Origin of the sequence: Duganella sp. (genome assembly GCF_039595735.1) — a bacterium.
Lineage (GTDB): Bacteria > Pseudomonadota > Gammaproteobacteria > Burkholderiales > Burkholderiaceae_D > Rugamonas.
Window position 1 is genome coordinate 1 of record NZ_JBCNLB010000025.1, and the last position, 54,848, is coordinate 54,848.

Annotated in this window: 42 protein-coding genes and 1 tRNA gene; 19 read left to right on the top strand and 24 right to left on the bottom strand. The window is 63.3% G+C overall.

Annotation, left to right across the window (positions count from 1 at the left end):
- Positions 1–257: 257 nt before the first annotated feature.
- From ABDW57_RS26010 to wrbA, 13 genes are all read right to left on the bottom strand, one after another.
- Positions 258–830 (bottom strand): DUF4337 domain-containing protein, encoded by a 573-nt coding sequence (locus ABDW57_RS26010; RefSeq protein WP_343733047.1) that lies wholly within the window; start codon positions 828–830, stop codon positions 258–260.
- Positions 831–846: 16 nt separating this feature from the next.
- The gene (locus ABDW57_RS26015; RefSeq protein WP_343733048.1) at positions 847–1,332 is read right to left on the bottom strand and encodes a dihydrofolate reductase; all 486 of its coding nucleotides are present in this window, start codon (positions 1,330–1,332) and stop codon (positions 847–849) included.
- Between the two features lie 6 nt (positions 1,333–1,338).
- A complete protein-coding gene (locus ABDW57_RS26020; protein ID WP_343733049.1) occupies positions 1,339–2,031 on the bottom strand; it encodes an alpha/beta hydrolase in 693 nt (230 codons plus the stop codon).
- Complete coding sequence (locus tag ABDW57_RS26025; protein ID WP_343733050.1) at positions 2,028–2,999, bottom strand: thymidylate synthase; 972 nt, start codon at positions 2,997–2,999, stop codon at positions 2,028–2,030. The genes ABDW57_RS26020 and ABDW57_RS26025 overlap by 4 nt, the downstream gene beginning before the upstream one ends.
- 56 nt (positions 3,000–3,055) lie before the next feature.
- Complete coding sequence (locus tag ABDW57_RS26030) at positions 3,056–4,687, bottom strand: DEAD/DEAH box helicase (protein ID WP_343733051.1); 1,632 nt, start codon at positions 4,685–4,687, stop codon at positions 3,056–3,058.
- A gap of 15 nt (positions 4,688–4,702) precedes the next feature.
- Positions 4,703–5,788 (bottom strand): beta-eliminating lyase-related protein, encoded by a 1,086-nt coding sequence (locus ABDW57_RS26035; RefSeq protein ID WP_343733052.1) that lies wholly within the window; start codon positions 5,786–5,788, stop codon positions 4,703–4,705.
- Between the two features lie 22 nt (positions 5,789–5,810).
- A complete protein-coding gene (locus tag ABDW57_RS26040; RefSeq protein ID WP_343733053.1) occupies positions 5,811–7,643 on the bottom strand; it encodes an ABC transporter transmembrane domain-containing protein in 1,833 nt (610 codons plus the stop codon).
- 61 nt (positions 7,644–7,704) lie between these two features.
- Positions 7,705–8,802 carry a carotenoid 1,2-hydratase gene (locus ABDW57_RS26045; RefSeq protein WP_343733054.1) on the bottom strand — a complete coding sequence of 366 codons (1,098 nt, stop codon included), beginning with the start codon at positions 8,800–8,802 and terminating at the stop codon, positions 7,705–7,707.
- A complete protein-coding gene (locus tag ABDW57_RS26050) occupies positions 8,802–11,351 on the bottom strand; it encodes an ABC transporter permease (protein WP_343733055.1) in 2,550 nt (849 codons plus the stop codon). Before ABDW57_RS26050 ends, ABDW57_RS26045 begins: the two co-directional genes overlap by 1 nt.
- Positions 11,352–11,398: 47 nt before the next feature.
- Positions 11,399–11,803: a DUF4124 domain-containing protein gene (locus tag ABDW57_RS26055; protein ID WP_343733056.1), complete on the bottom strand. Its 405-nt coding sequence runs from the start codon at positions 11,801–11,803 to the stop codon at positions 11,399–11,401.
- 11 nt (positions 11,804–11,814) lie between these two features.
- Positions 11,815–13,221 (bottom strand): FAD-binding oxidoreductase, encoded by a 1,407-nt coding sequence (locus ABDW57_RS26060; RefSeq protein WP_343733057.1) that lies wholly within the window; start codon positions 13,219–13,221, stop codon positions 11,815–11,817.
- Entirely contained in the window at positions 13,218–13,625 is a 408-nt protein-coding gene (locus ABDW57_RS26065; protein WP_343733058.1) for a DUF2069 domain-containing protein, read from the bottom strand. Before ABDW57_RS26065 ends, ABDW57_RS26060 begins: the two co-directional genes overlap by 4 nt.
- Positions 13,626–13,630: 5 nt before the next feature.
- Entirely contained in the window at positions 13,631–14,230 is a 600-nt protein-coding gene (gene wrbA / locus ABDW57_RS26070) for an NAD(P)H:quinone oxidoreductase (RefSeq protein WP_343733059.1), read from the bottom strand.
- A gap of 64 nt (positions 14,231–14,294) precedes the next feature.
- Between wrbA and ABDW57_RS26075 the strand changes: the two genes are divergently transcribed.
- A complete protein-coding gene (locus ABDW57_RS26075) occupies positions 14,295–15,671 on the top strand; it encodes a YihY family inner membrane protein (RefSeq protein WP_343733060.1) in 1,377 nt (458 codons plus the stop codon).
- On the opposite strand, the gene ABDW57_RS26080 is transcribed toward ABDW57_RS26075, so the two are convergent.
- Positions 15,655–16,362, bottom strand: a complete 708-nt coding sequence (locus ABDW57_RS26080; protein WP_343733061.1) for an alpha/beta hydrolase — start codon at positions 16,360–16,362, stop codon at positions 15,655–15,657. The two genes, ABDW57_RS26075 and ABDW57_RS26080, sit on opposite strands and share 17 nt — an antisense overlap.
- 145 nt (positions 16,363–16,507) lie before the next feature.
- On the opposite strand from ABDW57_RS26080, the gene ABDW57_RS26085 reads away from it, so the two are divergent.
- On the top strand, positions 16,508–16,963 hold the full coding sequence (locus tag ABDW57_RS26085; RefSeq protein ID WP_176649598.1) for a CBS domain-containing protein: 456 nt from the start codon (positions 16,508–16,510) through the stop codon (positions 16,961–16,963).
- Between the two features lie 422 nt (positions 16,964–17,385).
- A complete protein-coding gene (locus tag ABDW57_RS26090) occupies positions 17,386–20,151 on the top strand; it encodes a TonB-dependent receptor (RefSeq protein WP_343733062.1) in 2,766 nt (921 codons plus the stop codon).
- 63 nt (positions 20,152–20,214) lie between these two features.
- Here ABDW57_RS26090 and ABDW57_RS26095 read toward each other — a convergent pair whose 3' ends face one another.
- Together ABDW57_RS26095 and ABDW57_RS26100 are read right to left on the bottom strand one after the other, a co-directional pair.
- Positions 20,215–28,824 (bottom strand): type I secretion C-terminal target domain-containing protein, encoded by an 8,610-nt coding sequence (locus ABDW57_RS26095; RefSeq protein ID WP_343733063.1) that lies wholly within the window; start codon positions 28,822–28,824, stop codon positions 20,215–20,217.
- A gap of 176 nt (positions 28,825–29,000) precedes the next feature.
- Entirely contained in the window at positions 29,001–31,262 is a 2,262-nt protein-coding gene (locus ABDW57_RS26100; RefSeq protein WP_343733064.1) for an EAL domain-containing protein, read from the bottom strand.
- Between the two features lie 251 nt (positions 31,263–31,513).
- Between ABDW57_RS26100 and aroC the strand changes: the two genes are divergently transcribed.
- Together aroC and ABDW57_RS26110 are read left to right on the top strand one after the other, a co-directional pair.
- The gene (gene aroC, locus ABDW57_RS26105) at positions 31,514–32,611 is read left to right on the top strand and encodes a chorismate synthase (RefSeq protein WP_343733065.1); all 1,098 of its coding nucleotides are present in this window, start codon (positions 31,514–31,516) and stop codon (positions 32,609–32,611) included.
- A gap of 3 nt (positions 32,612–32,614) precedes the next feature.
- Complete coding sequence (locus ABDW57_RS26110) at positions 32,615–33,766, top strand: MFS transporter (RefSeq protein ID WP_343733066.1); 1,152 nt, start codon at positions 32,615–32,617, stop codon at positions 33,764–33,766.
- On the opposite strand, the gene ABDW57_RS26115 is transcribed toward ABDW57_RS26110, so the two are convergent.
- The 4 genes from ABDW57_RS26115 to ABDW57_RS26130 all read right to left on the bottom strand — a co-directional run bounded on the left by ABDW57_RS26115 (position 33,763) and on the right by ABDW57_RS26130 (position 39,188).
- On the bottom strand, positions 33,763–35,259 hold the full coding sequence (locus ABDW57_RS26115; protein WP_343733067.1) for an HDOD domain-containing protein: 1,497 nt from the start codon (positions 35,257–35,259) through the stop codon (positions 33,763–33,765). The genes ABDW57_RS26110 and ABDW57_RS26115 overlap by 4 nt on opposite strands.
- Entirely contained in the window at positions 35,256–36,929 is a 1,674-nt protein-coding gene (locus ABDW57_RS26120; protein WP_343733068.1) for an EAL domain-containing protein, read from the bottom strand. Before ABDW57_RS26120 ends, ABDW57_RS26115 begins: the two co-directional genes overlap by 4 nt.
- 211 nt (positions 36,930–37,140) lie before the next feature.
- On the bottom strand, positions 37,141–37,983 hold the full coding sequence (locus ABDW57_RS26125) for an enoyl-CoA hydratase/isomerase family protein (protein ID WP_343733069.1): 843 nt from the start codon (positions 37,981–37,983) through the stop codon (positions 37,141–37,143).
- Positions 37,980–39,188: an acetyl-CoA C-acetyltransferase gene (locus tag ABDW57_RS26130; RefSeq protein ID WP_343733070.1), complete on the bottom strand. Its 1,209-nt coding sequence runs from the start codon at positions 39,186–39,188 to the stop codon at positions 37,980–37,982. The genes ABDW57_RS26125 and ABDW57_RS26130 overlap by 4 nt, the downstream gene beginning before the upstream one ends.
- Positions 39,189–39,266: 78 nt before the next feature.
- Here ABDW57_RS26130 and ABDW57_RS26135 point away from each other — a divergent pair, with 78 nt between their 5' ends.
- The 4 genes from ABDW57_RS26135 to ABDW57_RS26150 all read left to right on the top strand — a co-directional run bounded on the left by ABDW57_RS26135 (position 39,267) and on the right by ABDW57_RS26150 (position 42,452).
- Entirely contained in the window at positions 39,267–40,949 is a 1,683-nt protein-coding gene (locus tag ABDW57_RS26135; protein ID WP_343733071.1) for an isovaleryl-CoA dehydrogenase, read from the top strand.
- 37 nt (positions 40,950–40,986) lie between these two features.
- On the top strand, positions 40,987–41,637 hold the full coding sequence (gene upp / locus ABDW57_RS26140; protein WP_343733072.1) for a uracil phosphoribosyltransferase: 651 nt from the start codon (positions 40,987–40,989) through the stop codon (positions 41,635–41,637).
- A gap of 1 nt (position 41,638) precedes the next feature.
- On the top strand, positions 41,639–41,992 hold the full coding sequence (locus ABDW57_RS26145) for an Hpt domain-containing protein (RefSeq protein WP_343733073.1): 354 nt from the start codon (positions 41,639–41,641) through the stop codon (positions 41,990–41,992).
- Positions 41,993–42,248: 256 nt separating this feature from the next.
- On the top strand, positions 42,249–42,452 hold the full coding sequence (locus ABDW57_RS26150) for a cold-shock protein (protein ID WP_093555047.1): 204 nt from the start codon (positions 42,249–42,251) through the stop codon (positions 42,450–42,452).
- Between the two features lie 57 nt (positions 42,453–42,509).
- Here the strand turns inward: ABDW57_RS26150 and ABDW57_RS26155 are convergent, their stop codons facing one another.
- Positions 42,510–43,421 (bottom strand): LysR substrate-binding domain-containing protein, encoded by a 912-nt coding sequence (locus tag ABDW57_RS26155; protein ID WP_343733074.1) that lies wholly within the window; start codon positions 43,419–43,421, stop codon positions 42,510–42,512.
- 190 nt (positions 43,422–43,611) lie between these two features.
- Between ABDW57_RS26155 and aceB the strand changes: the two genes are divergently transcribed.
- Entirely contained in the window at positions 43,612–45,210 is a 1,599-nt protein-coding gene (gene aceB, locus ABDW57_RS26160) for a malate synthase A (RefSeq protein WP_343733075.1), read from the top strand.
- Positions 45,211–45,213: 3 nt separating this feature from the next.
- Here aceB and gloB read toward each other — a convergent pair whose 3' ends face one another.
- Positions 45,214–46,020, bottom strand: coding sequence for a hydroxyacylglutathione hydrolase (gloB, locus tag ABDW57_RS26165; RefSeq protein ID WP_343733076.1), 807 nt, complete (start codon positions 46,018–46,020; stop codon positions 45,214–45,216).
- 20 nt (positions 46,021–46,040) lie between these two features.
- On the opposite strand from gloB, the gene ABDW57_RS26170 reads away from it, so the two are divergent.
- From ABDW57_RS26170 to dnaQ, 3 genes are read left to right on the top strand one after another with little or no spacing between them, the layout of a single operon-like run.
- A complete protein-coding gene (locus ABDW57_RS26170; RefSeq protein WP_343733077.1) occupies positions 46,041–46,817 on the top strand; it encodes a class I SAM-dependent methyltransferase in 777 nt (258 codons plus the stop codon).
- A complete protein-coding gene (gene rnhA, locus ABDW57_RS26175) occupies positions 46,810–47,250 on the top strand; it encodes a ribonuclease HI (protein WP_343733078.1) in 441 nt (146 codons plus the stop codon). Before ABDW57_RS26170 ends, rnhA begins: the two co-directional genes overlap by 8 nt.
- A 33-nt stretch (positions 47,251–47,283) precedes the next feature.
- On the top strand, positions 47,284–48,009 hold the full coding sequence (gene dnaQ / locus ABDW57_RS26180; protein WP_343733079.1) for a DNA polymerase III subunit epsilon: 726 nt from the start codon (positions 47,284–47,286) through the stop codon (positions 48,007–48,009).
- A 5-nt stretch (positions 48,010–48,014) separates the two neighbouring features.
- On the opposite strand, the gene ABDW57_RS26185 is transcribed toward dnaQ, so the two are convergent.
- Positions 48,015–48,470, bottom strand: a complete 456-nt coding sequence (locus ABDW57_RS26185; RefSeq protein ID WP_343733080.1) for a nuclear transport factor 2 family protein — start codon at positions 48,468–48,470, stop codon at positions 48,015–48,017.
- A 45-nt stretch (positions 48,471–48,515) separates the two neighbouring features.
- Positions 48,516–48,839 carry a CzcE family metal-binding protein gene (locus tag ABDW57_RS26190; RefSeq protein WP_343733081.1) on the bottom strand — a complete coding sequence of 108 codons (324 nt, stop codon included), beginning with the start codon at positions 48,837–48,839 and terminating at the stop codon, positions 48,516–48,518.
- A 163-nt stretch (positions 48,840–49,002) separates the two neighbouring features.
- Between ABDW57_RS26190 and ABDW57_RS26195 the strand changes: the two genes are divergently transcribed.
- The 6 genes from ABDW57_RS26195 to ABDW57_RS26220 all read left to right on the top strand — a co-directional run bounded on the left by ABDW57_RS26195 (position 49,003) and on the right by ABDW57_RS26220 (position 54,739).
- Positions 49,003–49,779: a LuxR C-terminal-related transcriptional regulator gene (locus tag ABDW57_RS26195; RefSeq protein ID WP_343733082.1), complete on the top strand. Its 777-nt coding sequence runs from the start codon at positions 49,003–49,005 to the stop codon at positions 49,777–49,779.
- Positions 49,776–51,647 (top strand): ATP-binding protein, encoded by a 1,872-nt coding sequence (locus ABDW57_RS26200; protein WP_343733083.1) that lies wholly within the window; start codon positions 49,776–49,778, stop codon positions 51,645–51,647. The genes ABDW57_RS26195 and ABDW57_RS26200 overlap by 4 nt, the downstream gene beginning before the upstream one ends.
- Complete coding sequence (locus tag ABDW57_RS26205; protein ID WP_343733084.1) at positions 51,644–52,132, top strand: response regulator; 489 nt, start codon at positions 51,644–51,646, stop codon at positions 52,130–52,132. Before ABDW57_RS26200 ends, ABDW57_RS26205 begins: the two co-directional genes overlap by 4 nt.
- Positions 52,133–52,185: 53 nt before the next feature.
- Positions 52,186–52,260: transfer RNA gene (locus ABDW57_RS26210), tRNA-Val, on the top strand.
- The gene (locus tag ABDW57_RS26215) at positions 52,246–53,172 is read left to right on the top strand and encodes a hypothetical protein (RefSeq protein ID WP_343733085.1); all 927 of its coding nucleotides are present in this window, start codon (positions 52,246–52,248) and stop codon (positions 53,170–53,172) included. The genes ABDW57_RS26210 and ABDW57_RS26215 overlap by 15 nt, the downstream gene beginning before the upstream one ends.
- A 1,036-nt stretch (positions 53,173–54,208) precedes the next feature.
- Positions 54,209–54,739 carry a hypothetical protein gene (locus ABDW57_RS26220; protein WP_343733086.1) on the top strand — a complete coding sequence of 177 codons (531 nt, stop codon included), beginning with the start codon at positions 54,209–54,211 and terminating at the stop codon, positions 54,737–54,739.
- Positions 54,740–54,848: the final 109 nt, after the last annotated feature.

Here is a 54,848-nt window from a genome sequence, read left to right on the forward strand (position 1 = left end):
CCGGACGTGTTCTCGGAACGGAAATCCTCGTCAATGATGACGATGGGGAAACGAAATTTCATGCATGTCTCCAAAAAAGCAAGCCGCCCCTGACGTATGTGGAGGGGCGGACTAGGGCGCGACCGGCAGGCCGCAAAAAATAAGAACGGGATTCTCGCAGAAATAGCAGCTCTGCGGGAAAAAAATTATCGTACCAGAATGCCAGTTTGGCATGACGCCCTGATTACACGGGCGTCATATCATTCACGCAATATTGCTTAGTGACCACCGAACCAGGCCATGGCGCCCAGCACGATGCCGACCCCGGCCACGCCGTAGGCCAGGCCCATCATCCATTTCTTGCGGGTCAGCAGGGTGATGGCGGCCAGCGAGATGGCGATCTGCTCGGCGGTGGTGGCCAGCGCCCACTGGTGGTGCTTGTGCATGGCTTGATCCGACTTGTGGTTCCATTCTTTAGAGGATTCCTCCCACTTCTCGGCTTCCTTTTTGATGTCTTCCTTCTCTTTTTTGTAGCGGGCCACTTCGGCTTCGTAGCGCTTGGGATCGACGCCGGGCAGGGTCATGGCCAGCTCGGCCAGGTTTTGCTTGGCCGACTTGGCCTGGTAATAGTTCCAGCTGTTGGCGGCCTGGGTCTTGTCGATGGCGGCGTTGTTCTTGAACAGGGCCGCGTCGTTCTGGGTGGCGCCGCCGAGGTAGCCGAACGCCGCGCCGACGGTGGCGAGGATGGCCGTCATCACGGCGATGTTGTTGGAGAAGCCGTCGTTGCCATGGGCGGCGTGTTCGACTGCGTGATCGTGTGGTCCGTGTACGTGGAAGCCTTGGCCAGACATGGGTATCCTCTAAAACTTAGGCCTTGCGGCGCAGGGTGACAAAAGCGTATTTCAAGCCGGATGCGTCGGAGACGTGTTCCTCGCGGGCGGTTTCCTGCCACGCATTGGCGTCGATCTCGGGGAAGAAAGCATCGCAGTCGAAGGTATGGGCGATTTGCGTAATTATCAACTGGTCGGCCAGCTGCATGGATTGCCTGTAGATCTCGGCGCCGCCGATGACAAAGCCTTCGGCGCCGTCCAGCAGGGCGATGGCGGCTTCGATGGAGCCGACGGTGTCCACGCCATCATGCTGCCAGCCGGCGTTACGGGTAATGACGATATTGCGGCGGTTCGGCAGCGGGCGGCCGATCGAATCAAACGTCTTGCGGCCCATGATAATGGGGTGGCCGGTGGTAAGGCGCTTGAAGTGCGCCAGATCCTCCGGCAGCTTCCACGGCAGCGTGTTGTTAATGCCGATGCCGTTTTTGGCGTCGGTGGCGACAATGATGGTGAGTTTGCTCATGTTTGTTCAGGCGTAAAACGCCAGCAGGTGCTTGGCCAGCGCTTGCGGCGCTTCCAGCGGGATCATATGGCCGCTGCCTTCGGTGAGCATATGCAGCTGCGCGGCGGGATTGTAGGTGGTGAATTCGCGGACGTCGCCGGCCGGCACCAGTTTGTCCTGCTCGGAGGCGACGATCATGAGCGGGCATTGCAGCTCGCCCGTGCGGCTCATCAGGTCCGGACGTTCGATGGTGGTGCGGAATTGGGTCAGCAGCACGTCTTTGCCCAGCTCCACGGCCATCGCCTGGATGACGTCGACGATGGCCGGATCGTCCATGTGCTCCGGCGCGAGGATTTCGCGCAGGCGCATTTGCGTCATGCCCGTGTAGTGGTTCTTTTCCAGCAGCGGGATGATGCGCAGGCGCGTGGCTTTTTCCTTTTCCTGCAAACCCTTGGCGGAGCTGGCAATGATGACCAGTGAGTTCACCCGGTCCGGATTGGTCAGCGCGAATTCCACCGCCAGGTAGGCGCCCAGCGAGAACGCCACCAGATTGGCCTTGGGCGCGGCATGCGCGGAGATCAGCTCCTGCATCCGCGCGCGCGAACGGGCTTTGTGCAGCGGGATGTGGTTGAATTCAAAGCCGTCGCCCAGCAATGGCAGCAGCCGGCCCCACATGCGCTCATCGCACAGGGTGCCCGGTACAAAATCCAGACGCATCATACGGCCATGGGGGCGGTGATCGGCGCGTGGTGCTGGTAGCCTTCCAGCGCGAAGTCGGATGGCTCGATTTTTTCCAGCCACTCCGGCTGGTACTTGCCGGTCTGCGCGAATGACGGCACACGGTCGGAGATGATCAGTTGCGGCAGCGGGAAAGGCTCGCGCTTGAGCTGCTCCTGCACCATGTCCATGTGGTTTTCGTAGATGTGGGCATCGCCGATGAAGTAGGTGAACCAGCGCGGCGTGTAGCCGGTCAGGCGGCCGACCAGGTGCATCAGCGCCGCGCCTTCCGCCAGGTTGAAGGGCGTGCCGAGGCCAAGATCATTCGAGCGCACGTAGAGGCACATCGACAGTTCTTTGGTGGCCGGATTCGGAATGAACTGGTAGAGCAGGTGGCATGCCGGCAGGGCGACGGCATCCAGCACGGCCGGATTCCAGCCGTGGAACAGGATGCGGCGGCTGCTGGGGTTATTCACGATGGTGTCCAGGCACTCGCGCAACTGGTCGATGGCTTTGTACAGCAGGACTTTCTTGACGCCGTCTTCTTCAATCGGCGCGACGATGGTGAAGCCGTTCTTTTGGGCGTTGGCCAGTTGTGCTTCCTGATCGGCGTCGATCACTTTGTAGCCGGGCCATTGGCGCCACTGCACGCCGTAGACCGGACCCAGGTCGTCGGTGCCGAGGCGGTAAGGATTGTCCAGCCATTGCTGGTTTTCGTTGGCGTTCTGGTCCCAGACCTTGCAGCCCAGCGCGCGGAACTCGGCCGCACTGCGCGAGGCGCGCAGGAAGGCGCACAGTTCACCCACCACGGATTTGAAAGCCAGCTTCTTGGTCGTCACCGCAGGGAAACCTTTGGTCAGGTCGAAGCGCATCATGGCGCCCGGCACGCTCAGCGTGCGGATGCCGGTGCGGTTGTCCTGCCAGCTGCCGGTGTCGATGACGGTCTGGATCAATTCCTGGTATTGCTGCATTCAATTCTCCAACATGGGGTGTCGCTCAAAAGACGCTTATTTTAGCAGGGCGCCGCTTAGCGCGAGCCGGGCTTGGGTTTGCGGCCGCCCGGCTGCGCAGCCGCACGGCCGGCAGAGCGGGCCTGTGATTTCGCGCCGCGTCCACCGGCGACGACCACGGCGCCTTTCGGCGTTCCGCCTGACCCGAACGAGCGGCCTCCGGCCGCTGCGCCACCGAAGCCGCTGCCGGTTGCTCCCCCACGCGGCCTCGCGCCTTTGCTGCCCGCAGGCGTGCCTGCGAAGCTGCCGCCGCGCGGGGCGCTGCCTTTCCCCGAGCTGCCGGCCGGGCTGCCCGGCGCCGCGCGGTCGCGGCCGGAGGATTTCGACGGTTTTTCGGGCGCGATGTAAGTGCCCAGCGATTCGCTGCCGCCGGCGGGGCGCGCCTCAACTCTGGCGGGAGCCTTACCGCCTGCGGTCGGCGCAGCAGGCCGTTTGGCTGCCGGCTTGCGCGCGCCGGATGGCAAAAGCTTCTGGGCGGGCGTGGCGCTGCCCTTGGGTGCGGTCTCTGGAACGCGGTGATCGGCCTCGAAGCCGGCTTCCTCAAAGCGCGGCACGATTTGCCTGGTGAGCGTCTCAATATCCCTCAGCATGTCCACTTCATCCGCGCACACCAGCGACACCGCCTCGCCCTGCAGGCCCGCGCGGCCGGTACGACCGATGCGGTGAATGTAATCTTCCGCCACCGTCGGCAAATCGAAATTCACTACCAGCGGCAGCGCCTCGATGTCCAGGCCGCGCGCCGCCACGTCGGTGGCGATCAACAGCTGGACCTCCTTGCGCTTGAACCGGTCCAGCGCGCGCAGACGCGCCGGTTGGGTCTTGTCGCCGTGGATGGCGTCAGCGGTCAGGCCATGCTGCTGCAATTCCTTCACCAGTGCCTCCGCGCCTTTGCGCGTCTTGACGAACACCAGCGCCTGGTCCCAGCCAAGTTTGTTCAGCAGATGCAGGAACAACTCCGGCTTGCGGCGTTTATCGGTCGTCACCAGCCACTGCTTGACCGTTTTCACCGCCGTATTGGCTGCCGCGACCTGAATCTGCACCGGATCGCGCAACAAGCCCTTGGCCAGCTTGCGTATCTCATCCGAGAAGGTGGCCGAAAACAACAAGGTCTGACGCTGCTTCGGCAGCGCCTCCAGCAAAATATCCAGATCACGCTCGAAGCCCAGATCCAGCATGCGGTCCGCCTCATCCAGCACCAGCGTTTGCAGCAGCGCGAAACTGATCGCGCCCTGGTCGTGCAGATCGATCAGACGGCCCGGCGTCGCCACCAGCACGTCCAGACCCTTGCGCAGTCTGGTGATCTGCGGTGCGATATCGACGCCGCCATAGGCCACCGCGCTGCGCAACGGCAGATTGCCGCCATAGCTGCGGAAGCTCTCGAAAACCTGCTCGGCCAGCTCGCGCGTCGGCACCAGCACCAGGGCACGCACGCATTGCGGACCGGTGACGCCATCCAGCGTCAGACGCTGCAGGACAGGCAGCGCAAAGCCGGCCGTCTTGCCGGTGCCGGTTTGCGCGGCGGCCATCACGTCGCGGCCCTCCAGCACGGCCGGAATGGCTTGCTTCTGAACCGGAGTAGGCTGCTTGTAGCCCAATGCGCCCAGCGTGCGCAATAAAGGGTCGATCAGACCCAGTGCTTGAAAAGTCATCGAAAATCCAAAGAATTAGTTGGTCAGCGCGTCTGACCACAAGGCCAGAATCTCGCGCACGCGCTGGTCCGGCAGATGCAGCAGATTGTCGCCGATATACAGCTCGACCGAGCAGCGCTCCGGCAGCGCAGCGTGATTCGCGCCATTGAACAGCCATACGCTGTGTTCTTCCGCGATGCGGGAGCGAATCTCCAGCGCCCGCTCGCGGCTCACCGGCAAATGCAGATGCAGCATATTGGCATGCGGCCGGGCTGGATTCGGCACCAGCAGCGGATAGTCGCGCAGCACATCGTAGAGCCACTGCGTGCGCTTGAAATAATCGGGCATGGCCGCCAGCCGGGCATCGAACTGCATGGCCGCAGCCACCACATACGGCGTGCGCTGATAGAGATTGCCGCCCTGGCGGCGGAACCACTCCTGCGCCTTGGCCACAAACGCCGCGCTGCCGGCCAGCATGGCGCCGCCCATGCCGCCAATGCCCTTGTACAACGAAACGTAAACGCTATCGAAACCCGCCGCAATCTGGCTGACCGGACGGCCATAAGCGGCGGCGGTCTCCCACAGGCGTGCGCCATCCATGTGCAGGTGGATGCCTTGCTCGCGTCCATACGCCTTGATGGCCTCCAGCTCGTCCCAGCTCGGGCACTGGCCGCCGATCTCGCGCGCCGGCAGCTCCAGCGAGACGGCGCCCAGCTTGTCCGGAAGCGCCTGCAGCTCACTCAGCGTCCATGGGCGATGCGGGTCGCCGATCTGCAGCGCATGGAAATGATCGAACAGCTGATGATTGCCGCGTTCATGCTTCAGAATGTGCGAGCTTGGATGCAGCGCCACCAGCTTGCTGCCGCGCTCCGTACAGGCGATGCGTAGCGCGGTCGCTTGCGTCATGGTGCCGGTGATGCAGAATACCGCCGCTTCAAAGCCCAGCAGGCGCGCAATCTTCTGTTCAAACGCCTGTATCAGCGTGCCGCTGCCGTAGACATCGTGCGTCACGTCGTGCGCCTGGCACCAGTCGCCCATGGCCGCAAACAATTCCGCCGGCGTCAGGGCACGATGGCCCGGCAAGTGCTGGCGGCAGCTTTGCTTCAATTCTGCGTCGGTCATGGCGTGCTCCTGAAAGATACGCTCAATGCTCCACGTGCACATGATGGAACTGCAGCGCCGCCAGATTGGCGTAGATGCCGCCCAGTGCCACCAGCGATGCGTGCGTGCCGGTTTCGACGATTTTACCGTCTTCCATGACGATGATGCGATCCGCGCGCTGAACGGTCGCCAGGCGGTGCGCGATGATGACGGTGGTACGGCCAACCATGGCCGCTTCCAGCGCTTTTTGCACCAGGCGCTCCGATTCCGCATCCAGTGCGCTGGTGGCTTCGTCCAGCAGCAGCAAGGGCGGATTTTTCAGCAGGGCGCGCGCGATCGCAATGCGCTGACGCTGACCGCCCGAGAGGCGCACACCGCGTTCGCCCAGGAAGGATTGATAGCCCTGCGGCAGACGCTCGATGAATTCATGCGCCGCGGCCAGCCTGGCGGCGGCGATCACTTCTTCGTCGGTGGCGTCGGCGCGGCCGTAGCGGATGTTTTCCATGGCGTTGGCCGAGAAGATCACAGTATCCTGCGGAACGATGCCGATGGCGCTACGCAGTGTGTGCAGGTCCAGTTGCGTGATGTCGACGCCATCCAGCTTGATGCTGCCGCCTTGCGGATCGTAGAAACGCAGGAACAGCTGGAACAGGGTGGTCTTGCCGGCGCCCGACGGGCCGACCACGGCCACGGTTTCACCCGGCTTGATGTCCAGCGACAGATGGCTCAGCGCGTGCGTCTCCGGCCGCGATGGATAGGAGAAGGTGACGTCGCTCAGCGTCAGCGCGGCGCCGTTGGCGGCGCGCGGCGGCAGCGGCAGCGGCGTGGCCGGCGACTGGATCTTCGATTTGACCGACATCAGCTCCAGCAGCCGCTCGGTGGCGCCGGCAGCGCGCTGCGCCTCGCCCATCACTTCAGACAGCGCGCCGATCGCACCCGCCGTGATCGAGGCGTACAGGATGAACTGACCCAGGTCGCCGCCGGTCATTTCGCCGGACAGCACCGCGTGCGCGCCCAGCCACAGCACAAACACGATGGCGCCGAACACCAGCACGATGGCCAGCATGGTGAGGATGGAGCGCGCGCGGATGCGGTTCATCGCGGTCTGGAAGGCACCTTCCACCGAGCCGCCGAAGCGCGAGGCTTCCAGATGTTCGTGGGTGAAGGCCTGGACGGTCGGCATGGCGTTGAGAATTTCGCCGGCCATGGCCGATGCGTCGGCCACGCGGTCCTGCGAATCGCGCGACAGCTTGCGCACGCGGCGGCCGAACATCACGATCGGCAGCACGGTCAGAATCAGCAGGCCGATGATGATGGCCGACAGTTTAGGGCTGGTCACGAACAGCATCACCAGGCCGCCGATGAACAGCAGCATATTCCGCAGCGCCATCGAGATGCTGGTGCCGACCACCGATTGAATCAGCGTGGTGTCGGTGGTGATGCGCGACAGGACTTCGCCGGTCTGCGTGGTTTCGAAGAATTCCGGGCTTTGAGTGACGACGTGCTTGTAGACTGCGCTGCGGATGTCTGCCGTCACGCGTTCGCCCAGCCAGGACACGCTGTAGAAGCGCGCCGCCGTCGCCAGCGCAAGAATGGTGGCAAGGCCGAACAACGCCAGGAACACCAGGTCGACGTGCTGGATGCTGCGCGCGCCGCCGCCGAAACCAAGGTCGATCATTTGCTTGAACGCGGCCGGTATCGCCAGCGTCGCGCCGGCGGCCACCAGCAGCGCAATGCCGGCGATAACAAAACGTCTGGTGTACGGCGCGAGGAAGGGCAGCAGCTCGCGCAGGGTGGCCAGGCTGCCTTTCTTGAGTTCCCGGGATGTGGTCGGTGTGGCGGCGGACATCGTGCTGGCGGTGGTGCTGTTGGTCATTGTCTGGCTACGGTTGCGTAAAAGTGCTTATTCTGACGTTTGGTGCTGCGCTATATTGTTCTTACAGTTTCATCGCCCGGACATAGCCGGTCAGTTCCAGGTAGGCGCGGCCGGCCGGCTTGCCGTCGCGGCTCAGCGTCACCGCGCCTTCCCAATACACGGCACCGGTCGAGCGGCGCGAGTCCAGCTCCTGATCGTCCTGCAAGGGCACGATGTCCCACACGGTATTGCCGGTGGTGAGCTGGGTCGCAACGGGATACTCGGCATTGGTGCGGGGCGAACGCCACCGCCTTTGCGGGGTAAATTTGACCTGGTCCGGGGCAAACTGCGTGATCTTACCGGAAGCATCGCGCCATGTCGCGTGCGCCCATAGTTTAGCACCTGTCTTGCTGCGGATCTGGAAAGCCATCATGGCGCCGCCGTCATCGAGGTTGGCGCCGATCCAGTCCCACCCGTTGGCATTCGGATCGACATACTCGCTGAACCATTCGTGATCGAGCCAGGCGGACCCGGTGACAGCGATAGGTTGACCCTTGCGTGTGATATTTCCGCTAACTTTCAGGTGCGGTTCGCTGTAGTAGTAGCTGGCCTGACCGGGACGCGGACCCTTGCGCGAGTAGCCACGGTCGTCTTCGGGCAGCACCGCCTGCGAGGGCGCCAGTTTGAGGTCGAACTTGAACTGCGCGCCGTCGACATGGACGGTGTAGCTGCCGTCAGCGCTGCGCACCATGTGCCAGTCATCCAGCTTGACGTTGGTGTCGCCGGTTTTGGCGTAGGACAGGCCCAGTCCCTCGCGTGCGCTGCGTTGGTCGTGCAGCAGCTTGCCATTGGCCGGATCGGAAATGGCGGCGTGGCCGATGATCAGTTGTTTCGGCGCGAACTGGCTTGGGTTGGCGCGGTCATGGCCGGTGGCGCTGCGGAAGAAGGTGACCTGAAAGCCGAGCGGCTTGCCATCGGGCGTGTTGACCCAGCCGGTGACGTACCACCATTCGGTTTTGTAGTCGGGATGCGCGCCGTAGTCCTGGGGGAAGGTGAGGGTAGCGCCTGGCGGCAGCGGCGTCACGGCCTTGAACTGCGGGCCGGCGGCGAAGGCCGGCAGCGCGAGGGCGGCTGCGGCGATCGCAATGGCCGTGGCGCGGGATAACAGGCGAAGCAGCATTACCAATCCTCCCTGACAGCGCGTATCGGTCCGCCGGACAGTGACTGGCGGCCGGCCAGCAGTGCGGTGAGCGCGGCGGCGGCCAGCAGCAGGCCGGCGACAGCGCCCAGCAGCGGCCAGGGCAGGTGCAGTTGCATGGTCCAGTGGAACGATTGCGGATTGACGACAAATACCAGAATCAGGCTGATCACCCATCCCAGCACAAAACCGGTGGCGATGCCGAGCGCTGTCAGCGCGCCGCCTTCGATCGCCAGGATTGCCAGCACCTGCCTGCGCGTGACGCCGACGTGGCGCAGCATGCCGAATTCCTTGGCACGCGCCAGCGTCTGGGCCGAGAAAGTCGCCGCCACGCCAAACAGCCCGATGACGATGGCGATTGCCTCCAGCAGATAGGTGATGGCAAAGCTGCGGTCGAATATTTTCATGCTCATGGCGCGGATCTCGGATGGCTCGCTGGCTTCCAGTGCGGCGGCGAAGGGCAGGCGTTTCAGTGCGGCCAGCGTGTCTTCTGCCTTCATCTGAGGCTTGAGCGACAGCGCCACACCGCTCGCTACCTGATCGCCGGTGATGGCACGGTAATCGCTGAGCAGCATCTGAATGGTGCCGGTGGGGCGTGCGTAATCGCGCCACACGCCGGCCACCTGGAAGGCGTGCATGGCGCCATTAAGCGGCAGTGTAATGCGCTGGCCCACCTGCATGCCGTACAAATCCACCATCGCTTCGGACACCCACACCGGCCGCACGCCCGGCGCAGGGGCGCGGGCTTCGCCCACGATGGCCAGCGAGCGGGCCGGGTTGGCCGCATCGACATTGCGTGCCATTAGCGTGACGGGCGGCCGCTCCGGCGCCAGCGACAAAGAACGCGTGCGCAGGAAGTCGGCGTGCGCCACGCCGGGCAGGGCGGCCAGGGCGGCCTGTTGTTCCGGGCGCAGGCCGGCGGTGGCGCCGCCGGTGGATGCGCCGACGTAGATATCGGCCGGCAGGATGTGCTGCAGCCAATCGTCCAGCGACACGCGGAAGCTGGCCACCATGATGGCCATCGCCACCATCAGGCTGAAGCTGGACAGTACGCCGCCCAGCGCGATGCCGGCCTGGCTGGACGCATTGGCCAGCCGCGACAAGGTCAGCGTCATGACGGCCGAGGCGCCAGGCTTGCCGGCGGTGGCAGCGCTCCAGCGCTGGTGGGCAAAGCGGAATACCGTGGCCGCCAGGCGCGGCATCAGGCCAATGGCGCCGATCAGCAGCAGCGCAATCGACAGGTAGCCGAACAACGGCAACTCAAATACCGGCGGCGCCTGCGACAACAGCGCGGCCAGTGTCATCAACAACAGTGAGGGCCAGGCGCGCGCCAGGCGCGACATGGCGGCTTCCTCGGTGCCCGATTTGAGCGCAACGGCCGGCTTGGCGCGCGCCGCGTCCAGTGCCGGCGCGGCGCAGCCCAGCAGGGCAACGGCCACGCCCAGCGCAAAGTAGATGGCCGCGGCCACCGGAGTGAAGTGCACTTGCGGACGCACGCCGGAGAAGAAGCCGGCGCCCAGATCGGCGCCCATGAAATGCAGCGCGGCCGCCGCCATGCCGTAGCCAGCGGCGATGCCGATGGCGGAACCGGCCACGCCCAGGCACAAGCCTTCGATCAGGATTTGCCGCAGCAGGCGGTGGCGGTCCATGCCCAGCACGCGCAGCAACGCGAACTGGCTGCGGCGCCGGATCACGGACAGCGCCTGCGTGGAGAATACCAGGAAGGCGCCGGTGAACAGCGCCACCAGTGCCAGCACGGTGAGGTTGACGCGGTAGGCGCGGCTCATGCCTTCGTTGCGGTTGTTCTGTTCTTCGTCGTTGGGCTGGTTGACGCGGAAACGGCCGGGATACTGCTGCTGCAGGTCTTGCTGAAGCTGGGCCTTGAACGCTTCACGATTGACGCCATCGCGCAGCTTGAGATCGATGCGCGAGAGTTGGCCGAGTTTTTCGAAGCGCCACTGGGCCGCGCCAATGTCCATGCTGGCGATGCGCTGGCCGGCGCGCGCGCCCGGCAGCGGACCGGCGACGCGCAACTTGAGCTCATTGGTGCCGACTTGCAGCGTCACCACGCCGCCGGCGGGCTGCAGCCACTGCTGCGCGGCTGGCGACAGGAACAGGGCATCGTCCGCCAGGGTGTCTTCAAGCCGGTCTTCGGCCGGCGTGCCAAGCAGGTCGGGCGAAACAAAGCTGGCGCGGAAGGCGTCGATGCCGATCACCTTCAACGCCGTGCGCTGGCCGGGAATGGAGGCTTCCAGTTCCAGCACCGGCGAGGCCACGGCCACGCCTTCACGCTGGGCCAGGGCGGGAAAGATGGCTTCGTCGAAAAATGGTTCGGCGCCGCGTACCTGCACGTCGGCCACGCCGGACAGGCTTTTCACGGCGGCGGAGAATTCGTTGAACGCCGCCGCGTTAATCAGGTGGATGGCGAAGCCGAGCGAGATGCCGACCGCGATGGCGGCAATCGCCACCAACGTCCGCACCGGATGCGCGCGCCACTCGCCCAGCAGCAACCAGCGCGACAAGCGGCGCATCGCGGCGCCAGGCGATGGCGAGCGGGGCCAGGGCGCGTGACCGGACATCAGTGCGGACACGCCAGCGACATTGCCTCGCCGGCGCGCTGCGCGCGCAGGCGGGCGGCTTCGGTAGCCTGGCCGGTGGCACGGCGCGCTTCTTCGTCGGCCCAGCGTTTCTTGAGGCGCAGCTGATCGCATTTCTTGCGCTGCGTGGCGGCGGCCCGGGCATCGCGGGCGGCTTCGCGATCGTCCTGTTCCTCGCGCTTGAGACGGGCTTTCTGCAGCGTGTCCGCCTGCTTTTGCTGACGGCGCAGGGCGGCGTTGGCGGCGGGATCGGCCGCCGGGGCGGCCGGCGTTTCCAGTACCACGCTGGCGCCGGCAGCACAAGGCGCGTCGCTGTAAGTGATCTTGCCATCCACCGTGCACTTATAGACAGCGCCTGCCAGCGCCGCAATGATCAGGACATTCATCTCAACCTCGCTCAAAGGATTTTACCGGGATTCATCATACCCAGCGGGTCCAATGCCGCTTTGATGGCTCGCATCATGTTGAGTTCTACCGGCGATTTATAGCGTGCCAGCTCGCCGCGCTTCAAGGCCCCGATGCCGTGTTCGGCCGAAATCGAGCCGCCAAACGCCATCACGCTGTCGTGCACCACGCGATTGACCTTGTCCTGATTGACGAGAAAGTCTTCGTTGGAAATCCCCTCCGGAGGCGCGACGTTGTAATGCAGATTGCCGTCGCCCAGATGGCCGAAGCACACCAGCTGGCAGCCAGGGAAGGCCGCATCGAGCTGCGGCCCGGTTGCGGCGATAAAGTCCGCAATGCGCGATACCGGCAGCGAAATATCATGCTTGATGTTCTTGCCCGCCTTGGCCTGCGCCAGTGGAATATGCTCGCGCAGGTGCCACAAGCCGGCCGATTGCGCGACCGATGATGCCACCACCGCATCCTGAATCACGCCGCGTTCCAGCGCCGCGCCGATCGCATGCTCCAGCAAGCCCACCGCGTGCGCCTCCGACTCGCTGCTGGACAACTCCAGCAGCACATACTGCGCATATGGCGCGGCGAACGGCTGGGGCAACTGCGGGAACTGCTGCGCCACCAGATCAAGACAGAAGCGCGACATCAATTCAAAGCCGGTCAGGCTGGCGCCGCAGTGATCCTGCATCAACACCAGCAGCTGCTGCGCATGCGCAGGCGAGGGCATGGCGGCCAGCGCCGTGATGCTGGCCTTCGGCTGCGGATACAGCTTGAGCACCGCGCCGGTGATGATGCCCAGCGTACCTTCCGCGCCGATGAACAGGTCGCGCAGATCGTAGCCGGTATTATCCTTGCGCAGGCCGCGCAAACCGCTCCAGATTTCGCCTTGCGGCGTCACCACCTCCAGGCCAAGACACAGCTCGCGCGTATTCCCATAGCGCAGCACCGCCGTGCCGCCCGCATTGGTGGACAGGTTGCCGCCGATGGTGCAGCTGCCTTCCGCCGCCAGCGACAAAGGGAACAGGCAGCCCTCGGCCGCTGCCGCTTCCTGAATCTGCTGGAGGATGCAGCCGGCGTCCACCGTCATGGTACGGTTGACCGCATCGACCTGGCGGATGGTGTTCAGCCGCGCCAGCGACAGCACCACTTGCGCGCCGCTGGCATCCGGCACGCTGCCCAGCACCAGACCGGTATTGCCGCCTTGCGGCACCAGGCCCACCCGGTGCGCCGCGCAGGCGCGCACCAGTTCAGCCACTTGCTCCACCGAGCCGGGACGCAGCACCGCCAGGGCCTTGCCGGTAAAGCGTCCGCGCCAGTCGGTGAGGAAGGGCGCCATGTCGGCCGGCGTATCCAGCACATGGGCGTCGCCAATGACGGCGCGGCACTGCGAGAGAAAATCCATCATTTGACGGTGTTGACCTTTACCTTGTCGAGCAGCTCTTTGGCCATCTTTTTGGCCGCACGCTTGTACGGGCGCAGATACAGCAAGGCGCACACGAAGTACACGCACACCACGGCCGCCTCGCCCCAGCCCAGCCACGCCGACAGGTCGCCGGTATCGCTCCAGCCGCGCACCACGCCTTCCGCGAAGTACAGCAGGATCATCATCGAGGTCCACTGCAGCGTGTAGATATCGCGCTTGTAGACGCCGTACAGCGGCAGCAGCAGCGGGGCGGCCTTCAGCACCAGCCACGAGCCGCCCGGCTTCAACGGCGCCAGCGCCATCTCCCACAGCACACACAAGACAATCAGCGCTACCAGGCTGCCGATCGCGCCCCAGTGAAAATATTTTTGTGCTGTGGTTTCCATGGCGTTTATCCGTTGAGTTTTACAGCTGTTTCAGCGAGGCGCTTGCCCAAGGCGATGGCCAGGCGTTTTTCATCATCAGTGATGACCTTCTTGCCGTCCAGGCCAGACCAGTGGCTGGCGCCGTATGGCGTGCCGCCGCTGGCGGTGGTCATCAGCGCGGGATGGGTGTAGGGCAGGCCAAGCACCATCAGGCCGTGATGGAACAGCGGGATCATCATCGACAGCAGCGTTGATTCCTGTCCCCCATGCAGGCTGCCGGTGGAAGTGAACACGCAAGCCGGCTTGCCGGCCAGCGCGCCGGACAGCCACTGGGCCGAGGTGCCGTCCCAAAAATACTTCATGGCCGAGGCCATATTGCCAAAGCGGGTCGGGGAGCCGACCGCGATGCCGGCGCATTCGGTCAAATCGTCCAGTTCAACATAGGGGGCGCCGTCGGCCGGCACCTCCGGTTCGGTGGCCTCGGCCACGGTGGAGACGGCCGGCACGGTGCGCAGGCGTGCGTCGCAGCCCGGCACGCTCTCGATGCCCTGGGCAATCAGTTCGGCCAGTTTGCGCGTGGCGCCGTGGCGCGAGTAAAACAATACAAGAATAGTCAGGGAGTTCATCGCCGTTATTATAGGGCGGTTTGGCGGGTGGTATCATTGCCACTGTTGTAATACGATACGCCCCATGATTGAAAAATATATCCAGTGGTTCTTCCAGTATGTCTTCCGCAGCTGCAAACGCGGCTGGGAAACCGCGCGCTCCCTGTCCTGGCCGGAAGTGCGCGACCTGTTCCTGTTTGCCCATCGCCGCCTGCGTGAGGAAAGCCTGCCGCAAGTGGCCGGCAGCCTGACCTTCACCACCGTGTTCGCGCTGGTGCCGCTGCTGACCATCGCGCTGGCGATCTTCACCACCTTCCCGATGTTTAACACCTTCCGGACATCGCTGGAAGCCTACTTCGTGCAAAGCGTGATGCCGAAGTCGATCTCCAGCAATATCCTCAATTACCTGACCATGTTCGCGTCCAAGGCCACGCGGCTGTCGGCGGTGGGGGCGGTGACGCTGATCGTGACCTCGATCGCGATGATGAATCTGATCGAGCGCGTGTTCAACCGCATCTGGCGCGTGCGCGGCCAGCGCGCCTGGACCAAGCGCATTCTGGTCTACTGGGCGCTGATTACGCTCGGTCCCTTGCTGATCGGCGTGTCCCTGACCTTGTCCTCGCAGGTGTTCATGGCCACCAGCGACCTGGTGGGCCACGTGCCGGTGCTGGGCGCGCTGATTTACACCGTGCTGTCGCTGGCGCTGACCACGGCCAGCTTCACGCTGCTGTACGTGACGGTGCCCAACCGCGACGTCGACTGGCATGACGCCGCGTGGGGCGGCCTGGTGGCCGGCCTGGCGTTTGAACTGGCCAAGCGCGGCTTTGCCATCTTCATCACGCAGTTCCCGACCTATTCCAAGATTTATGGCGCGCTGGCGGCGGTGCCGCTGTTCCTGCTGTGGGTCTATCTGTCCTGGCTGATCACCTTGTTCGGCGCCTTGCTGGTGGCCGCGCTGCCGGTGGTGAAATACGAGCGCTGGTGGCACGAGGCGCAGCCGGGCGGCGAGTTTGTCGACGCGATGGCCATCCTCAAAGTGCTGCACGTGGCCTGCAAATGCGGCGATACGGCGCTGGTCAGCGCGGTGCAGATCCGCGAACGCACGCGCCTCGGCTTCGATGAAATGGACAATCTGCTGGAACGCATGATGGCGGAAGGCTGGGTGGGGCGCGTGCCGGTCGCCACGCAGCCGCGCGTCCAGTGGGGCAAGCGCGTGAGCGAAGGCGCGGACCACTGGGTCATTCTGGCCAATGTCGACAAGCTGACGCTGGCCGACGTCTACCGTCTGTTCGTGTTTGCCGGCATGCCGCTCAACGCCGGTGTGTTGGGGGACGGCGACGATGAGCGCGACCAGCAGGCCGCGCGCGACGCCGCCGCGCTGGCGCGAGAGGTGGAAACGGCCGTGGAAGCAGGGCTGGGCAAGACCCTGGCCGAACATTTCGGCCCTATCGATTGCCGATAAACGCCAGCAGCGCTTCGTTGACGGCATCGGCCTGTTCCGACATCAGCGCATGGCCGCTGGCCAGCGTGACGCTTTGCGCGTGCGGGATGGCGCTGGTGAGCCGTGCGGCCGATTTCGGCGGCGTCATTACATCGTTGGCGCCAAAGATGAACAGGGTGGGGCAGCGCACCGCGGCTGCCGCGTGCGCGCCACCGTCATAGCTGTTGCAGGCCGCAAGGTCGTTGTGCAGCAGCTGCGCGCCGGCCAGCCGCAGCATCAGCTGGCGCAGCGGTTCGGTGTCGGCGTAGCCGGGGCTGTGCGACCATTTGGTGACCATGTCGATGGCGCGGGTTTCGTCATTGCGCGCGGTGTCAAGCAGCGCATCGGCCACCGTCATCGGATAGGTCGATCCCAGCAGCGCCAGATGCGAAACGCGCTGTGGCGCCTGCGCTGCGGCTTGCAGCGCGATCAGGGAGCCCATGCTGTGGCCCGCCAGCGCGGCTTGCGATACGCCAGCCGCGGCAAGAGTGGCCAGCAGCCAGTCCGCCATGGCGGCGACGCTGGGCAGCGCGGCACCGCTGCCGGCGCCGTGGCCGGGCAGGTCGGGCGCCATCACCTGGTAGCCCTGCTCACTGAAATAGCGGCTTTGCACGCTCCACACGGTATGGTCGTTTAATGCGCCATGGATGAACACCACGGTGGGCTTTTGCATGTAGGGCTCCTTTCGACAACAATGTTATGTTTTGCTTATCCGAAGCGCTGGCTTTTTTGCCGGGCATAGGCTACATTCGCTACAAGGTTAGAGCAACTAGAACTCCCATTCACAGAGCATATATCAGCGGACAGGACGGCCCAAAATGAAAGTCTCCGAAATTCTTCAAGTTAAAGGTTCCATCCTCTACACCATCTCCCCGGATCAGCCGCTGGCGGAAGCCGCCAACACCATGGCTGAGAAAGACATCGGCTCGCTGGTGGTCATGGAATTTGGCGACCTGGTAGGCATGCTGACCTTCCGTGAGGTGCTGCGTGCACTGCACGAAAACCAGGGCAATGTCGGCGCCGGCACGGTGCGCAAGCACATGGAAGACCACCCGATCACGGTGACGCCGGATACCGACGTGAATGAAGTGCGCCGCATCATGCTGGAAAAGCACGCACGCTATCTGCCGGTGATGAACGCCAAGACCATACTCGGCGTGATCTCGTTCTACGACGTGGCGCGCGCGGTGCTGGAAGCGCAAAGCTTCGAAAACCGCATGCTGAAGGCCTATATCCGCGACTGGCCGGCCGAAGCCGAGCAAGCTGCCGACTGATCAGCCGACACCATGAGAAGAGGGCGCTGCCGCTTGCCGGCACCGCCCTTTTTTTGTGACGTTTTATTGCAACAAAAATAATTCTTGCTTTTTTAGAATTTTGTCGTTGTAAAATTGCGACGTTTTATTTTATGGCAAAGTTTGCGAGCGCAGAATTAAATTTTGCTTAAATAAGTATTTCCTGAATACATCATTGTTGTGCAATATTTCGTTCACGAATGTATTAGTTTGTAACGGCTTTGCCGCGATAATCCCGGCATCGAAGAGCAAACGCTGCCCCTTCGACCACTGAACTACCACGTTGTCATGTAATCCAGGGCCGTGATCCCGTCACGGCTGTTGTGCTTTGCCCCGGCCGTTGTTTCCAGTAGTCTTGCACGCATCGTATTGCTCTCGATTTTTTGACCACCTCGGGAGTATTAATGGTATTGCAAGAAAAAATCTGCGTGCGCTCGGTGCGTTTCGCACTGAGCCTGTTTGCCGGTTCGGCCATGTTTGCCGGTCACGCCTACGCTGACGAGCAGATCCAGAAAGTTGAGATCACCGGTTCGGCGATCAAACGCATCAACGTCGAAGGCGCGCTGCCAGTGCAGCGCCTGACCCAGGAGCAAATCGCCAAGACCGGCGCCACCTCGGTTGCCGACCTGATCCAGGCGCTGCCTTCGATGCAGGGTTTCACCATTGCCGCGACTGCCGCCGGCACCAACTCGGGCGGCCGCGTTTCCGCCTCCATCCACAACATCGGCGAAAGCTACACCCTGGTGCTGCTGAACGGCCGCCGCATCGCGCCGCAGGGCTCGGGCTCCGCCATCAACCTGAACGCCATCCCGATGAGCGCGGTTGAACGCGTCGAAATCCTGACCGACGGCGCTTCGGCCCTGTACGGCTCGGACGCCATTGCCGGTGTGATCAACTTCATCCTGAAGAAAAACCTGCAAGGCGGCTCGATTGAGGCGACTCTGTCCCAGCCTGGCAAGAGCCACGCCGGCGACAGCGGCAACTTCAGCGCCACCTACGGTTTTGGCGACCTGGAAGAGAACCGCTACAACGTCATGCTGTCGGTACGTCACGACGAGCAGCGTCAGCTGAAAGCGACCGACCGCGACTTCGCCAACACCTCGTTCCGTCCATTCAGCTGGAACGGCAACAACTACATGTGGGACCGTTCGAGCACCTCGTCGATTCCTGGCAACGTGACCGCGACCTACAAGGACGGCAAAACGCCGACGTCGACCTCGTCGATCGCCTTCAACCCTTACCTGAAGACCAACGGCAACTGCGGTCCGATGCAGCTGCCGTCGTACAACAACACCGCCACCGCGCAGAACTGCGGCTTCGATTCGACCGCCACCATCGAAATCGTGCCGGAAAGCCGTCGTGACAGCGTGTTCGGCAAAGCCACCTGGCGCGCCACCGACAGCATCGAAGTATTTGCCGAAGCTGCCTACTCGCGCCTGGACCTGACCGCGCGCATCGCGCCGAACGCCACCTCGATCGCCGTGGCCAAAGGCTCGAACCTGTACAACGGCTATGTGCGTCCTTACCTGACCGCCGACCAGGACGCCAACCTGACCGCCGCCAGCATCAGCTACCGTACCTACGACTGGGGCACCCGCAACAGCCAGACCATCACCGAGTCGAAAAACTTCGTGATCGGCGCGGAAGGCGAGATCGGCGCCTGGAACTTCGGCACCGGCCTGACCTGGTCGCAAAATGCGATTGACGAGCGCTATGTGGGCGGCTACATCAAGAACGCCGACTTCCGCAGCATGCTGGCCAACAACCAGTTCAACCCGTTCCTGCCGGCTGGTCAGCAGAGCGACGCCACCAAGGCGCTGATCGCCAACTCGGTGTTCAACGGTTCCATCCGTGAAGCGTCGACCACGCTGAAAGGCATTGATGCGCGCGCCTCGCGCGAGCTGTTCCAGCTGCCAGCCGGCGCGGTCCAGGTGGCACTCGGCGGCGACTACCGCAACTACCACTACGAGCAGTCGGCCAACGCCACCTCGTCGGATATCTACGGCTTCAGCACCCCGGCCGCGTACGACATGGAGCGCAACAACTACGGCGTGTTCGGCGAGCTGCAAGTGCCGGTCATCAAGTCGCTGGAAGTCAGCGCGGCCGCACGCTACGACACCATCGAAGCGGTGAAGAACCATCTGGCCAACCGCGACATGGGTCACAAGGAATCGGCCAGCACCTACAAGGTATCGGCCCGTTGGCAGCCGACCCAGTCGTTCCTGGTGCGCGGTTCCTACGGTACCGGCTTCAAGGCGCCGTCGATGCTGGACATCGGCCAGCCGCTGGTGGCCGCCGGCTTCACCTCGGCCTCGTATGACTGCCCGCCTAACCTGGCGGCGGAAAACCAGGCTTACTGCCGCGCCGGCAAGAGCCAGTACTACGTGGTGTCGGGCGGTAACGAAAACCTGAAGCCGGAGAAGTCCAAGCAGTACACCGTTGGTTTCCGCTTCGAGCCAAGCACCACCTGGTACGTGCAGGCCGACCTGTGGGATGTGAAGATCCGCGACGCCGTGTCGTCGGTATCGGAAGCACAGATCTTCAAGGATCCGGTGTTGTACCGTCAGCTGTTCACCACCTTCGTCAACCCGGGCAGTGGCCAGACCGAATGGGCCAAGCAGACTCTGTCGATCAACATCGGCCATACCCACAACCAGGGTATCGACTGGGAAACCGGCTACCGCCAGAAGTTCGGTTTCGGCACCTGGACCAACACCCTGAACGGCACCTATCTGATGAAATCGGATTACACCGAAGCCGGTACTGCGGACAAGTGGACCAACAGCATGAACTACTTCGGTATCGATGATAACGTCGCGTTCCGCAATGTGGTCCGCCTGACCAGCACGCTGGAAACCGGCGCGTTCTCGAACTCGCTGATCGTCAACTACCGTAACGGCTACACCGACGCCTCGGCCACCGCCTACAACCTGGCGACCAACAAGAACGAGACCCTGCGCATCCACGTGCCGTCGTACATGACGTTCGACTGGCAGGGTAAGTGGCAGGCGACCAAAGCCATCTCGCTGCGCGCCGGCGTGAAGAACCTGGCTGACCGCAATCCACCGCTGTCGCTGCGTTCGTCGTCGGGCCACCAGGTGGGCTACGACCCGCGCTACGCCGACCCGATGGGCCGCACCTTCTACATGACCGGCAACTACAGCTTCTAAGCTGATCGCGTCATGAAACAAAAAAAAACCGGCCTTGGCCGGGTTTTTTTTATGCCGCTAGCCTTATACGAACAGGTAATCTGCAGCGGTAGTGCTGGCGGTGCCGGTGAGGGTGGCCAACTGGGTCAGTTCGCCGGCGCTGACCGTCGCGTCAGCACCGTTCGACGTGAACAGGTAGACCATGGTGGTGGTGCCGCTGTGCAGCGCGAACAGGGCTTTGTCGCCGACCGCGTAGGCGCTGTTGGCCGAACCGATGGCCGCTGCCGCCGTGTTGAGGGTCAGGCTGGCCACGTTCTGCGTCAGGATCACCAGCTCGGCATTGGCGTCGAAGCCGCCCGGGCCGGCTTTCACCACCGCGTTGTCGATCACCAGGTCGCTGCCGATGCCGAACACCGATTGGCTGATGCCCAGCTTGTCGGTGCCGCTGGCGAAGTCGGTCACCGCATCGACGCCCAGCTTGGACGCCAGCACGAAGGTGTCCGCGCCGGTGCCGCCGGTGAGGGTGTCGGCGCCATCGCCGCCGATCAGCTGGTCATCGCCATCGCCGCCCAGCAGCTTGTCGTTGCCCGCGTTGCCGGTCAGCGTATCGTTGCCGGCCAGGCCGTTCAGCACGTCCGCGCCGCTGCCGCCGGTCAGGCGGTTGGCCAGCACGTTGCCGTTGCCGGTGAAGGCGGTGGCGCCGCTGAACACCAGCTCTTCCACCTCGGACGCCAGGCTGTAGCTGCTGATGCCCTTGACGGTCACCAGGTCGCGCCCGCCGCCGGCCAGCTCGGTGATGGTGTCGCCTGCGTTGTCGACCACGTAGCTGTCGCCGCCGCTGCCGCCGTCCATCTTGTCGGCGCCGGCGCCGCCGTCCAGCGTGTCCTTGCCGGCGCCGCCGATCAGGGTGTTGGCGGCGGCATTGCCCGTGAGGGCGTTGTCGAGGTCATTGCCGGTCAGGTTGACCGCCACCGAGGCGGCCGCCGTCACGCTGGCGTTCTCGATGTTGTCGCCCAGCGTGTAGGTGCCGGCCTTGGCGTAGGCCACGTTGACCTGGTCGGTGCCGGCGTCGGCGCCTTCCTGCACCACGTCGCCGCTCTGGTCGACGGTGTAGATATCGTCACCGAGGCCGCCGGCCATGGTGTCGATGCCGGCGCCGCCGTCGATGTTGTCGTTGCCATCGGTGCCGGTCAGGCTGTCGTTCAGGGGGCTGGCCGAGTTGACCACCACGTCCGACATCGACTTGCTGTCATCGGCAAAAATGAATTGCTCGACGTTGCGTACGGTGATGCTTTCGTGCGTGATGGTGTTGACCAGCACCAGGTCGGTGGTGTTCGGACGGCTGCGGCTGTAGTCGTTGAAATTGCCCAGCAAGGTCAGGGTGTCGATGCCGAGGCCGCCGTCGGCCACGTCCACGCCGGTGCCGGCGTAGAGCTGGTCGTCACCATTGCCGCCCAACAGCGAGTCGTTGCCGGCGCCGCCGCTCAGTATGTCGTCGCCGCCCAGGCCGCTCAGGGTGTCGTTGCCGCCGCCGCCGTTGATGCTGTTGCCCAGCTCATTGCCGGTGCCGCTGAAGGCCACGCTGCCCTTGAACAGCAGCTCTTCCACGTTGGCGGTCAGGGTGTACTTGGCCAGCGTGGTTACCACCCGGTCCACGCCTTGGTCGGCCAGTTCGGTGACCACGTCGCCGGCGTTGTCGACCAGGTAGAGGTCATTGTCGAGGCCGCCGCTGAGCTTGTCCGCGCCGGCGCCGCCGTCCAGGGTGTCGTTGCCGGCGCCGCCGGTCAGGGTGTTGGCGGCGGCATTGCCGATCAGCCAGTTGTCCAGCGCATTGCCGGTGACGTTGGCCGCAATGCCGGCCGCCGCCGTGATGGTGGCGCGCTCGACGTTGTCGCCCATGACAAAGGTCTCGGCCTTGGCGAAGGCCACCAGCACCACGTCGTCGCCGCTGTCGGCCGACTCGAACACCTTGTCGCCGGCCTGGTCGACCGTGTAGGTATCGTCGCCCAGGCCGCCAAACATCTGGTCGGCGCCGGCCAGGCCGTTGAGGTCGTCGTTGCCGTCGCCGCCGAACAGGCTGTCGTTGTTGATGCTTGGCGTGTTGTAGGCCAGGTCCGCCAGTTCCTTGAGGCCGTCGGCGAACACGAACTTCTCGACATTGCGCACGGTGATGCTTTCATGCGTGGTCTTGTTGGTCAGCACGATGTCGCCGGCGTTCGGGCGGCTGCGGCCGTAGTCGGCGAAGTTGCCCAGCAGCGTCAGGGTGTCGCTGCCGGTGCCGCCGTCGACGGTATCGATGCCGGTGCCGGCGTCGAGCTGGTCGGCGCCGTCGCCGCCCTGCAGCGAGTCGTTGCCTTCGCCGCCCTTGAGGACGTCGTCGCCGGCCAGGCCGCTCAGGGTATCGTTGCCGCTGCTGCCTTCGATGCTGTTGGCTAGCTCGTTGCCGGTGCCGGCAAAGGCCAGCGCGCCCTTGTACAGCAGGTTTTCAACGTTGGCGCCCAGCGTGTATTTGGCCAGCGTGGTGTCGACGCTGTCGCTGCCTTGGGCCGCCAGTTCGGTGATGGTGTCGCCGCTGTTGTCGATCTTGTAGAGGTCGTTGCCGGTGCCGCCGATCAGTTTGTCGGCGCCGGCGCCGCCGTCCAGCGTGTCGTTGCCGGCGCCACCGCTGAGGGTGTTGGCGGCGGCGTTGCCGGTCAGCTGGTTGTTGCTGTCGTTGCCGGTGAGGTTGACTGCCACGCTGGCGGCCGACGTCACCGTCGCGTTCTCGACGTAGGCGCCCAGCGTGTAGGTGCCGGCCTTGGTCAGCGCCACTTGCGCCTGGTCCTGGTCGCCGCCGTTGATGGTTTCGACGATGGTGTCGCCGACGTCATCGATCTGGTAGGTGTCGTTGCCGTCGCCGCCGGCCATGGTGTCGGCGCCGGCCGCGCCGCCGCTCATCAAGTCGTCGCCGCTGCCGCCGCGCATGTAGTCGTTGCCCACGCTCGGGACGTTGAGCTGCACGTCCTGGATCGCCATCAGCGTGCCGTTGAAGCTGACGAATTCGACGTTGCGCAGGGTGAGCACCTCGCCGCTGCTGGCGTGGGTCAGCACGGTGTCGGTGGCGTTCGGACGCTTCACGGTGTAGGCGCTGAAGTCGGCCAGCGCCACCGCGGTGTCGACGCCGGCGCCGCCGTCGAGCAGGTTGGCGCCGACGCCGCCTTCGAGGCGGTCGTCGCCGTCGCCGCCCAGCAGCGAGTCGTTGCCGACGGCGCCGGTCAGGGTGTCGTTGCCGGCCAGGCCGGACAGGGTGTCGGCGCCGAGGCCGCCGTCGATCCGATTGTCCAGCGCGTTGCCGGTGCCGTTCAGCACGCCGTTGCCCGGGCCGGACAGGTTTTCCACGTTGGCCGGCAGGGTGTAGGTCGACAGCGTGGTGCGCACGGTGTCGATGCCTTCGTTGACGCCTTCGGTAATGAGGTCGCCGGTGCTGTCGACGCGGTAGCTGTCGTTGCCGGTGCCGCCAATCAGCTTGTCCGCGCCGGCGCCGCCGTCGAGGGTGTCGTTGCCGGCGCCGCCGCTCAGCGTGTTGGCGGCGGCGTTGCCGGTGATAGTGTTGTCGAGCTCGTTACCGTTGACATTGACGGCCACGCCGGCAGCCGCCTTCACCTCAGCGTTCTCGACGTTGGCGCCCAGCGTGTAGGTGGCGGCGGCCTTGAACACCAGCTCGGCGCTGTCGTTGCCTTCGTCCGCCAGTTCCCTGATGGTGTCCTTGACGTTGTCGATCACGTAGCGGTCGTCGCCGCTGCCGCCGGTCATGCTGTCGGCACCGGCCAGGCCGTCGAGGCTGTCGTCGCCGTCGGTGCCGCCCAGGTAGTCGTCGCCGTCGCTGATCTTGTTCAGCAGCAGCTCGGCGATGGTGTGCGTGCTGTCCTTGAACACCACGGTTTCGATGCCCTTGAGGTTGACGCGCTCGTTGAGGATGGAGTTCTCCAGCGTGACCACGCCGTTGGCGCGCGAGATGGTGTAATGGTCGATGCTGTCGCTCAGCACCACCGTGTCGTCGCCGTCGCCGCCGTCGATCGCATCGGTGCCGCCGCCGCCGGTCAGGGTGTCGTTGCCGGCGCCGCCCAGCAGGGTGTCGTTGCCGATGCCGCCGCTGATGTGGTTGGCCAGCTCGTTGCCGCTGCCGGCAAAGGCGGCGCTGCCGGTGTAGCGCAGGTGTTCGACGTTGGCAGCCAGCGTGTATTTGGCGGCCGTGGTTTCCACCGTGTCGGTGCCTTCGTTGGCCAGTTCGGTGATGGTGTCGCCGGCGTTGTCGACCACGTACAGGTCGTCGCCTTTGCCGCCGGCCAGTTTGTCGGCTGCGGCACCGCCGTCGAGCGTGTCGTTGCCGGCGCCACCGCTGAGGCTGTTGGCGGCGCCGTTGCCGGTCAGGTAGTTGTTCAGGTCGTTGCCGGCCAGGCTGCCGGCGGCCGCGGCCGTCATCAGCGTTGCGTACTCGACGTTGGCGGCCAGGGTATAGGCCGCATTGGTGTAGCTGACCTGCACCAGGTCGTAGCCGCCATCCGCCGCCTCGACCACGCGGTCGGTGGCGCTGCGCAGCACGTAGACGTCGTCGCCGCCGAGGCCGGTGAGGATGTCGCCGCCGCCGTTGCCGTCCAGCGTGTCATTGCCGGCGCCGCCGCTGAGCATGTTGCCGCTGGCGTTGCCGACACCGTAGAAATCGCTGTCGCCGGTGTATTGCAATGCTTCCAGGTTGGCCGCCAGCGTGTAGGACGGACGGCTGGTTTGCACCGTGTCGACGCCGCCGTTGGCAGCCTCAACGAGGGTAGCGCTGGCGTTGTCGCCAAGGACGTAGACATCGTTGCCGGCGCCACCGACCAGGGTGTCGGCGCCGCCGCCGCTGATCAGGGTGTCGTCGCCGCCACCGGCCTCAAAGCGGTTGTCGCTGTAGTTGCCTTCCAGCACATCGTTGCCGTAGGTGCCGTAGCCGTCGCCCCAGGACAGAGACACGTAGCGCCCCACAAAGTTGCTGCTGGTGATGTCGGCGAGCTTGACGTTATCGAGGATCAAGATGGTGCGCGCGGTGGCGCCGCTGCCGCTGCCGTCGGTGTCGAACTGCACCACCACATTCGGGCCTTGCTGCACCAGTTTGACGTAGCCGGCCGCCATCGGGTCGAGCAGCAGCTTGTTGTAGCCAGCGTAGTGCAGCAGGATCTCGTTCAGGTCGAGCCGGTCGCTGCCGGCGCCGGTGGCGAAGTCCGTGACGTGCACATTGCTGCTGAACGCCGGGCCATCGAAGGCATAGGTGTCGATGCCGGCGCCGCCGGTGAGGGTGATTTTGGACGCGCCAAGGTCGTCGCCATGGATTTCCACGCGGTCGTTGCCGGCGCCGCCGTCAAAGCGCAGGTTGATGGTGGCGTAATAGCCCAGGATCGACAGCGCGTCGTTGCCGGCGCCGCCGGTCACGGTGTCGTTGCCGCTGCCCCGCACCGAGATGATGTCGTCGCCGTCGCCGCCATCAGCGCTGTCATTGCCGCCGTCGATTTGGATCTCGTCATTGCCGCCGCCGCCGGTCAGCACGTTGTTGCCGCCTGATCCGGTCAGGTGGTCTGCGCCGTTGCCGCCGATCAGGGTGTCGTTGCCAGCGTCGCCGCCCATGACGCTACCGTAGACGACGTCCTCGACGTCGCCCGCCACCAGCAGGTCGTCGCCGGCGCCGCCTTCCATGCTGTCGCTGCCGCCGTTGCCGTGCAGCGTATCGTTGAAATAGCCGCCGCCCAGATGGTCGCCGTCGGCCGTGCCATCGATCAGCACGCCCGGCACCGTATCGCCCTTCGGATTGGCGCCCACCATGTTTTGCGCCGTCAGGTCGGCCAGGTTGACGTTGCGCAGCACCGCCACCGTGGACAGGTAATTCTGGTTGCCGATCATGTTGAATTGCAGCAGGACGTCGGCGCCGCTTTGCAGCAGGCGCAGGTAGCCGAGGCTTTCGCTGAGCGGGTTGCCGCCGGTGTAGCCATAGGGCGCGGCGTAATTCATCAACTGGGTGATGTCGAGGATGTCGCCGCCGTCCCCGGCGCGGAAGTCGGTGATCTCGACGTAGCCGGTAGTGAGCGTGTTGGCATCGTCGTTCCGGATGACGTAGGTGTCGCGGCCAGCGCCGCCGCTCAGCACAGCACCCAAGCCCTCCTGGTAGACGTAGGTGTAGAAGCGGTCGTTTCCATCACCGCCCAGCGCGGTCGCGACGTGCCCGCTGCTGCTCTGGTAGATATCGAAGCGGTCGTTGCCGGCGCCGCCTTCCAGCGTGTCGTCGATGCTGTAGTAGCCACTGGCCAGGGTGTCGTCGCCGGCGCCGCCTTGCAGCAGATTGGTGCCAGTCTCGCCATCGAGGCTGTCGTTGCCGTCGCCGCCGAGCAGGGTATCGTTGCCGTGGCCGCCAAGCAGCTGGTCGCCCAGATTGTTTGCATCGACGCCCGCTTGCAGGCGGTCGTCGCCGCCATTGCCGTACAGCTGGTTGCCGCCGCCGGTGCCCGTCAGGGTGTCGTCGAACTGCGCGCCCTGCAGCTGGTGGACGGTGTCGCCGGTGCTCAAATTGAGACCGGCAATATGGGTGCCGTCCGGTTTGAGGCCGTTGACGAAGTTGTCGGCTGTAAGCGTGCCCTTGTCGATATTCTGCAAGGTCAGCACGGTGACATAGCCGTTGTTGCCATCTGTGGCCGGGCTGATCTGTACCAGGGTGTCCGCGCCCAGCTGCACCAGGCGCACGTAGGCGTTGCCGGCGCTGAAGGGGTTGCCGCCGGCGTAATTGGTGCGCTGCAGGATCTCGCTCAGGTCGATCAGGTCGCCGCCGGCGCCGGCCGCAAAATCGCTGACCACGAACTCGTCGTGAAGCCCGGGATTCCAGTGGTAGCTGTTGCCGCTGGACAGGAACACATCGCGCCCGGCGCCGCCGGTGGCAAGGACACGCGCACCTGCAGCGACGCGACCGACGATGAACAGGTCGTCGCCATCGCCGCCTTGCAGGGTGTCGTTGCCGGGCGCCAGGTCGCCATAGGCGATCAGGGTGTCATTGCCAGCGCCGCCCTGCAGCAGGTCATCGCCGGCGCCGCCGTATAACTTGTCGTTGGCGTCGCCGCCGATCAGGGTATCGTTGCCGTCACGGCCCTCCAGCTGGTCGCCCAGGCCGTTGGCGGCGCCGCTGCCGGCCACCAGCGTGTCGTCGCCGCCGTAGCCGATCAGGGTGTTGGCGCCGCCGGTGGCGGTCAGTTGGTCATCGAAGCTGGTGCCGGCCAGCAGCTTGCCGCCGCTGATGCTGGCCACCACGCCGATCACACTGGAGCCGTCTGGCTTCAGGCCGTTGACGAAGTTGTCGGCGGTCAGGGTGCTGGCCGTGAAGTTTTTCAGCGTCAGGATGGTGGTGTAGCTATAGTTGGCGCCGGCGGCGCCATCCATGTCCATCTGTAGCCTGGTGTCGGCGCCGTCCTGAACCACGCGCACGTAACCGTTGGCCGCGCTGAAGGGATTGCCGCCGGCGTAGGTGGTGGTGTTGCTCAGCAGCCCGGTCAGGTCGATCTTGTCGCCGCCGGCGCCGGCGGTGAAATCGGTCACGTTGAGGTTGGTCGGCAGGCTGCGGCTATAGTAGCCGGGGTAGGTGGGGCGGTAGGTATCCTGGCCGTCGCCGCCGGTGGCAGTGGCCTCCAGCGCGCGCACGCCGTATTCGAACACGTCGTTGCCGGCGCCGCCCAGCAGGGTGTCTTTTCCGCCGCCGCTGCCGCTGGAGGTGAAAAACACATCGCTGCCGTCGCCGCCATCGAGCAGGTTGTTGCCGGCCTCGCCGTTGAGGGTGTCATTGCCGGCGCCGCCATACAGGGTGTCGTCGCCGTAGCCGCCCATCAGCAGTTCGTTGCCGCTGCCGCCGGTCAGCAGGTCGTCGCCGCCGAAACCGTACATGCTGTTGCCGTAGCTGTTGCCGGTAATCGTGTCATTGAACGCTTCGCCGACCAGCACGGCGCCGGTCGTCTTGTCCGACGTCACGACCTTGCCTGTGACGGCACTGCCGTCCGGGCTCCAGCCGCCGGCAAAGTTGGCGCTGGTCAGGCTGCTGGCGGTGACGTTCTTCAGCACCAGGATGGTTTGCACGTAGGTGTCGTAGTAGCCGAGTCCCTGTACCTGGGTGTCGTCGCCCACCTGGACCAGCTTGAGCTGGCCGGTCGCAAAGGGATTGCCGCCGTGGTAGCGGTTGTAGTCGCTGACGGTCTCGTGGTAGAGCTCGCGCAAATCAATACGGTCGCCGCCGACCCCGACCGTGAAATCGGTCACGGTCAGGGCCTGGAAACTGGCACTGAAGCCGAATGCGTAAGTATCGACCCCGGCACCGCCAGTGACTTCCGGCAACGCGCCCATGGCCCATTGCGCGAAGCTGACGTTGATGGTGTCGTCGCCGGCGCCGGCGTCAATCTTGACCACGGTACTGCCAGGGAAGTTGTGCGGGTAGTTGTAGCTCAGGTTGAACGTGTCGTTGCCGTTGCCGCCAAGCATGGTATCGGCGCCGCTGTCGTCGTTGGCGCTGAAGACATCATTGCCGTCGCCGCCGTCGAGCAGGTCGGCGCCAGCCCCGCCATTGAGCGTGTCATTGCCGGCCAGCCCCTGCAAGGTATCGTTGCTGCCGCCGCCCACTACGCTGTCGTTGCCGGATGTTCCCTGATAGATACCCACGTTGTATTTCCCTTAAGCCAAATTGGTTTGGTCGGGAGGATATCATGCAACAAGCGTGATGATTCTATTAATTTGTCACGATTGCTTACATTTGTGAGGAAGAACTCTACATTTTTCTTCCGGGAAATAAAAAGCCGCGATGAAACGCGGCTTGCAGGGCGGAGCAGGGGCACGAATCAGGCCGCGCCTTCCAGTGCATCGTTGCTGAGCCAGCTATTGAGGGCGGTGGCTGTCATCGGACGGGCGAACAGGAAGCCCTGGGCCAGCGGGCAGCCCAAGGATTGCAGGATCTGCGCCTGACGCTCGTCTTCCACGCCCTCGGCAATCACCGCCAGGCCGAGGTTGCGGCCGAGCTGGATCACCATCTCGGCAATGCTGCTGCCGCGGGCCGAGCCGGTGATCTCGGTGACGAAGGCGCGATCGATCTTCAGCCGGTCGATCTGCAGCCGCTGCAGGTAGGACAGCGACGAGAAGCCGGTGCCAAAGTCGTCAATCGCGATGCTGACGCCGGTTTGCTTGATCTGGGCCAGCATCTTGATCAGCAGGTCCGGCTCTTCCATGGCCATCGACTCGGTGATTTCCAGCTCGATGTTCTGCGGCGGGGCGCCGGTGTCGTCCATGGCGCGCCTGAGCATGTCGAGGAAGTGCGGATGGCGGAACTGCACCTGCGAGACATTGATCGACATCATGAAGTCGTGGTGACCGGCCGCGCGCAGGTCGACCAGCTCGCGGCAGGCGGTGCGCATCACCCATTCGCCCAGCTCGATGATCAGACCGGAGTATTCGGCAATCGGGATGAAGCGGTCCGGCGAGATGAACTTGCCGTCCGGCGTCTGCCAGCGCAGCAGGGCTTCGGCACCCACCGGGCGGCGCGTGTTGAGGTCGATTTGCGGCTGGTACACCACGAACAACTGATTCTGCCCGAACGCGGTACGCAGCGCGTGCATCATGCGCACCCGTTCGCGGATTTCCACGCCCATCGAGCGCGAGAAGTAGAAGTGGCCGGCGCGCTGCTGCGATTTGGCGCGCTTCAGCGCGATGTCGGCGTCCTTCAACGCATCGGCGCCGCTGCCTTCATGCTCATTCAGGCGCACCAGGCCGAGGGTGGCGGACAGTTGCACGTCCTGGCCGTCAATGCTGAACGGGCGCTGGAACAGGGCCAGAATATTGCCCGGATTGACCTGCGCCGAATCGCCCAGCAAGCAGAAAATGTCGCCGCCAATGCGCGCCACGGTCAGTTGGCCGCCCAGTTCGGTCTGCAGGCGGCCGGCCACGGCCACCAGCAGCATGTCGCCAAACTGGTGGCCGAGGGCGTCGTTGGTTTCGGCAAAGTGGTCGAGGTCGACCAGCGACAGGGTGGCGTCGTCGCGCGCCGGGCCGGCGAGGGCGGCATCCAGGATTTCCACCAGCCGCGTGCGGTTGGGCAGCTTGGACAGCTGGTCGTAAAAGGCCGCATTGTGCAGATGGGTCACCAGCTCTACATTGTCCAGCCCGACCGCGACGTTGCTGCAGAATACTTCCAGCAGGCGCTGGTCGATTTCGGTGGTGGCACGGGTCAGTTCCAGGAAGGCGACAAAGTCACGGCTGGCCTTGCCGGCAAAGTACAGCACCACGTAATCCGGGCCGTAGACGTTGCGCCGCTGCGCCAGCGCCGCTTCCAGGGCGTCGTGGATGCGCTGGTCTTCGCGCACGGTCAGGGTGATGTTGTCGAGGTGGCGGTAGCTGCCGGCGGTGGCCATCACCATCAGCTCGTGGCAGCCGGTGTCCGGGCATTCCTGCACGCACAGCACGCCGTTGGCTTCCTGGCCCAGCAGCTGGCCGATCTGCGCCAGCACGCCGGCGGCGAAATTCTGCACGCCGTGCAGGGTCATCAACTGGGTGCTGGCGTGGACAATCTGGTTCAGGCCGCGCCGGCTGTCGTTGATCTTGCGGATTTGCTCGTAGGAGCGGATCGCCGCCGTCACCGTGGTAAACAGCTTGATGCGGGTCAGCTCGGACTTGGTCTTGTAATCGTTGATGTCGAAATCGCGGATGGCGTCGATTTCCGGCGCGTAGCCGGGCTGGCCGGTGCGCAGGATGATGCGCACGTCGTGCAGCTTCAGCGTTTCGCGGATGTAGCGCACCAGATGCAGGCCGGCGTCATCCTGCTCCATCACCACATCCAGCAGGATGACGGCGATCTCGCTTTCGTGCTTGAGCAACTCGCGCGCTTCCCCAGCCGAATACGCGTGCACGAATTCAAGCGGGCGATGTTGCATGTCCAGGTTGCCGAGCGCAAAGGTGGTGGTCGAGTGGACATCTTCGTCGTCATCGATGATCATGACCCGCCACACATTGCGGGCGCCCGTCGATGCAGGCGCAGCCGGATGCTCTTCTAAGAATACCAAATCGTCTTGATCATCCTTGGACTGCTCAAGGGGTGTGACCGGTGGGGGCATGTGTAGCTTCTCCAGAGTACTCGGTGTTCTTGCGTTCCAGTATATAGCGGATTGTCAAAAAGAATGCAGTTTTCCACGGCTTTACGCTGAAGCTTGTGTGCCGATGTGCAAGTTACACCATACTTGTATCAAAATAATGATATTTTACCAAGCGAAACTTGCTGTGTGGAAATTATTTTTCGATCAGGACGGCAGGGGCGCTGGCTGGTAGAATAAGGAACTTTCCACTTTTTCCCGAAGATTCTTTTCCTATGTCCGGCAATACTTTTGGCAAATTGTTTTCCGTAACTACCTTTGGTGAGTCGCATGGTCCCGCGATTGGTTGTGTGATCGATGGCTGCCCACCCGGACTACCGTTGTCGGAAGCGGACATCCAGCCGGAACTGGACCGGCGCAAACCGGGCACGTCGCGTCACGTGACCCAGCGCCAGGAGTCGGATACGGTGGAAATCCTGTCGGGCGTGTACCAGGGCGTGACCACCGGCACCCCGATCGCGCTGCTGATCCGCAACGAGGACCAGCGCAGCAAGGACTATGGCAACATCGCTGAAACCTTCCGTCCCGGTCATGCAGACTACACCTACTGGCACAAATATGGCGTCCGCGACCCGCGCGGCGGCGGCCGCTCGTCGGCCCGTCTGACGGCGCCGGTGGTGGGGGCGGCGGCCATCGCCAAGAAGTGGCTGCACCAGCAGTACGGCACGGTGTTCAAGGGCTGCATGAGCCAGCTGGGCGACATCGTGGTGCCGTTCCAGGACTGGCGGCACGTGCCGGACAATCCCTTCTTTGCCGCCACCGGCGACGCCGCCGTCATCGCCAGCATGGAGGCGTATATGGACGAGCTGCGCAAGGCTGGCGACTCCATCGGCGCCCGCATCGACGTGGTGGCGCAGAATATCCCGGTCGGCCTCGGCCAGCCGATCTACGACAAGCTGGACGCCGACATCGCTTACGCCATGATGGGCATTAACGCCGTCAAGGGCGTGGAGATTGGCGCCGGCTTCAAGGCAGTCGCGCAGAAGGGCACCGAGCACGGCGACCCGCTGACCCCGCAAGGCTTCGTCGGCAACAACGCCGGCGGCGTGCTGGGCGGCCTGTCGACCGGCCAGGACATCACGGTGTCGATCGCCATCAAGCCGACCTCCTCGATCCGCACGCCGCGGCCGTCGATCGACAAGGATGGCAACCCGGTGATGGTGGAAACCTTCGGCCGCCACGATCCGTGTGTGGGCATCCGCGCCACGCCGATCGCGGAAGCCATGCTGGCCCTGGTGCTGATCGATCACGCGCTGATGCACCGCGCGCAGTGCGGCGACGTCAAGGTGTCCACACCCAACATCGAGTTGTAAGCGGTGCCCGCGCAAGCGTTCAGCTTCGCCTTATTCCTCTTCTGCTACTACGCACACGCCGGCACCTGGAGCACCTACGCCACGCTGTTCTTTGCCGATAAGGGCATGACGGTGGCGCAGATCGGCGTGCTGATGTCGATGATCCAGGTGCTGCGCATTGTCGGCCCGAATGTCTGGGGCTACGTCGCGGATCATTACGACCGCCGCGTGCTGGTGCTGCGCCTGGCCGGTTTTGCCGCGCTGGTGGGATTTTCAGGCTTCTTCTTCGGCAGCACCTTTGGCCACTTCATGCTGGCCATGGTGATCCTCAACCTGTTCACCAGCGGTCAGGCGCCGATCTGCGAAGCGCTGATGCTGTCCGAGATGAAGGGCGATCTGACTTACTATGGCCGCATCCGCATGTGGGGCTCGATCGGCTTCATTGTCTCGGTGACGCTGGCCTCGGTCGCGCTGGAGCATTACGGCATTGTCACGCTGCCGTGGGTGGCGGCCGGCTTGCTGGTGGCGACCATTCTGGCCGCCTTCCGCCTGCGCGATGTACCGCGCCGCACGCACAAGCATGCGCCGCCGCCCTTGCTGTCGCTGCTGCGCCGGCGCGAGGTGATCGCCTTCTTTGCCTCGACCGCGCTGATGGTATCGGCGCATACCTCGCTGTATACCTTCTACTCGCTGTACCTGGAGCGCAGTGGCTACAGCAAGACCGTGATCGGCGCCATGTGGTCGCTGGGCGTGCTGGCCGAGGTGGCGCTGTTCTACTTCCAGGCGCCGCTGTTCAGGCGCTGGGGCGCGATGCGCATGATGTATCTGGCGCTGGGCGTGGCGATGGTGCGCTTCCTGATGATCGGCTTTGGCTCGCACATCCTGTGGCTGCTGGTGGCGGCGCAAGTGATGCATGCGGCCACCTTTGCGCTGCATCACTCGTCGTCCGTGATGTCGCTGCAGCGCTGGTTCTCCGGGCCGTTGCAGGCGCGCGGGCAGGCGCTGTATATGAGCATCTCGTACGGCATCGGCGGCTCGCTGGGCGGCCTGTTCTTGGCGCAGTGGTGGGAGCGGGCAGGCGCGGAGTCGGTGTACTACGTGGCTTCGGTGCTGGTGCTGCTGTCCGCGCTGGCCGCCATGCTGTCGTTCCGCTGGCAGCAGCGCGACGGCCATTAACGTGTGACGGCTTCCGGCGCGATGCCGTGACGGCGTTCCACCGCGCGCACCACCATCGCGCGCATATCGTTCAGCAGCGAGAACTCGGTGGCGCTGAGCGAAATCGGCGGGAAGGAGTCGTCCCAGTCGCCATACAGGAAGCCGGCCGGCTGACCGTTGGCTGACAGCGGCAGGATCACGAAGCTGCGCGCTTCGGAGAGCGAGGTCTTCCACCACAACGGCAGCTTGGCGGCGAATTTGGCGTCGTGCGCGTTTTCGATGAAGATCACGCGGTCGCTGTTCAGGGCTGCGTGGAACACATTCGGCTCGTAGGCGTCGTCAAAGGTCATCCCCGGCAGCAGCTCGCGCGTGCCTTCGCCAAAGCTGATCTTGGCCGAGTAGGTGTTTTCCTTGCGGTTGCGGACGAAGGCCACGGCGCGCGAGAAATCCAGGCCTTTGTACACCGTCTCCAGCGCGATCTGCACCATTTGGCCGGGGCTGGCGGTGTCCAGCATGTCGCGCATGTCGGCCAGGCCGCTGAGCAGGATCTTGTTGCCTGCCGCGCGCTGGCGCGTCTTGGCCAGCGCCTTGGCGCGCCGTTCGGCGGGGCGCGACAGCGGGGCGATGGTGAGGTCATTGGCCGCCACCACCTTGGCTTGTTCGATGGCGTGCATCAGATTATCCGGCGCCACGCCCAGCATGCCGGCGTAGCTTGCGGCCAGCTGCCTGACGTTTTCAGCGCCGACCGCGTCGTCGTGCCACAGCGATTCGGCGCAGTTGGCGGCCATGGTCGAGAGGCCGGCGATCCAGTCGGATGGCGACACTTCGGCGCCCGGTTCGGCCGGCGCCACCGTGCGCATGCCGTTCAGCAGCGACGACGGCAAGCCCCAGTGCAGGGCGGCGGCGTGGCCGATTTCCTGCAGGCTGAGGCCCAGCAGTTCCGGCGCCGCTTCTTCCACCGTGCAGGCCTTCTGGTCGGCCAGGCGCTGCAGCTCGTGCCAGCGCTCCGGCATGTAGAAGGTCAGCATCATGCGGCCCAGCGTGTGCAGCATGGAGCACACCACGGCTTCCTCGCCATGACGGCTTTCGGCGGTGTAGGCGATCTGCTGCGCCACAATCCCGGCCAGCACCGCCTTTTCCATTTCGATGTGGGCGATGGTGGTGTCGGTGGAGCTGGCGGCCAGTTCCTCGATCAGTTTCAGGCCCAGCGCCAGGTGGCCGATCGCTTCGGTGCCCAGGACCAGCACGGCTTTCGACACCGTGTTCACGTGCTGGCCGAAGGCCGAGTACATGCCGCTGTTGGCCAGCCGCAGGACTTTCTGCGTCAGCACCGGATCGGACAGCACGGTGCGGGTCATGTTGAATTCCTGCTCATCTTCACCGCGCATGGCGCCAAGGATGGCGGTAATCGCCTTGGCGAAGCCCGGCATGTCGCCGCGCCGGCGCGTGCAGTCACCGAGTTCGCTCAGGGTCTTGTTGCCGAGCGCGGTGGCGGCCTTGTAGCTGGCGATCATTGCGCCACCTGTCGCAAGTCGGCCGGCACCACCTTGGCGTGGATGCTTTCCTTCAGTGCGGCCAGCGCCACGTTGGCGGCCATCGGCTTGCCGGTCAGGTAGCCCTGGATGTACTGGCAGCCGCGTTCTTCCAGATACTGCAGCTGCTCTTCGGTTTCCACGCCTTCCGCCACCACCGACAGGTCGAGGTGTTTGGCCAGGTCCAGCACGGCGTTGCAGATGGCGCCATCCTTCTGCGAGCCGGGCAGGTCGCGGATGAAGGTGCGGTCGATCTTCAAGACCGAAATCGGGAAGCGCTTGAGGTAGGCCAGCGAGGAGTAACCGGTGCCGAAATCGTCAATCGCGATACGAGCGTTGCGCTCGGCCATTTTGGACAGGATGGACTCGGCATGCACCGGGTCGATCATCAGTGTGCCTTCTGTGATTTCTAAAACCAATTGCTCACCAAGCAGGCCGGAGAAGGCAATCGCATCGTCCAGCACATCCAAGAATTTATCATTGCGGAATTGTCGCGGGCTGATATTAACAGAGATGTACAAGCTGCGCTTGGCCACTTCTTCAAATTGTTTCAGCTGCACGCAGGCCGCTTTGAGCGCCCATGCACCGAGCAGGTTGATCAGGCCGTTGGTCTCGGCAATCGGTATGAAGCGCGCCGGCGGCACCATGCCCAGCGTCGGATGCTTCCAGCGCATCAGCGTCTCAAAGCCCTGGATCTCGCGCGTTTGCGCGTCGACGATCGGCTGGTAGTACAGCTGGAACTCGCCTTCGCGCACGGCCTGGAACATGGCCGCTTCCAGCGAGATGTCATGCTGCGGCGGGCCGGCCAGCGCCGGGCTGTAGACCAGCGCACGCGCCTTGCCGGTTTCCTTGGCGCGCGACATGGCGGCATCGGCCAGCGCCAGCAGGCGGATCTCGTCCTCGGCGTGCTGCGGATAGACCGACACGCCCACCGAGGCGCCGATGTAAATCGTGTGGCTGTCAATTTCAAACGGCGACTGCAGGGTGGCGATCAGGCGGCCGGTGACCAGTTTGATCTGCGCTTCGGTCGAGGTGCCGGGCAGGATGGCGACAAACTCGTCGCCGCCGACGCGGGCCAGGGTGTCGCTGTCGCGCAGGGTCTTGCGCAGGCGCTGGGCGGCCATGCGCAGCAGCGCGTCGCCGACCGGGTGGCCCAGGCCATCGTTGACTTTCTTGAAGCCGTCCAGGCCGATGTTGGCCACCGAAAAACCCTGGCCGGAGCGGCGCGCATTGGCGATCACCATGCGCATGCGGTCGGACAGCAGCAGGCGGTTGGGCAGTTCGGTCAGCGCGTCGTGCGTGGCCATGTGGCGCAGGCGTTCTTCGGTGGCGTGCTGCACAGTCATATCGCGTCCGACCACCAGCAGCTCCAGCTCGCCCTGGGCATTGTCGAAGGCCGAGATGCGCAGCTCGTGCCAGATTTCGATATCCGGTGTTTTGAGGCGCACTTCCAGCAGCTTGGGATTGCGTGATGCGGTTACTTCGGCGAAGGCGGCCGCCAGTGGCGCCTGGTCGCCTTCGCTGACCAGCTTGGCCAGGGCACTGCCGGCCAGCGGCGTGCTGGCGGCAATGCGCGCAATGGCGCGGCGGCTGGCGAACAGCAGCTGACCGAGTTGGTTGAGCCGGAATACAACATCGCCAGCCTCTTCCATGAGGTTATCCAATTCATGACGCGGCTGGGATGAAACGCTGGTTGGCATCGCGAAAAGCTATTCTTTCAAATTATGAATGTAACAATTGGCTGAGCGAATCTTGCAAAACCATAACGGAATGTATCACTGATGAGAGGCGAATAGCATGAAAAAAGACAACTTTACAGCGACTTTTTGAGAAATCTCTTGAGATCGCTAAAAAAACGTCTGCTCAGAGTGAAAAACTGCCTTTCCGTGGTGCCTGATTGATGGCGGTTTGACAAAAATAGCGGCTCTCGATGACGAGCGCCTGATCGACATCCACCTGCAGTCCTTCGACCATCGCACACAGCACCGCTTGCGCCGCCGGCGTCCCGTGCGCGGCGCGCAACCGGGCGGGCGCGACTTGCAGCAGGGCGCGGATCTCGGCACTGTCGAGCGCGCCGCCGGGCAGCTGATAGTCGCGCGCTTGCCAGCGCTGAGTAAGTGTTGGTTTGTTCAGGACAGCGTGATTCAGTTCTGCTTCATCCGCCACCACGGCGTCCAGCAGACCGGCCTGCAGCGCTTGTGCGGCGCTGAGCGTGGCGCCGTCCAGCAGCAGCGGCATTGCCGCCTGCAGGCCGGCCAGCCGCACGCTGCGGACGATTGCGCCGCCCGATGGCGCCAGGCCGTGCAGCACTTGCGGCAGGCTGATGCGCGCGTGGTGCAGGGCGATGCGGCGGTGGCAGGCCAGCGCCAGGCCGAAGGCGTGTCCGCAGAGGTCGCCGCTGAGCGTTGCGGTCACCGGCAGGCCCAGGTGTTCCAGCCGGCGCAGCAGGGCATGATAAGCCGCCAGCATGTGCATGCAGTCGGGGGCTTGCACCGGCGTGAGCGCCATCAGGTGTTCCAGTTCGTGGTTGCGGTCCGCTGTATCGGCATCGAAGCCGATGAGGACGGCGGTCAGTTGCGGCCGTTGCGTTTCCAGCTTGTCCAGCAAGGCTGCCAGTTCGCGCTGGAACAGGCGGCTCAGCGGATTGATGCGGCGCGCGGCCAGCAGCACGCTGACGCTGCGGCCGTTCTGGTGGGCCGTGATCATGCTGACAGCCGCTCGATGATGGTGGCGATGCCCATGCCGCCGCCGACGCACATGGTTACCATGCCGCGCCGCAGGCGGCGCGCTTCCAGTTCGTCCAGCAGGGTGCCGAGCAGCATGCAGCCGGTGGCGCCGAGCGGGTGGCCGAGCGCGATGCTGCCGCCGTTGACGTTGACCTTGTCTTCCGGCACGTCCAGCTCGCGCATAAAGCGCAGCACCACGGAGGCAAAGGCTTCGTTCACTTCAAACAGGTCGATGTCGTTGATGGACAGCCCGGCTTTTTGCAGCGCCTTGCGCGCCGCCGGCGCCGGGCCGGTCAGCATGATGGTCGGTTCGCTGCCGGTGACCGCGGCGGCAACGATGCGGGCGCGCGGCGCCAGGCCGACGCGCGCGCCGGCCGCCTTGCTGCCGACCAGCGCCAATGCCGCGCCATCCACGATGCCGGAGGAGTTGCCAGCCGTGTGCAGGTGCTCAATGCGTTGCAGTTGCGGATATTTGCGCAGGGCGATGTGGTCGAAGCCGCTCTCCCCGAGGGCGGCAAAGGCCGGCTTCAGGCTGCCCAGCGCTGCCATCGTGGTGGCGGGCTTGATGAATTCGTCTTCGGCCAGGATCAGTACACCGTTCTGGTCGCGCACCGGCACGATGGCGGTGAAACGGCCGGCGGCACGCGCTGCCGCGGCTTTCTGCTGCGAACGCAGGGCAAAGGTATCCAGTTGTTCGCGGTCATAACCATCCAGCGTGGCGATCAGGTCGGCGCCGATGCCTTGCGGGACGTAGTCGGTTTTGAAACTGGTTTCAGGATCTTGGGTCCAGGCGCCGCCGTCGGCGCCCATCGGCACGCGCGACATCGACTCGATGCCGCCGGCCACCACCAGGTCTTCCCAGCCCGAACGCACTTTCTGCGCCGCCAGGTTGACCGCCTCCAGCCCGGAGGCGCAAAAGCGGTTGAGCTGGACGCCGGCCACCTTCCAGTCCCAGCCGGCCGACAGGGCGGCGATCTTGGCGATATCCGCGCCTTGCTCACCGATCGGGGTGACGCAGCCGAGCAGCACGTCATCGATCAGCGCCGTGTCGAGCTGATGGCGTTGCTGCAGCTCGCCCATCAGCCCGGTGAGCAGGGAAATCGGCTTGACGCTGTGCAGGCTGCCATCCTTCTTGCCCTTGCCGCGCGGGGTGCGGATGGCCTCGTAAATATAGGCGTCGCTCATACTGTCTCCTGGTTGTTATGCGCTTATCATAGGATATTGTTCAATAAAACCTACAACGGCAGTTTGAACGGAGACAATATGCAAGCTTTCGATACCCACGAGGTGCGCAATACTGTTGCGCCGTTTGCGAATATCAATCTGTTTGCGGCCGATCCAGCCTTGCAGGAAGCCGTGCAGCGCGAGGGCGCCGGCGAGGCCGCCGCCTCATTGCATGCGCTGGGCGCCGAGCTGGGGAGGGCGGAAACGCTGGATCTGGCGCGGCTGGCCAATCTGTACACCCCCAGGCTGCACAACTACGACCGTGAAGGCCATCGCATTGACGAGGTGGAGTTTCACCCGGCCTGGCACAGTCTGATGGCGCTGCTGATCGGCCATGGCACGCATTCCTCGCCGTGGCAGGGCGGGGCGGGCGCCCAGGCGGCGCGGGCGGCGCGCTACCTGATGTTTGGCCAGGTCGAAAATGGTTCGCAATGCCCGGTCACCATGACCTACGCTTCAGTGCCCGCGCTGCGGCAGGCGCCGCGCATCGCCGCCAGGTGGCTGCCGAAGATTTTGTCCAACGATTATGACCCGCGCTCGCTGCCTGTGGAGCAGAAGACAAGCGCAATCATCGGCATGGGCATGACCGAGAAGCAGGGCGGTTCGGACGTGCGCGCCAACACCACGCGCGCCGAACCGGTAACCCCATCGGCAGCGCGCGCCCTGTTTGGCGAGGACGGCGAGGAGGTGTTCCGGATCGTCGGCCACAAGTGGTTCTTTTCAGCGCCGCAAAGCGATGCGCATCTGATTCTGGCGCAGACCGACGAGGCCGGCAGCGCCGGTCTGTCGTGCTTTTTCCTGCCGCGTTACCTGCCCAATGGCGAGCGCAACGCGATCCGCGTGCAGCGGCTCAAGGACAAGGTCGGCAACCGCTCAAATGCGTCATCGGAAGTGGAATTCACCGGCGCCTACGGCTGGCTGATCGGCAAGCAGGGCCGCGGCATTCCCACCATTCTGGAGATGGGCGGCCATACCCGGCTCGATTGCGTGCTGGGCAGTGCCGGCGCCATGCGCGCCGCCCTCACGCATGCGCTGCATCACGCGCGCCGCCGTGTGGCCTTCGGCCGGCCGCTGGCCGAGCATGCGCTGATGCAAAACGTGCTGGCCGACCTGGCGCTGGAATCGGAGGCCGCCACCGTGCTGGCCATGCGCCTGGCGCGCTGCTTCGATGAGGTGCACGATCCGGCGCAAGCCATGCTGGCGCGGGTGCTGACGCCGGCCGCCAAATACTGGGTGTGCAAGCGCGGGCCGGGCTTTGGCGCCGAGGCGATGGAAGTCATCGGCGGCAGCGGCTATGTGGAAGAGAGTCCGCTGGCACGGCTGTATCGCGAATTGCCGGTCAACTCGATCTGGGAAGGTTCGGGCAATGTGATGTGTCTGGACCTGCTGCGCGCCTTCGCCAAGTCGCCGGAAGCGCGCGAGGCGCTGGCGGCCGAGCTGGCCTTGGCTGGCAACGTCGATACCTTCTTCGTCGCCTACAAGACCACCTTGCTGGCGGATCTGGCGCAAGGCCAGATCGATGAGTTCAGCGCGCGCGTGCTGGCCGAGCGGGTGGTGCTGGCCCTGCAGGCGGCATTGTTGCTGCGCCATGCGCCGGCGTTTGTGTCGTCGGCTTTCATGGCCTCGCGCCTCAAGCGTGAACCCGGCGGCGCCTACGGACGGCTGCCGCCCGGCATCGATTGCGCGGCCATATTGGCCAGGGCACTGGTGGAACAGGCCTAGTATAATGCGGTAAAACACCCCCAACAGAGCTTATCTAATGAAACAAGACCCGCGTTTTCCTAACCTGTTCATCACCGATCACCCGCTGATCCAGCACAAGCTGAGCCACATGCGCGCGAAGGATACGTCGACCCGTACCTTCCGCGATCTGCTCAAGGAAATCACGCTGCTGATGGGTTACGAAATCACCCGCGACTTGCCATTGACCACCCGCACTGTTGAAACCCCGCTGATGACCATTGAAGCGCCGGTGATTGCCGGCCGCAAGCTGGCCATCGTGCCGATCCTGCGCGCCGGCATCGGCATGAGCGATGGCTTGCTGGACCTGGTGCCGTCGGCCCGCGTCGGCCACATCGGCGTGTTCCGCGACCCGGAAACCCACCAGCCGGTGGAGTACCTGGTGCGCCTGCCGGACACGGTCGAACGTACGTTCATTCTGTGCGATCCGATGGTCGCCACCGGCAACTCGGCGGTGCATGCGGTGGACGTGCTGAAAAAGCGCGGCGTCACCGACGACCAGATCATTTTCCTGGCGCTGGTGGCGGCGCCGGAAGGCGTGGAAGTGTTCCAGAAAGCGCACCCGGACGTCAAACTCTACTGCGCTTCGCTGGATTCGCACCTGAACGACCACGCCTACATCATTCCAGGCCTGGGCGACGCCGGCGATCGCATTTTCGGCACCAAATAAGATGGCCACCCCGGTCGATCCCGATTTCCGCGCCCGGCTGGCGGCCCTGAACGACAAGTTCGCCGCCACCGTGCCCGGCACGCTGGACAAGATCCGCGCTGCGCTGGCGTTGTGCGTGGCGGGCGGCGAGCGGCCGTCGCCGGAGGCGCTGCACCAGCTGCACGAGGTGCTGCATGGGGTGGCCGGATCGGCCGGCACTTTCGGTTTCACCGTGTTTGGCCAGGAGGCGCGCCGCATCGAGCAGATGGTGCGCGGCGTGCTGGCCACCCAGGCCGGCTGGGCGCCGGTGGTGCCGGAAGTGGAAAAGCTGCTGGCATGGGCCAGCCGTGATGCCAAAGCCGGCCATTACGATTGATCCGCGATCAATCGTGCACTTGATCTAGCTCAAAGCGTGTACGATTTCGTTGTCTATCATGACACATACGCCCGGCAACGAGGGGTTTCTACCAAAAAATGCGGAGCTTTGCATTTATTTTGGTGAAAACGTGCTTTTCTCTCGCAAATGGGTATAATGCGGGATCGTTTAGATTCAAGAGTAGTACAGTTTGTCTTTCTTGCCTCAAAAACGATATCACGGGCGCAAGCCCAAATTAACTGAAATAGGAATTGTAATGGCAACTGGTATCGTAAAATGGTTCAATGATTCGAAGGGTTTCGGCTTTATCACCCCTGACGAAGGCGGCGAAGATCTGTTCGCTCACTTCTCGGCGATTCAGACCGCAGGCTTCAAATCGCTGCAAGAGAACCAACGCGTTTCTTTCGAAGTAACCGCCGGCCCTAAAGGCAAGCAAGCTTCGAACATTCAGCCTCTGTAATACGCTGGATCTAACGATCAAGAAATCCTCGGTAACCGAGGATTTTTTTTTGCCTGTTCACTTTCCGGATTTGCTCCAGTAGTCCGGCTGGGCGTAGGTGTGGCGCAGGAAGTCGACAAAGGCGCGGATGCGCAGCGGCAGATGGCGCCGTTGAGCAAACACCGCGTAAATGTCATTGCCGGGCGCCGAGTAGCCATCCAGCACCGTCTGCAGCTTGCCCGCCGCAATCGCGCTGCCCACTTCCCACATCGAGCGCCACGCCAGGCCCCTGCCGGCCAGGGCCCACTCGTGCAGCACCTGACCGTCGTTGCAGGCCATGTTGCCGTTCACCTTCAGCACCACATTCTTGCCATCCTCGCGGAAGGTCCAGCCGCGCTGGCTGCCTTCGCTGCTGATGGCCAGGCAGTTGTGCTTGCCCAGATCGGCCAGCGTTTCCGGCGTGCCGTGACGCTTGAGATAGGCCGGCGAGCCGACCACCACGCGCTCGTTGTCGGCCAGTTTGACGCTGACCAGGCTGGAATCCGACAGGCTGGCAATGCGGATCGCCACATCAATGCCTTCGCCCACGATGTCGACCACGCGGTCGCTCATGTTCAGTGTGGCGGTCACGTCGCGATGCTCGGCCAGGAAAGAGGGCAGCAGCGGCGCCACGTGCTGGCGGCCAAAGCCTGCCGGCGCCGAGATCATCAGGTGGCCTGTGGCGTGCGCGCTACGTTCCGATACCGCTGATTCAGCCTCTTCCAGCTCGGCCAGGATGCGCTGGCAGTCCTCCAGAAAGGCCGCGCCCTCGTCGGTCAACGCCAGTTTGCGCGTGGTGCGTTGCAGCAGCTTGACGCCCAGGCGGGCCTCCAACGCATCCAGCCGGCGCCCGATCATCGCAGGGGCGATGCCCTCCGCACGGGCGGCGGCCGACAAGCTGCCGCGCGCCACTACCTCAACAAAAGTGGAAATCTGTCTGAACTGCCCCATGAAAACCTGTCTCCGTCACTTTTTACAAAAACGCATAGATGAAGTGATATTTAGTCTTGTTTGCATAACTTACGAGTGAATATACTGTAAAACAATTCAGCTTGTAACTGAGCCCACACACTAAAAACGCCGCACTGCAACAAGCATATAATTAAGCCGATTCGTTACTATTTTTCTACGGAGACCTCTCATGACGCAATCCACTCTGACCCTGCCAGCAGGCATGCAAATCACCGGCGAGATCAAGCCTGGCTACGAAACCATCCTGACGCCGGAAGCGTTGTCGCTGGTGGCCAAGCTGAGTCGCGAATTCGAAGCACGCCGTCAACAGCTGCTGGCCGTGCGCGTGGAACGCGCCAAGCGTCTGGATGCCGGCGAGCGCCCGGACTTCCTGCCTGAGACGGCCCATATCCGCAACGGTGACTGGAAAATCGCGCCGATCCCGAAAGCGCTGGAATGCCGCCGCGTGGAAATCACCGGCCCGGTCGAGCGCAAAATGGTCATCAACGCCCTCAACTCAGGCGCCGACAGCTACATGACCGACTTTGAGGACTCCAACTCGCCCAACTGGGACAACCAGATCAGCGGCCAGATCAACATGAAAGACGCGGTGCGCGGCACCATCGCGCTGGAGCAGAACGGCAAGTCGTACAAGCTGAACGACAAGGTCGCCACCCTGGTGGTGCGTCCGCGCGGCTGGCACCTGGATGAAAAGCACGTGCTGGTGGATGGCAAGCGCATCTCGGGCGGCATCTTTGACTTCGCGCTGTTCATGTTCCACAACGCCAAGGAGCAACTGGCGCGCGGCGCCGGCCCGTACTTCTACCTGCCGAAAATGGAATCGCATTTGGAAGCGCGCCTGTGGAACGACATCTTTGTGATGACCCAGAAGGAACTGGGCCTGCCGCAGGGCACCATCAAGGCCACCGTGCTGATCGAAACCATCCTGGCCGCGTTCGAGATGGATGAAATTCTATACGAGCTGCGCGAGCACAGCTCGGGCCTGAACGCCGGCCGCTGGGACTACATCTTCTCGTGCATCAAAAAATTCAAGCTGGACAAGGACTTCTGCCTGGCCGATCGCGCCAAGGTCACCATGACCGCGCCGTTCATGCGCGCCTACGCTTTGTTGCTGCTGAAAACCTGCCATAAGCGCAACGCCCCGGCCATCGGCGGCATGGCGGCGCTGATCCCGATCAAGAACGATCCGGAAAAGAACGAAATCGCCATGGGCGGCGTGCGCAACGACAAGGCGCGCGATGCCACCGACGGCTACGACGGCGGCTGGGTGGCGCACCCGGGCCTGGTGGACCTGGCCATGGCCGAGTTCAAGAAAGTGCTGGGCGATAAGCCGAACCAGATCGACAAGCAACGCCTGGACGTGGAAGTGTTTGCCGAGCAGTTGCTGGACTTCAAGCCGGAAACCCCGATCACCGAGGCCGGCTTGCGTTACAACATCAATGTTGGCATCCATTACCTGGGCAGCTGGCTGAACGGCAACGGCTGCGTGCCGATCCATAACCTGATGGAAGATGCGGCCACCGCCGAGATCAGCCGTTCGCAGGTGTGGCAGTGGATCCGTTCCACCAAGGGGGTGCTGGAAGATGGCCGCAAAGTCACCGCCGAGATGGTGCGCGCCATGATTCCGGAAGAACTGGCCAAGGTGCAGGCCACCGCGCCGGACGGCCAGACCCCGGCTTATCCACGCGCGGCGCAAATCTTCGAACAGATGTCGACCTCGGAAGCGTTCGAGGAATTCCTGACGCTGCCGCTGTACGAAGAAATCTAAGCCTTAGAAGTCATTCTTCCACAAACGCAGCGCGGTGAAGGTTGCCAGCGGCGTATCGATGCGATCGAGACGCCCGGCCTTCACCAACTGCTCCGCAATCGCCGGCTCGCGATAACGCAGGAAGGGATTGGTGGCTTTCTCGACTGCGATGGTCGATGGCACGGTCGGCACATCGTGCTCGCGCTTGTCGGTTTCCACCTTCACGCGCTGCTGCAGCGCCACATTGTCCGGATCGACCACGCGCGCAAAGCGCAGGTTGGACAGCGTGTACTCATGCGCACAAAATACCTTGGTGTCCTCCGGCAGCGCAGCCAGCTTGCCGAGCGAACTGATCATCTGCGCCGGCGTGCCTTCGAACAACCGTCCGCAACCGCCGGCAAACAGCGTATCGCCGCAGAACAGCCAGGTCGGCTCATCGCCGTCGGCCTCACGCACATAGGCGATGTGGCCCATGGTGTGGCCGGGCACGTCCAGCACCGACAGCTTCAGCGCCAGGCCGGGCACATCGATCAGCTTGCCTTCGCCCACCGGCAAGGTGACGGCGGCGATGGTTTCATTGCGCGGACCAAAAACAGGAACCTGATAATGCTGTAATAATTCAGGGACGCCGCCGATATGGTCAGCATGGTGATGGGTGAGTAGAATGGCGGTGAGCTTGAGTCCGTTGGCTTTCAGGGCCGCCAGTATCGGTTTGGCGTCGCCGGGGTCGACCACCGCGGCATGTATGCCATCATGTATCAACCAGAGATAATTGTCGCGGAACGCCGGTACCGTTAAAACACGAAGAGCTTGATTAGAAGATATGGTCATTGGATCGCAAAAGGCTAAGCATGGATAAGGCGGGGTCGGAGAAATCCATTATAGCGCTGGAAGGCTGGCTGCAAACGCCCGCAGGTGTGTACATGCGTGCGTGGGAACAAAGCTGTCTCGATAATTTAACAGCCGATATCTTTGGCTACAACGCGGTGCAGATCGGCATGCCTGAAATTGATGCCCTGGCCGCCAGCCGCATGCCCTACAAGCTGCTGGCCGACCGCCGGACGCGCCCGGCGCGCGAGCAGCAGCGCGCCGTCAGCGTCACGCTGGACTACACCGAACTGCCGTTCGCCTCGCAAAGCGTGGACCTGATCGTGCTGCCGCATGTGCTGGAATTTTCCACCGACCCGCACCAGGTGCTGCGCGAAGTCGAGCGCGTGCTGATCCCGGAAGGGCAGGTCATCATCTGCGGCTTCAACCCGGCCAGCCTGTGGGGCGCGCGCCATGTGCTGCGGCGCGTCGGCGGCACCTCCTTCCTGCCGCGGACCGAGGAGCTGATTTCTATGCCGCGCATGAAGGATTGGTTAAAATTATTGAATATGAGCGCCAGCCAGAGCCACTTTGGCTGCTATGCGCCGGCCTGCCGCACAGAAAAGTGGCTGCAGCGCTACGCCTTCATGGATAATGCCGGCTCGCGCTGGTGGCCATACTTTGGCGGCGTCTACGTCATACAAGCGGTCAAGCGCGTGAAGGGCATGCGCTTGATCGGTCCGGCATGGACCAGAAAAACGGCAGCCGCCCCGGTGGGCGTGCCGGTAACGAACAAAAGAAGAGAGCAGCAGGATGGATAAGGTTGAAATTTTTACCGACGGCGCATGCAAGGGCAATCCCGGCCTGGGCGGTTGGGGCGCATTGCTGGTGGCTGGCGAGGCCGAGAAGGAAATCTTCGGCGGCGCGCGCGACACCACCAATAACCGCATGGAATTGCAGGCGGTGATCGAGGCGCTGAGCGCGCTGAAGCGACCATGCACCGTGGTGCTGCACACCGACAGCCAGTACGTCCAGAAAGGCATCAGCGAGTGGATCCACGGCTGGAAGGCGCGCGGCTGGAAAACCTCGACCAAGGAACCGGTCAAGAACGAAGACCTGTGGAAGGCGCTCGACGCGGCGCAGCAAATGCACATCGTGGAATGGCGCTGGGTGCGCGGCCATAATGGTCATCCTGGCAATGAACGGGCCGACATGCTGGCCAACCGCGGCGTGGAAGTGGCGCGCGGGCGCTGATATACTGCGCTCTGCAATTAATTTCGGAATACTATGCGCCAAATCGTCCTCGATACCGAAACCACCGGTATCAACCCCAAGCTGGGCAACCGCATCCTGGAAATCGGCTGCGTTGAGCTGAACAATCGCATGCTGACGGGGAATAATCTCCACTTCTACATCAATCCGGAACGCGACTCGGAAGAGGGCGCACTGAACGTCCACGGCCTGACCACCGAGTTCCTGAGCGATAAGCCGAAGTTCCACGAGATTGTCGACCAGCTGCGCGAGTACATCCAGGGCGCCGAAGTGATCATCCACAACGCGCCGTTCGACCTGGGCTTTCTAAACCACGAATTCAAGCTGCTCAACCTGCCGGACTTCACCGAACACATCGGCGGCGTGATCGACACCCTGGTGCACGCCAAGGAACTGCATCCGGGCAAGCGCAACTCGCTGGACGCGCTGTGCGACCGCTACGGCATCTCCAACTCGCACCGCAAACTGCACGGCGCGCTGCTGGACGCGGAACTGCTGGCCGACGTCTACCTGGCCATGACCCGCGGCCAGAACAGTCTGGGCATGGATGTGGAAGAGGAAGTGGTCAGCATTGGTGAACTGCTGGAGCCGGTCGCCATGGCCGAGATCATCTTCCTGCCGGCTTCGGAAGACGAACTGGCGGCGCATGCGGAAACGCTGGCGGGGCTGGACAAGGCCGTCAAAGGCCAGTGCATCTGGACCGCCTCCCTGAATCCGCCGGCCCCGCCGGCAGCGGCTTAAGCCGTTCAGTCCTTGCCGGGCATGGCCGACGAGTGGTGGCTGGTGATCAGCCACTGCTTGCCGTCCCATTTATAGGTGTAGGTAAAGCGTGCCTTCACCTCCTTGCCATCCGCGAACTTGAAGGTGTACAGGCCGGCGTCGACGGCGGTATTGCAGTCCAGTTCGATGGTGCGGCTATCGATGCTGCCGACTGGCTTGCCGGCCAGGAAGTGCACGAAGTAATCACGCTTTTCCTCCGGCGTCAGGCGCGGCTTGTTGGACACCGTGGCCAGCAGCACCGACCGGGTGGCATAGTTGGCCACCACCTGGTCCGGATTCCCCGTTTGCAGCGACGCATTCCAGCGGTCGAACAGGCCGGCGATTTCCTTCTCCGACGACGGATGGCAAGCCTCGGTATTGGCCGCGTAAGTATTGGTAGCCAGCATGACGCAGGCGACAGGCAACAGGTTCAGGTAACGCATATTTTTCCTTGGGTGTAGTGGTAAGAAAACGATGACTGCCGGGTGTTAGCCGCCGTGATACAGCGGGTTAGGCGATACGTACACGCGCACGCGGTGGGTGTCGATGCCGGCTGGCGCGATCTTGGACAGCGGGAAGCTGTCGCTGGCGCGCAGCGTGTCGAAGTGCCAGGTGAACGATTTGTCGCCCACCACGAACTTCACCGTCTCGCCCTGTTCCACGTTGACGTGCTTGGTCTTGGGCAGGACGTTGATCACGCGGGCGGCCGCGCTGGCCGTGGCGGCACTGCCGTTGACGTGCGTTTTGTTGGCAGCCGAGGCGCTAAGCGGCAGGGCAATGGCGAGGGCAGCGATGGTCAGGAATTTCTTCATTAAATTACGATCTCCAAAAAAGGATTGAGAGTTTCAGGTCGCACATGGATCGGTGATCGATGGCGATGAATGAAGTATGGAGATTGGGCGATCGGCAAGAATCGGCTGAACGGCGGATTTTTTCTATGCTGAATGGCATATAATCCGGCCTAAAGGAAAATCCATGACCGACATCACCACCCTTGCCGACTCCAACAGCAGCGCGCGCAGTACCCGCGTGCGCTATCGCCACAACGAAGGCAGTGCCGCCCGCCTGCGCCTGCTAACCGCCGCCGCAAGCGCGCTGGCCGACGACGGCAATGGCGAGGCCGCGATGCAAGCCATCCTGGGCAAGGCGCTGTCCTTTCTGTCGCTGGAAGAAGGCTTGCTGCTGCACTTGCAGGCTGACGGACTGCACGTGGCAGCCTCGCAGGGACCGGTGGCGCCGGTCGGCGCGCGGCTGCCGGCCACCGGTGCGCTGCACGCGGCCTTGCAGGAAAACGCGCTGCCGCTGGTCCAGCAGGACGTCCATAGCCGGCTGCGGGTAGGCCGCGACAAGGCGGTCGGCCTGGAAGTGCTGGTGCCACTGCGCTTCCACGGCCGCAACGTCGGCTTGCTGGCTTTGCTGAGTTCGCGCCAGGTGGCGCCGCCCAATGCCGATGATCTGGGCGTGCTGCAGGTGCTGGGCACCATTCTGGCGACGGCGCACCAGGTCGCCAACAAACCGGCGGCGCGCACCGCCGACACAGCCTCGACCGCCAAACTCAAACAACTGACCTCGCGCGAGCTGCAAGTGTTTGCCATGATGCCGCGCGGCCTGACCAACGCGGCCATGGCGCAGGAGCTGGGCATTGCCGCCGGCACCGTCAAGGTGCACATCGAACGCATCCTGCACAAGCTGGACTTGCGCGACCGCACCCAGGCGGCGGTGTTTGCGGTGGACTACGGGTTCGGCGGATGAGGCGGGTTGGCCTGTACTGGCGCGACTGGTCGCTGACGGTCAAGGGCGTGATCATCGTGGTCGCAGCGCTGGCCACGCTGGTGGGCTCGGCGGCCACCAGCTACAAGCTGGAGCGGCAGACAGCCGAGGCCATGGCCGAAATGCAGCGCACGCTGAAAGTGCAGCGCGACATCCAGCTGCTGCACGCGCTGATCGCGGAAGCTGCCACCGGCGTGCGCGGCTATCTGCTGACCGGCGTCGATGACTTCCTCAATCCCTACCGCGCCGCGCAAGAGAAATTGCCGGCGGCGATGGCCGACCTGCAGCACAACGTGCGCGATGCGGAGCAGCTGGCGCGCCTGAGCGTGCTGTTGCCGCTGGTGCGCCAAAAGCTGATCGGGCTGGAAGCGCTGCGCCAGCAGTACGATGCCAGCCCCGATGCCTTGCGTGCCAGCCTGCTGTCCGGCCGGCAAATCCTCAACCAGCTGCGTGACGGCATCGGCGCCATGAATGCGCGCGAGGCGCTGCTGGTCGAGCAGCGCACGGCGACGCTGCAGGAAGCGCTGCGGCGCAATGTCCTGATGAATCTGGCCACCATCGTGATCGGCCTGGCCGGCGCGCTGGCGATGCTGTTGTTCACGCTGCGCGTGGTGCGGCGGGTGCGCTTGTCGGCGGAGAATGCCGAACGGTTGGTGAATGATCAGCCGCTGCTGCCTACCGGCGTCGCCAGCGATGAACTGGGCGTGCTGGCCGACCGGCTGCACCATGCCAGCGTGCTGCTGGCCAGGCGCGCTGCGGAGGCTCAGGCGGCCAGCGTGGCCAAGTCTGAATTCCTGTCGCGCACCAGCCATGAACTGCGCACGCCGCTGAATGCCATCCTCGGCTTCGCGCAATTGCTGGAGGACGACCTTGGCGCCAGGCGCGGGCGTCAGCATGCCGAGCACATCACACGAGCCGGCAAGCATTTGCTGTCGCTGATCGATGACGTGCTGGATGTCGCGCGCGTCGAGGCCGGTCAATTGGCCATCGCGGCAGTGCCGGTAACGGTGGCGCCGGTGCTGAACGAAGCGATCGCGTTGCTGAAACCGCTCGCTGCCCGGCATCAGATCAAGCTGCGGCCGCAAGACGGCAACGACGGGCATGCCGTGCTGGCCGACCGCCAGCGCCTGCTGCAAATCGTGCTGAACCTGCTGTCCAATGCCATCAAATACAACCGCGCGGGGGGCGAGGTGCGCATTGGCATCAGCCTGCAGGATGGGCAGGTCGCCATCGCGATTGCCGACGACGGCGATGGCATCGCAGCCGGCATGCAGGAGCGCCTGTTCACGCCATTCGACCGCCTGGGCGCGGAGCGTGGCAAGACCGAAGGCGTGGGGCTGGGGCTGGCGGTATCGCGCTCGCTGGCGGAAGCGATGGGCGGCAGCCTGGCGGCCGATAGCCGGGCAGGCCAAGGGAGCGTGTTCACGCTGCGCCTGCCGCGCGCAGCCCAGGCGGCGCAAGAACTGACATCGGCGCCGGGCGCGCCAACGCCGGAAGCCGTTGCGGCACCGGTCGAGATGCCGACATTACTGTGCATCGACAGCGACGCGTCCAGTCTGGCCCTGATGGAAACGCTGATGGCGCGCCGGCCCGGCTGGCGTTTTGTGGCCGCGCGCAGCGTTGCCGATGGCTGGGCGCTGGCCGCCTCGTGCGTGCCGGATGTGGTGCTGCTGGATGCGCATCTGGCGGATCCGGCTACGCTCACGCGCTGGCGTGACGACACTTTGTTGTCGGCAGTGCCGCTGGTGCTGTTGGGCGGCGATGGCGCCGCGCCGGCGGCAGGCGGCCACCTGAAAAAGCCGCTCGACCTGCGCGAATTTTTTGCCTTACTTGACAGGATAACGAAATGAACGAAGATGATTTGCTTTCCTCGCGCGTGCTGATCATCGACGACCAGCCCGCCAACCTACGCCTGCTGGAAGACCTGCTGATCCGCGAAGGACTGACCCACGTGGTGGGCACCACGGATGCGCAAAAAGCGCTTGACCTGTATGCCGCCTTCGACCCCGACCTCATCATCCTGGACCTGATGATGCCCGAACTTGACGGCTACGCCGTGCTGGAGCACCTGAAGCGGCGCGGCGATCCCTTCGACTACCGCCCGGTGCTGGTAGTGACTGCCGACGCCACCAGCGAATCCAAGCGGCGCGCGCTGTCGCTGGGCGCGCGCGACTTCCTCACCAAGCCGTTCGACACCATCGAAGCCATGCTGCGCGTTTGGAATTTGCTGGAAACGCGGGCGCTGTACAAGCGCCTGCAAGCCCTGTCGCCCAGCGCGCCGCTGATCGTCATGCCCTACAGCACCAGCAAAGCCCAGCCTGACGATAGCCAATAAAGATAGCCCCTTGCATTTGGCCAAGGGGGCAGTCTATAATGCTCGCACTCAACGGGAGGTTAGCTCAGGGGTAGAGCACTGCATTCACACTGCAGGGGTCGCAAGTTCGAAACTTGCACTTCCCACCAAAATTCAGCTTTAAAATCAAAGACTTACCTGATGAGAGATGTGTCTTTGATAAACTTGGGGCGTATTTGGGGCAATGCGGGGTCGCGAGCTACCAAAAATTAAACCGGCTAATGCCGGTTTTTTGCTTTCTGGATGAATCATCGCTGGATCTTTCTTCTAACCAGTCACTACTTCCTGGCATTGGGAGCTCGTCGACGCCCTCATTGAGTGAAATGCCGGTCATCAGTGAGGAGAGCAGCCTGCCCGCCTCAAGGAGTCCGTTAACGAATGCAGAGGCCAAAGAAATAGCTGAAGCCCACGAAAACCGATCTAAATTAGGGGAAGATCAGGATGATTATAAGGCAAGATTAAAGACGAAACTGGGACGAGGGAAAAATAACTCCACAGAAGAGGAAATAACTCGCATTGTTGGGTTTGCGGTTGCGCGATATTTCAAGCAAGAAAGAAAAAGCGCTGCAGCTTCGTCTACCTCGAGCTCATCGTCTGGAGCCGGCACGAGGGGAATGCACAGTGATTCATCCAGTAGTTCAAGCCACAGTCCCGTATCCTATTCAAGTTTGATCAATACCTATAGCAACACGCTCAAAGGAGCGGTCGTTTTAGTGGAAGAAAATTGCGTCGTCGTAATTGAGCATTACCAGCTAAAGCACAATCCGGATCTTGCTATCTTACATGCAGGAGGTCCGTGGATAGGAAAGAAAGGATCGACGCTTAAAGGTGGGTGGGATGCTCATGTTAAAAATTTTGCGCCTGCCATTCTCGCGCACGTTAAACCGTTAATCGCAGGCATGGATATAACTAAACCGCTTGTTCTAAAGAAGGTCAGGCTTGATGAGATCGATGCGTACATTTCGGTCGTCTTCGATGGAGGATTTTATTTTATTAGCTACCACGGCAATCCACCAGATTAGCAAAACTAGGAAAGCGGCGCGGGCTACTTGCTCTCGCAAATGGCCGTCCAGTGATCCTCGAACACTCCGCCCCGTGCCCGGGGCGTATTGAGCGTCTTCGGACAGTAGGGCGATTCGGCATTTGCCCCTTCATGGAGTTCATCATTTTCAGGTAGGCGAACCGCTTGTTCATGACTGCCATGAGTTCTTCGGTGCTTTCCGGTCCAAGCATGCCTTTGCCTTCTAGGTAAATCATGCCATTCGCGCCGCCGGACGCGAATCGCTTGAAGCCGACATAGCCGCCTATACCGTTCTTAGCGTTGACTTCACCGCAGTGCCGGCCATCACTGGTGACGTGATCATTGCGGAACTGGGTGGCGGCCCCGCATCTTATCTGCGACGAACTTCCTTGCCTTTGGCAGTACGAACCAGTCATCGTACTTTGTCCACACTACTCTGGTGCTTGCCACTGCGATAACGACGAACGCTGATGCAATAAGGCCTGCCCGAGACATGTCGGCTCCGGTTATTTAAATTCGATCGGCTTCGCGCTTAACTATTCGGCCGATGACGATGCACTCGCCCGCACGGCAACTCTTGCGGCGATGTCGCACCTGGTCCGGTTAACGAGGTCAGCCAGCATTCGCCACGGTCGCCCGCGAGGCGTTTCAAGAACGCCTGGCCCCCGAAGTTGACTGCGAACACGGCGCCATCTTCCATGCGGGTATCCGCCGTGTTGATGATGACCTGGCCTCCTTGTTAACGATTCGGCTCCAAGTATGTAGCCGTGTCGCTCAATCCAGTTCTTGGAAATGCTTAGCGTGCCGCCGTGGTATAGCACCGCAAGCCCACTACAGCCGCCCCCGTGACCTATCGTTAAGGCCTCGCGTCACCTAGGCGGCAACTTGCCAGATGTTGCCCGTTAGTATCAAATATTTCGTTATGTGATTTTGTGTGTATTTTCCGAAATTTTAATAAGCGATAATGTCAGACGGCAAACCTGATTAACCAATTCCATTGCTGCGCCTGGCGCGCTACCGCTGACCAAAAAATAACGATGCATAAAATACCGGCTCAACTTAACTTCATTGTTTCCGCTTTGTTTGCATTCTTTGCGCGCAAGTTTCGCATTTGGTCTGCTGTGTGGTTGTTAGCTTGCCTGCACCTCAGTGCAGCCGCCATTACGTTCACAGGCGTTGCGCCGAACACCACATCAGGGGCGGTTGCTGGGACGGCGCAATTCCCTATCTACATCAACGGGACAGTGAAAGCTGGCGAGCGCAACCGGGCAATAAAATATCTCGAGATTGTCGAGAACGGCGTGCCCCTAGCAACCCAAATATTCGGCCTGGATCGCGATGTCAATGAGATACCAATTGATACTCCGCGCCAAATGACCAAGCCAGCAAATCTCGGCGTGGGTGAACACCAACTGTACCTCCGGGCGACCTCCGTTGACATGTCAGAGGAAGCCCCAAATCAGCAATCGGCCGGCCCCTTCACCATCACCATTACAAATAACGTCGTCCGCGATGCAAAACTTCTCGAAGCTGTCACTATCCCGACAACTATGGGGCACCTCGAATAACTGGAGATCCCGGAGGTGGCGCTGAAAAATAGCGACATGGGCAGCGGATCGGCTGCTGATCACCCCAGGCTCCAGGTCCTTTGAGGCGCTTTGTGTGCAGATTCCGGTG

What these genes read in the sequence shown, in the direction of transcription:
- ABDW57_RS26010 (WP_343733047.1), bottom strand. Translation starts at nt 830, where the DNA reads ATGTCTGGCCAAGGCTTCCACGTACACGGACCACACGATCACGCAGTC.
- ABDW57_RS26015 (WP_343733048.1), bottom strand. Translation starts at nt 1,332, where the DNA reads ATGAGCAAACTCACCATCATTGTCGCCACCGACGCCAAAAACGGCATC.
- ABDW57_RS26020 (WP_343733049.1), bottom strand. Translation starts at nt 2,031, where the DNA reads ATGATGCGTCTGGATTTTGTACCGGGCACCCTGTGCGATGAGCGCATG.
- ABDW57_RS26025 (WP_343733050.1), bottom strand. Translation starts at nt 2,999, where the DNA reads ATGCAGCAATACCAGGAATTGATCCAGACCGTCATCGACACCGGCAGC.
- ABDW57_RS26030 (WP_343733051.1), bottom strand. Translation starts at nt 4,687, where the DNA reads ATGACTTTTCAAGCACTGGGTCTGATCGACCCTTTATTGCGCACGCTG.
- ABDW57_RS26035 (WP_343733052.1), bottom strand. Translation starts at nt 5,788, where the DNA reads ATGACCGACGCAGAATTGAAGCAAAGCTGCCGCCAGCACTTGCCGGGC.
- ABDW57_RS26040 (WP_343733053.1), bottom strand. Translation starts at nt 7,643, where the DNA reads ATGACCAACAGCACCACCGCCAGCACGATGTCCGCCGCCACACCGACC.
- ABDW57_RS26045 (WP_343733054.1), bottom strand. Translation starts at nt 8,802, where the DNA reads ATGCTGCTTCGCCTGTTATCCCGCGCCACGGCCATTGCGATCGCCGCA.
- ABDW57_RS26050 (WP_343733055.1), bottom strand. Translation starts at nt 11,351, where the DNA reads ATGCGCCGCTTGTCGCGCTGGTTGCTGCTGGGCGAGTGGCGCGCGCAT.
- ABDW57_RS26055 (WP_343733056.1), bottom strand. Translation starts at nt 11,803, where the DNA reads ATGAATGTCCTGATCATTGCGGCGCTGGCAGGCGCTGTCTATAAGTGC.
- ABDW57_RS26060 (WP_343733057.1), bottom strand. Translation starts at nt 13,221, where the DNA reads ATGATGGATTTTCTCTCGCAGTGCCGCGCCGTCATTGGCGACGCCCAT.
- ABDW57_RS26065 (WP_343733058.1), bottom strand. Translation starts at nt 13,625, where the DNA reads ATGGAAACCACAGCACAAAAATATTTTCACTGGGGCGCGATCGGCAGC.
- wrbA (WP_343733059.1), bottom strand. Translation starts at nt 14,230, where the DNA reads ATGAACTCCCTGACTATTCTTGTATTGTTTTACTCGCGCCACGGCGCC.
- ABDW57_RS26075 (WP_343733060.1), top strand. Translation starts at nt 14,295, where the DNA reads ATGATTGAAAAATATATCCAGTGGTTCTTCCAGTATGTCTTCCGCAGC.
- ABDW57_RS26080 (WP_343733061.1), bottom strand. Translation starts at nt 16,362, where the DNA reads ATGCAAAAGCCCACCGTGGTGTTCATCCATGGCGCATTAAACGACCAT.
- ABDW57_RS26085 (WP_176649598.1), top strand. Translation starts at nt 16,508, where the DNA reads ATGAAAGTCTCCGAAATTCTTCAAGTTAAAGGTTCCATCCTCTACACC.
- ABDW57_RS26090 (WP_343733062.1), top strand. Translation starts at nt 17,386, where the DNA reads ATGGTATTGCAAGAAAAAATCTGCGTGCGCTCGGTGCGTTTCGCACTG.
- ABDW57_RS26100 (WP_343733064.1), bottom strand. Translation starts at nt 31,262, where the DNA reads ATGCCCCCACCGGTCACACCCCTTGAGCAGTCCAAGGATGATCAAGAC.
- aroC (WP_343733065.1), top strand. Translation starts at nt 31,514, where the DNA reads ATGTCCGGCAATACTTTTGGCAAATTGTTTTCCGTAACTACCTTTGGT.
- ABDW57_RS26115 (WP_343733067.1), bottom strand. Translation starts at nt 35,259, where the DNA reads ATGATCGCCAGCTACAAGGCCGCCACCGCGCTCGGCAACAAGACCCTG.
- ABDW57_RS26120 (WP_343733068.1), bottom strand. Translation starts at nt 36,929, where the DNA reads ATGGAAGAGGCTGGCGATGTTGTATTCCGGCTCAACCAACTCGGTCAG.
- ABDW57_RS26125 (WP_343733069.1), bottom strand. Translation starts at nt 37,983, where the DNA reads ATGATCACGGCCCACCAGAACGGCCGCAGCGTCAGCGTGCTGCTGGCC.
- ABDW57_RS26130 (WP_343733070.1), bottom strand. Translation starts at nt 39,188, where the DNA reads ATGAGCGACGCCTATATTTACGAGGCCATCCGCACCCCGCGCGGCAAG.
- ABDW57_RS26135 (WP_343733071.1), top strand. Translation starts at nt 39,267, where the DNA reads ATGCAAGCTTTCGATACCCACGAGGTGCGCAATACTGTTGCGCCGTTT.
- upp (WP_343733072.1), top strand. Translation starts at nt 40,987, where the DNA reads ATGAAACAAGACCCGCGTTTTCCTAACCTGTTCATCACCGATCACCCG.
- ABDW57_RS26145 (WP_343733073.1), top strand. Translation starts at nt 41,639, where the DNA reads ATGGCCACCCCGGTCGATCCCGATTTCCGCGCCCGGCTGGCGGCCCTG.
- ABDW57_RS26150 (WP_093555047.1), top strand. Translation starts at nt 42,249, where the DNA reads ATGGCAACTGGTATCGTAAAATGGTTCAATGATTCGAAGGGTTTCGGC.
- ABDW57_RS26155 (WP_343733074.1), bottom strand. Translation starts at nt 43,421, where the DNA reads ATGGGGCAGTTCAGACAGATTTCCACTTTTGTTGAGGTAGTGGCGCGC.
- aceB (WP_343733075.1), top strand. Translation starts at nt 43,612, where the DNA reads ATGACGCAATCCACTCTGACCCTGCCAGCAGGCATGCAAATCACCGGC.
- gloB (WP_343733076.1), bottom strand. Translation starts at nt 46,020, where the DNA reads ATGACCATATCTTCTAATCAAGCTCTTCGTGTTTTAACGGTACCGGCG.
- ABDW57_RS26170 (WP_343733077.1), top strand. Translation starts at nt 46,041, where the DNA reads ATGGATAAGGCGGGGTCGGAGAAATCCATTATAGCGCTGGAAGGCTGG.
- rnhA (WP_343733078.1), top strand. Translation starts at nt 46,810, where the DNA reads ATGGATAAGGTTGAAATTTTTACCGACGGCGCATGCAAGGGCAATCCC.
- dnaQ (WP_343733079.1), top strand. Translation starts at nt 47,284, where the DNA reads ATGCGCCAAATCGTCCTCGATACCGAAACCACCGGTATCAACCCCAAG.
- ABDW57_RS26185 (WP_343733080.1), bottom strand. Translation starts at nt 48,470, where the DNA reads ATGCGTTACCTGAACCTGTTGCCTGTCGCCTGCGTCATGCTGGCTACC.
- ABDW57_RS26190 (WP_343733081.1), bottom strand. Translation starts at nt 48,839, where the DNA reads ATGAAGAAATTCCTGACCATCGCTGCCCTCGCCATTGCCCTGCCGCTT.
- ABDW57_RS26195 (WP_343733082.1), top strand. Translation starts at nt 49,003, where the DNA reads ATGACCGACATCACCACCCTTGCCGACTCCAACAGCAGCGCGCGCAGT.
- ABDW57_RS26200 (WP_343733083.1), top strand. Translation starts at nt 49,776, where the DNA reads ATGAGGCGGGTTGGCCTGTACTGGCGCGACTGGTCGCTGACGGTCAAG.
- ABDW57_RS26205 (WP_343733084.1), top strand. Translation starts at nt 51,644, where the DNA reads ATGAACGAAGATGATTTGCTTTCCTCGCGCGTGCTGATCATCGACGAC.
- ABDW57_RS26220 (WP_343733086.1), top strand. Translation starts at nt 54,209, where the DNA reads ATGCATAAAATACCGGCTCAACTTAACTTCATTGTTTCCGCTTTGTTT.